Origin of the sequence: Ideonella sp. B508-1 (genome assembly GCF_000333615.1) — a bacterium.
Taxonomy (GTDB): domain Bacteria; phylum Pseudomonadota; class Gammaproteobacteria; order Burkholderiales; family Burkholderiaceae_C; genus Ideonella.
Genome location: NZ_BADL01000114.1, coordinates 1 through 45,240, shown reverse-complemented (window position 1 = coordinate 45,240; position 45,240 = coordinate 1). Strand labels below are relative to the sequence as shown.

44 protein-coding genes and 1 pseudogene are annotated in these 45,240 nt (G+C 69.3%); 31 read left to right on the top strand and 14 right to left on the bottom strand.

What is annotated here, in order from left to right:
- From I73_RS33730 to I73_RS05060, 3 genes and pseudogenes are all read left to right on the top strand, one after another.
- Positions 1-185: pseudogene (locus I73_RS33730) on the top strand (hypothetical protein); the annotation flags it as partial.
- A complete protein-coding gene (locus tag I73_RS26025; RefSeq protein WP_234409412.1) occupies positions 161-838 on the top strand; it encodes a sigma-70 family RNA polymerase sigma factor in 678 nt (225 codons plus the stop codon). The pseudogene I73_RS33730 and the gene I73_RS26025, both read left to right, overlap by 25 nt.
- 85 nt (positions 839-923) lie before the next feature.
- On the top strand, positions 924-1,694 hold the full coding sequence (locus tag I73_RS05060; protein ID WP_022979620.1) for a type III pantothenate kinase: 771 nt from the start codon (positions 924-926) through the stop codon (positions 1,692-1,694).
- Here the strand turns inward: I73_RS05060 and I73_RS33725 are convergent.
- The 6 genes from I73_RS33725 to I73_RS05030 form a co-directional block, all read right to left on the bottom strand.
- Positions 1,641-2,546 carry a potassium channel family protein gene (locus I73_RS33725; RefSeq protein ID WP_022979619.1) on the bottom strand — a complete coding sequence of 302 codons (906 nt, stop codon included), beginning with the start codon at positions 2,544-2,546 and terminating at the stop codon, positions 1,641-1,643. The genes I73_RS05060 and I73_RS33725 overlap by 54 nt on opposite strands.
- Positions 2,547-2,601: 55 nt before the next feature.
- Positions 2,602-3,975 (bottom strand): ATP-dependent protease ATPase subunit HslU, encoded by a 1,374-nt coding sequence (gene hslU / locus I73_RS05050; protein ID WP_040499590.1) that lies wholly within the window; start codon positions 3,973-3,975, stop codon positions 2,602-2,604.
- Positions 3,972-4,523, bottom strand: a complete 552-nt coding sequence (hslV, locus tag I73_RS05045) for an ATP-dependent protease subunit HslV (RefSeq protein ID WP_022979617.1) — start codon at positions 4,521-4,523, stop codon at positions 3,972-3,974. The genes hslU and hslV overlap by 4 nt, the downstream gene beginning before the upstream one ends.
- 61 nt (positions 4,524-4,584) lie before the next feature.
- Positions 4,585-6,387 (bottom strand): STAS domain-containing protein, encoded by a 1,803-nt coding sequence (locus tag I73_RS05040; protein WP_026096329.1) that lies wholly within the window; start codon positions 6,385-6,387, stop codon positions 4,585-4,587.
- 33 nt (positions 6,388-6,420) lie between these two features.
- Entirely contained in the window at positions 6,421-7,113 is a 693-nt protein-coding gene (gene dksA / locus I73_RS05035; protein ID WP_374701945.1) for an RNA polymerase-binding protein DksA, read from the bottom strand.
- Between the two features lie 128 nt (positions 7,114-7,241).
- Positions 7,242-8,285 (bottom strand): GTP-binding protein, encoded by a 1,044-nt coding sequence (locus I73_RS05030; protein ID WP_022979614.1) that lies wholly within the window; start codon positions 8,283-8,285, stop codon positions 7,242-7,244.
- Between the two features lie 253 nt (positions 8,286-8,538).
- Between I73_RS05030 and I73_RS05025 the strand changes: the two genes are divergently transcribed.
- The 15 genes from I73_RS05025 (at position 8,539) to I73_RS26010 (ending at position 24,086) form a co-directional block, all read left to right on the top strand.
- Positions 8,539-9,378 (top strand): HlyC/CorC family transporter, encoded by an 840-nt coding sequence (locus I73_RS05025; RefSeq protein ID WP_022979613.1) that lies wholly within the window; start codon positions 8,539-8,541, stop codon positions 9,376-9,378.
- Positions 9,375-10,925 carry an apolipoprotein N-acyltransferase gene (gene lnt, locus I73_RS26015; RefSeq protein WP_022979612.1) on the top strand — a complete coding sequence of 517 codons (1,551 nt, stop codon included), beginning with the start codon at positions 9,375-9,377 and terminating at the stop codon, positions 10,923-10,925. The genes I73_RS05025 and lnt overlap by 4 nt, the downstream gene beginning before the upstream one ends.
- Before the next feature lie 95 nt (positions 10,926-11,020).
- Positions 11,021-11,971 carry a glycine--tRNA ligase subunit alpha gene (glyQ, locus tag I73_RS05015; protein WP_022979611.1) on the top strand — a complete coding sequence of 317 codons (951 nt, stop codon included), beginning with the start codon at positions 11,021-11,023 and terminating at the stop codon, positions 11,969-11,971.
- Positions 11,972-11,976: 5 nt separating this feature from the next.
- The gene (glyS, locus tag I73_RS05010; RefSeq protein ID WP_022979610.1) at positions 11,977-14,118 is read left to right on the top strand and encodes a glycine--tRNA ligase subunit beta; all 2,142 of its coding nucleotides are present in this window, start codon (positions 11,977-11,979) and stop codon (positions 14,116-14,118) included.
- A 4-nt stretch (positions 14,119-14,122) separates the two neighbouring features.
- Positions 14,123-14,731: a D-glycero-beta-D-manno-heptose 1,7-bisphosphate 7-phosphatase gene (gene gmhB / locus I73_RS05005; RefSeq protein ID WP_022979609.1), complete on the top strand. Its 609-nt coding sequence runs from the start codon at positions 14,123-14,125 to the stop codon at positions 14,729-14,731.
- A gap of 7 nt (positions 14,732-14,738) precedes the next feature.
- Complete coding sequence (locus tag I73_RS05000) at positions 14,739-15,500, top strand: 1-acyl-sn-glycerol-3-phosphate acyltransferase (RefSeq protein WP_022979608.1); 762 nt, start codon at positions 14,739-14,741, stop codon at positions 15,498-15,500.
- 33 nt (positions 15,501-15,533) lie between these two features.
- Positions 15,534-16,421 (top strand): M48 family metallopeptidase, encoded by an 888-nt coding sequence (locus I73_RS04995; protein ID WP_022979607.1) that lies wholly within the window; start codon positions 15,534-15,536, stop codon positions 16,419-16,421.
- A gap of 317 nt (positions 16,422-16,738) precedes the next feature.
- Positions 16,739-17,203: a MerR family DNA-binding transcriptional regulator gene (locus I73_RS04990; protein ID WP_051049025.1), complete on the top strand. Its 465-nt coding sequence runs from the start codon at positions 16,739-16,741 to the stop codon at positions 17,201-17,203.
- A gap of 76 nt (positions 17,204-17,279) precedes the next feature.
- On the top strand, positions 17,280-17,963 hold the full coding sequence (gene can / locus I73_RS04985) for a carbonate dehydratase (RefSeq protein WP_022979605.1): 684 nt from the start codon (positions 17,280-17,282) through the stop codon (positions 17,961-17,963).
- A 26-nt stretch (positions 17,964-17,989) separates the two neighbouring features.
- Positions 17,990-19,792, top strand: a complete 1,803-nt coding sequence (gene aceK, locus I73_RS04980) for a bifunctional isocitrate dehydrogenase kinase/phosphatase (protein ID WP_022979604.1) — start codon at positions 17,990-17,992, stop codon at positions 19,790-19,792.
- A gap of 25 nt (positions 19,793-19,817) precedes the next feature.
- Positions 19,818-20,996 (top strand): acetyl-CoA C-acyltransferase, encoded by a 1,179-nt coding sequence (locus I73_RS04975; protein ID WP_022979603.1) that lies wholly within the window; start codon positions 19,818-19,820, stop codon positions 20,994-20,996.
- Between the two features lie 4 nt (positions 20,997-21,000).
- The gene (locus I73_RS04970; protein ID WP_022979602.1) at positions 21,001-21,663 is read left to right on the top strand and encodes a LysE family translocator; all 663 of its coding nucleotides are present in this window, start codon (positions 21,001-21,003) and stop codon (positions 21,661-21,663) included.
- The gene (locus I73_RS04965; RefSeq protein WP_022979601.1) at positions 21,660-22,331 is read left to right on the top strand and encodes an SDR family oxidoreductase; all 672 of its coding nucleotides are present in this window, start codon (positions 21,660-21,662) and stop codon (positions 22,329-22,331) included. Before I73_RS04970 ends, I73_RS04965 begins: the two co-directional genes overlap by 4 nt.
- A 37-nt stretch (positions 22,332-22,368) precedes the next feature.
- Positions 22,369-23,499, top strand: a complete 1,131-nt coding sequence (locus I73_RS04960) for an acyl-CoA dehydrogenase family protein (protein ID WP_022979600.1) — start codon at positions 22,369-22,371, stop codon at positions 23,497-23,499.
- Positions 23,500-23,528: 29 nt separating this feature from the next.
- Positions 23,529-24,086, top strand: coding sequence for a chorismate lyase (locus tag I73_RS26010; protein ID WP_159105843.1), 558 nt, complete (start codon positions 23,529-23,531; stop codon positions 24,084-24,086).
- On the opposite strand, the gene I73_RS04950 is transcribed toward I73_RS26010, so the two are convergent.
- The gene (locus I73_RS04950; protein WP_234409411.1) at positions 24,053-24,670 is read right to left on the bottom strand and encodes a hypothetical protein; all 618 of its coding nucleotides are present in this window, start codon (positions 24,668-24,670) and stop codon (positions 24,053-24,055) included. The two genes, I73_RS26010 and I73_RS04950, sit on opposite strands and share 34 nt — an antisense overlap.
- 113 nt (positions 24,671-24,783) lie before the next feature.
- Between I73_RS04950 and I73_RS04945 the strand changes: the two genes are divergently transcribed.
- The 6 genes from I73_RS04945 to I73_RS04920 all read left to right on the top strand — a co-directional run bounded on the left by I73_RS04945 (position 24,784) and on the right by I73_RS04920 (position 28,872).
- A complete protein-coding gene (locus I73_RS04945; RefSeq protein WP_022979597.1) occupies positions 24,784-25,401 on the top strand; it encodes a 2-hydroxychromene-2-carboxylate isomerase in 618 nt (205 codons plus the stop codon).
- Positions 25,402-25,502: 101 nt separating this feature from the next.
- Entirely contained in the window at positions 25,503-26,021 is a 519-nt protein-coding gene (locus tag I73_RS04940; protein ID WP_022979596.1) for a YbaK/EbsC family protein, read from the top strand.
- Positions 26,022-26,041: 20 nt separating this feature from the next.
- The gene (locus I73_RS26005) at positions 26,042-26,254 is read left to right on the top strand and encodes a DUF1289 domain-containing protein (RefSeq protein WP_306304221.1); all 213 of its coding nucleotides are present in this window, start codon (positions 26,042-26,044) and stop codon (positions 26,252-26,254) included.
- Positions 26,251-26,706 carry a hypothetical protein gene (locus I73_RS04930; protein WP_022979594.1) on the top strand — a complete coding sequence of 152 codons (456 nt, stop codon included), beginning with the start codon at positions 26,251-26,253 and terminating at the stop codon, positions 26,704-26,706. Before I73_RS26005 ends, I73_RS04930 begins: the two co-directional genes overlap by 4 nt.
- A 195-nt stretch (positions 26,707-26,901) precedes the next feature.
- Positions 26,902-28,557: an MFS transporter gene (locus tag I73_RS04925; protein WP_026096326.1), complete on the top strand. Its 1,656-nt coding sequence runs from the start codon at positions 26,902-26,904 to the stop codon at positions 28,555-28,557.
- Positions 28,558-28,668: 111 nt separating this feature from the next.
- Positions 28,669-28,872 carry a hypothetical protein gene (locus tag I73_RS04920; protein WP_022979592.1) on the top strand — a complete coding sequence of 68 codons (204 nt, stop codon included), beginning with the start codon at positions 28,669-28,671 and terminating at the stop codon, positions 28,870-28,872.
- A gap of 6 nt (positions 28,873-28,878) precedes the next feature.
- Here the strand turns inward: I73_RS04920 and I73_RS04915 are convergent, their stop codons facing one another.
- Together I73_RS04915 and I73_RS04910 are read right to left on the bottom strand one after the other, a co-directional pair.
- Positions 28,879-30,015 (bottom strand): ABC transporter substrate-binding protein, encoded by a 1,137-nt coding sequence (locus I73_RS04915; protein ID WP_022979591.1) that lies wholly within the window; start codon positions 30,013-30,015, stop codon positions 28,879-28,881.
- Between the two features lie 27 nt (positions 30,016-30,042).
- A complete protein-coding gene (locus tag I73_RS04910; protein ID WP_022979590.1) occupies positions 30,043-31,179 on the bottom strand; it encodes an NAD(P)/FAD-dependent oxidoreductase in 1,137 nt (378 codons plus the stop codon).
- Between the two features lie 162 nt (positions 31,180-31,341).
- Here I73_RS04910 and I73_RS04905 point away from each other — a divergent pair, with 162 nt between their 5' ends.
- From I73_RS04905 to I73_RS04890, 4 genes are all read left to right on the top strand, one after another.
- The gene (locus I73_RS04905) at positions 31,342-33,018 is read left to right on the top strand and encodes an OFA family MFS transporter (RefSeq protein ID WP_374701944.1); all 1,677 of its coding nucleotides are present in this window, start codon (positions 31,342-31,344) and stop codon (positions 33,016-33,018) included.
- Positions 33,019-33,120: 102 nt separating this feature from the next.
- Positions 33,121-33,987, top strand: coding sequence for an S-formylglutathione hydrolase (fghA, locus tag I73_RS04900; protein ID WP_022979588.1), 867 nt, complete (start codon positions 33,121-33,123; stop codon positions 33,985-33,987).
- A gap of 103 nt (positions 33,988-34,090) precedes the next feature.
- Entirely contained in the window at positions 34,091-35,365 is a 1,275-nt protein-coding gene (locus I73_RS26000) for a nitronate monooxygenase family protein (protein ID WP_022979587.1), read from the top strand.
- A 63-nt stretch (positions 35,366-35,428) separates the two neighbouring features.
- Positions 35,429-36,196: an SDR family oxidoreductase gene (locus tag I73_RS04890; RefSeq protein WP_022979586.1), complete on the top strand. Its 768-nt coding sequence runs from the start codon at positions 35,429-35,431 to the stop codon at positions 36,194-36,196.
- Here the strand turns inward: I73_RS04890 and I73_RS04885 are convergent, their stop codons facing one another.
- The 5 genes from I73_RS04885 to I73_RS25990 form a co-directional block, all read right to left on the bottom strand.
- Complete coding sequence (locus tag I73_RS04885; protein WP_022979585.1) at positions 36,197-36,484, bottom strand: YciI family protein; 288 nt, start codon at positions 36,482-36,484, stop codon at positions 36,197-36,199.
- A 16-nt stretch (positions 36,485-36,500) separates the two neighbouring features.
- Positions 36,501-38,234: an MFS transporter gene (locus I73_RS30705; RefSeq protein ID WP_022979584.1), complete on the bottom strand. Its 1,734-nt coding sequence runs from the start codon at positions 38,232-38,234 to the stop codon at positions 36,501-36,503.
- A 91-nt stretch (positions 38,235-38,325) separates the two neighbouring features.
- A complete protein-coding gene (locus tag I73_RS04875; protein WP_022979583.1) occupies positions 38,326-38,823 on the bottom strand; it encodes a DUF3016 domain-containing protein in 498 nt (165 codons plus the stop codon).
- Positions 38,820-39,962 carry an AI-2E family transporter YdiK gene (gene ydiK / locus I73_RS04870; protein WP_022979582.1) on the bottom strand — a complete coding sequence of 381 codons (1,143 nt, stop codon included), beginning with the start codon at positions 39,960-39,962 and terminating at the stop codon, positions 38,820-38,822. Before ydiK ends, I73_RS04875 begins: the two co-directional genes overlap by 4 nt.
- 58 nt (positions 39,963-40,020) lie before the next feature.
- Positions 40,021-40,407: a hypothetical protein gene (locus I73_RS25990; protein ID WP_148289686.1), complete on the bottom strand. Its 387-nt coding sequence runs from the start codon at positions 40,405-40,407 to the stop codon at positions 40,021-40,023.
- A gap of 257 nt (positions 40,408-40,664) precedes the next feature.
- Between I73_RS25990 and I73_RS04855 the strand changes: the two genes are divergently transcribed.
- The 3 genes from I73_RS04855 to I73_RS04845 all read left to right on the top strand — a co-directional run.
- Complete coding sequence (locus tag I73_RS04855; protein ID WP_022979579.1) at positions 40,665-43,583, top strand: adenosylcobalamin-dependent ribonucleoside-diphosphate reductase; 2,919 nt, start codon at positions 40,665-40,667, stop codon at positions 43,581-43,583.
- 45 nt (positions 43,584-43,628) lie between these two features.
- A complete protein-coding gene (locus I73_RS04850; protein ID WP_148289685.1) occupies positions 43,629-44,324 on the top strand; it encodes a beta-lactamase hydrolase domain-containing protein in 696 nt (231 codons plus the stop codon).
- Positions 44,321-45,240 (top strand): ABC transporter transmembrane domain-containing protein (locus I73_RS04845; RefSeq protein WP_022979577.1); only part of this gene is annotated, 920 nt, incomplete at its 3' end. The genes I73_RS04850 and I73_RS04845, both read left to right, overlap by 4 nt.

Below are 45,240 nucleotides of genomic sequence, written 5' to 3'. Positions count from 1 at the left end.
AATCCTGGGTGCGCAAGCAGGCGCAGGCGCTGGTGCGCCATCTGCCTGCCAACGTGGAGCGCGCGGATCTGATCCAGGTCGGTCTGATCGCCGTGGCGCAGGCGGCCGTCACTTCGAATGGGAGGGGGACCGCGAGACCGAAGAGGCCCAGCAGGCGTTTGTGCGCTACGCGCGCATGCGCGTGAAGGGCGCCATGCTCGACGAGCTGCGCCAGATGGATTTCCTCTCCCGCAGCGAGCGGCGCAAGATCAAGGTCATCCAGATCGCGCGCGAGCGCTTTCGCAGCCGCCACGGCAAGGAGCCCACGCTGGCCGAGCTGACCGAGCTGACCGAGCTGGACATGGACGAGGTGCAGGCGCTGCTGCAGGCCGACCAGATGGGACGCAACCAGAGCAGTCTGGATGACGAGCCCGACGACGCCAGCCACCGCCACCACCCGGCCACCCCCCAGGAAGAGGTCGAGGCGCGGGTGGACACCGGCATCGTGCTGCGCCGCCTGGAGCAGTTCTTCGCCGAGCTGCCCGAGCGCGAGCGCATGGTCATCGAGTCCTATCTGGGGGTGGGGCTGACCCCGGTGGAGGTGGCCAAGTCGCTCAAGGTCACGCCGTCCCGGGTCTCGCAGATCTACCACTCGGTGGTGCGCAAGGCTGCGGCCCACTTTGCCGAGCCGCCGCGCCAGCGCGCGCTGGATCGATACCCCGACAAGCAATCCCAGGCCTTCCAGGACCTCATCTCCCAGCGCGAACGCGAACTGGCGCACTCGCCGGCGGGCAGCTGGGGCGAGCTCATGCAGAAGGTGCTGTCGCGCACCTCCGTCGACCCCGTGGCCGGGGCCTGAACTGGCGACGCTGGCGGGCCCCGGGGCGGGCCAGGGCATCGTGGGTCGATAATCCCTTCGACCGACTGACAGCGATGGACCCGCGATGAGTTTTCTGGCGATCGATATCGGCAACACGCGGCTGAAGTGGGCGCTCTACGCCTCTCCCCAGCCTGGCGCGGCCGTGCTGGCCCAGGGGGCGGTGTTTCTCGAGAACATCGATGTGCTGGCCGAGCAGGACTGGCGCTCGCTGCCGGTGCCGGCGTCCATGCTGGGTTGCGTGGTGGCCGGCGAGGCGGTGCGCCGTCGCGTCGAGGAGCAGCTGGAGTTGTGGGACCTGACGCCGCGCTGGGTGGTGCCCTCGGCCCACGAGGCTGGGGTGACCAACGGCTACGACCACCCGATGCGCCTGGGCGCGGACCGCTGGGTGGCGCTGATCGGCGCCCGCGGCCACATGCTCGCGCGCGGGCCGGCGCGGCCGGTGGTGGTGGTGATGGTGGGCACGGCCGTGACGGTCGATGCCCTGGACCGCGACGGCCGCTTCCTGGGCGGCTTGATCCTGCCGGGCCACGGCATCATGCTGCGGGCCCTGGAAAGCGGCACGGCCGGCCTGCGGGTGCCCACCGGCGAGGTGGTGCCCTTCCCGGCCAACACCTCCGACGCGCTGACCAGCGGCGGCACCTACGCCATCACCGGGGCCATCGCCCGCATGCGCCGCCATCTGGCCGAGCACAGCGAGGGTGAGGAGCCGATGCTGCTGATGACCGGCGGCGCCGGCTGGAAGGTGGCGCCCTACCTGGACATGCCCCACGAACTCGTGGAGTCACTCATTTTTGACGGGCTGCTGCAGATCCAGTCCCACCGCCTGGCCCTGTGAGCCTGCGGGTCGGGCCGGAGAGTGGCTTTCGACGTAGTGGCTCACCTCCGCGCGCAGCGCCGCCAGTTCCCGCCGCAGCAGTGCCATCTCGTGGCGCATGTCGTGGATGATCTCCCGCTCGATCAGCCGCTCCTCGGTCTCCACCCACTTGGTGGCGATGGCGGCGGTGACCAGCGTGAGCACGCCGAAGCCCAGCAGCACCACGAAGACGGAGAAGATCTTCGAGGCGGCGGTGGTGGGCACCACGTCGCCATAGCCCACGGTGGCTGCGGTGGTGAAGGCCAGCCACATGCCATCGGCCAGCGTGGGCGTGGTGGGCTCGAGCCACCAGAAGCCCAGGCCGCAGGCCAGCAACACGCCCAGTGACACCGTGAGCAGGTAGGTCACCCCCCCGCGCGTGACCAGGTGCTGCTGGGCCCACACCATGCGAAGCAGGGTGAGGAAAGCCACCAGCAGCCGCAGGCCCAACGCCAGGGTGGAGCTGCGGCTGTCGGGAATGAAGGCTGCCGCCAGCAGGCCGAACACCAGCAGCACATCCGTCGGGTTGGCCAGCAGGTGGGCCAGCGGGCGCCGGGTGTACCAGCTGACATGGGCCAGCGCCGAGCCCACCACCATGGCGGCCACCAAATAGGCCATGTCCGCCAGTTGGGAGGGCCGGTCTTGCAGCAGTTCGGCGTAGAAGGCCGGGATGGTGCAGACCAGCACCGCCATGATGGGCCAGCGCCAGGCCTGCTCGATCCGATGGGCCCGAGGGTTGTCGGCGGCCACCGGGCTCAGGCCCCAGCTGGCGACACGGTCGACAAAGCCCTGGGAATCGGAGGGGGGCGCGGGCGGAGAAGGCGGGCGTGGCATGCGATGAGCCTAGGGCAGGCGGGCGGCCCGCCGGCTTGCGCCCGGTCAAGCCCCCTCAGAGGATGTAACGCGACAGATCCTCATTGTGGGCCAGCTCGCCCAGCTTGGCGCCCACCGCGGCGGCGTCCAGCGTGACCGTCTGGCCGGCATGGCGCGGCGCGTCGAAGCTGATCTCGTCGAGCAGCCGCTCCATCACCGTGGCCAGGCGGCGCGCGCCGATGTTCTCGGTGCGCTCGTTGACCTCGTAGGCGATCTCGGCCAGTCGGCGGATGCCGTCCGGCGCGATTTCCAGCGTGACGCCTTCGGTGGCCAGCAGGGCCTGGTACTGGCGCACCAGGTTGGCATGGGTGCTCGAGAGAATGGCCTGGAAATCGTCCACCGACAGGGCCTGCAGTTCCACCCGGATCGGGAAGCGGCCCTGCAGTTCGGGGATCAGGTCGCTGGGTTTGGCCAGGTGGAAGGCACCCGAGGCGATGAACAGGATGTGGTCGGTCTTGACCATGCCGTGCTTGGTCTGCACTGTCGTGCCTTCGACCAGCGGCAGCAGGTCGCGCTGCACGCCCTGGCGCGAGACATCGCTGCCCTGGGTGTTGCTGCGGGTGGCCACCTTGTCGATCTCGTCGATGAAGACGATGCCGTTCTGCTCGGCGTTGTGCAGGGCGCGGGCCTTGATGTCGTCCTCGTTGACCAGCTTGGCGGCTTCCTCGTCGGTCAGCTGGCGCAGGGCTTCGGCCACCTTGAGCTTGCGCTGGGTCTTCTTGGCCGTGCCCATCTGCGAGAACAGGCCCTTGAGCTGCTCGGCCATCTCCTCCATGCCTGGCGGCGTGACGATGTCCACATTGGCGCGGGTCTCGGCCAGCTCCAGCTCGATCTCCTTGTCGTCCAGCGCGCCCTCGCGCAGGCGCTTGCGCATGACCTGGCGGGCGGTGTTGTCCGGGGCCGGGGCGACGGAGGCGGCAAAACCAAATTCCGCGCCGCCATGGCGCGGCGGCGGCACCAGGATGTCCAGGATGCGTTCCTCGGCCGCTTCCTCGGCGCGCATGCGGTGGCGGCGGATGGCGGCATCGCGCTCCTGCTTGATGGCCACCTCCATCAGGTCGCGGACGATGGTGTCCACGTCCTTGCCCACATAGCCCACCTCGGTGAACTTGGTTGCCTCCACCTTGATGAAGGGGGCGTCGGCCAGCTGGGCCAGGCGGCGGGCGATCTCGGTCTTGCCCACGCCGGTCGGGCCGATCATCAGGATGTTCTTGGGCGTGATCTCGGCGCGCAGCTTGGGCTCCACCTGCTGGCGCCGCCAGCGGTTGCGCAGCGCGATGGCCACCGCGCGCTTGGCGGCGTTCTGGCCGACGATGTGGCGATCGAGCTCGGAGACGATCTCCTGCGGCGTCATCATCGAGGGGGTGTCGGTGCTCGTGTCCGTGCTCATTCCAGCACCTCGATCGTGTGGTTCTGGTTGGTGTAGATGCAGATGTCGCCGGCAATCTCCAGCGACTTCTTGACGATGGTCGGGGCGTCCAACTCGGAGTGCAGCAGCAGCGCCTTGGCCGCGGCCTGGGCATAGGCGCCGCCCGAGCCGATGGCCACCAGGCCCAGCTCCGGCTCCAGCACGTCGCCGTTGCCGGTGATGATCAGCGAGGCCTCGCGGTCGGCCACGGCGAGCATGGCCTCCAGGTTGCGCAGCACCTTGTCGGTGCGCCAGTCGCGGGTGAGCTCGATGGCCGCGCGCACCAGGTGGCCGGAGTGCTTCTCCAGCTTGGCTTCGAAGCGCTCGAACAGGGTGAAGGCGTCGGCCGTGGCGCCGGCAAAGCCGGCCAGCACCTGGTCATGGTGGAGCTTGCGGACCTTGCGCGCGCTGGACTTGACGACGGTGTGGCCCAGGGTGACCTGGCCGTCGCCGCCCAGGGCCACCTGCCAGCGCCCGTCGGGCAACTGGCGGCGCACGCTGAGGATGGTGGTGCCGTGGTAGGTGTTCATCGTCCGACGTAGTTGGGGCCGTCGGAGCGGATCTCAAGCCCCACCGAAGGGGCGGGTGCCTTCAGACCTGGCGCAATTGCACCGGGGCGTGCTCGATGATGCCCATGGCGCGGAACATCAGCGCCACCAGGCGGTGGACTTCGGTGAAGCGGATCTGCCGGCCTTCGGCCCGCTTGGCGATGACCCAGTTGAGCAGATCGCCTGCCGCGATGAAGTCGACCCGGATCAGCAGTGCGCAGGAGATGTGGATCAGTCGGGCCTCGCCTAGGCGGCTGTCCAGCACCTCCAGCAGGGCACCGATGTCACCCGACAGCTGGCCGGACAACTCCAGCGTGGTCAGGCTCAGGCTGCCTTCGCCTTCGCCCAGTTCCTGGAAGGTGGTGATGGCCTCGCCGATCACCGACAGCGGGGCCGCGTGGGTGCTTGCGCCGACGCCGTCCAGCCGCACCGTGCAGCGGGTGTGTTCCCAGCTGGGTGGCGACACCTCGTAGGTGACGCAGTAGTCGATGGCCACCTCGTCGAACTGGTCGGGCCGGTTCACCAGGCGCAGGGCTTCCATGCGCGTCATCCAGTAGGCCGGATCGGCATCGCGCATGCCCACCGGCGCCGCGTCCTGCAGCACCTGGAACAGGCGGTCCGTGCCCAGCCAGCGCATCTGCAGCGACTGCCGGGCCCAGCCCTGCATCAGGCGGTACAGCCGGGCGGCCGCATCGGCATCCAGGTGTTCGAGCCGGCTCCAGTCCAGCGCCCAGGGCTGGGGCAGCTGCAGGGTCTGGGAATCGAGTTGCCCCACTCCGTCCGCGTCCAGGTCGGGCGGGCAGACCCAGGCCACCTGCACGTCGCTGGCCTGACCGCGCATCGGCACGGCCGTGGCTTCGGCCACCAACTGGGGCAGGGAGTACCACTGCGGCGCGGAGCGCTGCAGCTGCATCACGTAGTCGTTGGTCAGGGTGTCGAAGCGGGCTTGTTGGCCGGTGGCGCGGTAGAAGTCGAACAGCACCAGCCAGGTGTCGTTGTGGCCGTGCCGGATGCCATCGGCGCCGGTCAGCTGCCGCAGCGCGCGCTCGCACAAGGTGAAGTCGGCGTTGGCGAAGGCGATCACCGCCTCGTCCAGTTCCTGGTCGTGGGAGATCTCGCTGACCTCGATGTCCGGCACGGCCCCCAGGCCGACCGGGGCCACCGTGGGGGCCGGTGTCGCTGCCGTCGGCGCGGGCATGGGAGCGGGCGACGCCGGGTGGCTGGGCGTCTGTTCCAGCGGCGGCGGCAGGGTGTCGTGCAGCACGGGCACCGTGATGCCCGGGGGCAGGCCGGGCGGCAACTGCTCGCCCGTCTTCGGCAACCCCGTTTCCTGCCAGTCGACCATGGGTCGGGTGGCGTCGTCGTTGTGGGTGGGGATGGGGGCCGGGGTGGCCAGCTGGCGCACCGGCACGCTGGGCGGCGGCACCGGGGTGTTCAGCATGGGGGGCGGGGTCGTCCCCTTGGGCAGACGGGCCCCGGCGCTGCCGGCCACGCCTACCATCTGGCGTTCGATGGCGTCGATCTTGGCCTTGACGCTGCGGTCCGGGCCGCCGGGCAGCAGCGTGGCCTTGACGTCGCTGTCGTCGATGCGGGAGGAGGCGCTCAGGGCCTGGGCCTGCTCGGCGTTGAGGCCTTCGCGGCGGATGCGCCGCAGCATGTCCAGCTCGCGCTTGCGCACGAAATCATTGCGCCGCTTGCGCTCGATCATGGCCTTGAGTTCGGCCTTCTCGACGTCGGCAAACTGGCTGGACGCCGCTTCCGGCGGGCGGCTGATCAGATCGCGCGCCGGCTGGGCGACCAGCTTGACCATGCGGCGAAACACACCGTCTCCGTTACCGCTGGCCATGGGTCCTGCCTTGCTGCTGGAGAAAAGGGGGCATCAGTCCCCGAACATCTTCTGCTTGAGCTCGCGGCGCTGCTGGGCTTCCAGCGACAGCGTGGCGGTCGGACGGGCCAGCAGGCGGCCCAGGCCGATGGGTTCGCCCGTCTCGTCGCAGTAACCATACTCGCCGGATTCGATGCGGGCCAGCGACTGGGAGATCTTCTTGAGCAGCTTGCGCTCGCGGTCTCGGGTGCGCAGCTCCAGGGCGTGCTCTTCCTCGATGGTGGCGCGGTCGGCCGGGTCGGGGACGATGGAGGTGTCTTCGCGCAGGTTCTCGGTGGTCTGGCCGGCGTTGGACAGCAGGTCGTCCTTCAGGGCCTGCAGCTTGGTGCGGAAGAACTCCAGCTGCTTGTCGTTCATGTACTCCGAATCCGGCATGGCCAGAAGTTCGGCTTCGGTGAGCTCTCCGCCTGCCTTGGTCTTCCAGGCGTTGGCGAGTTTCGGGTCGGCCTTCGTGGCGGTCTTCACTGCATTCATGGGTTCGGGTTCAGGTCGGGCCGGGGGAGGCGCTGGGGAAAAACGGTCGTTGAAGCTGGCCGTGGATGCCATGGGCGCGGCGGCGGGACGCGGGGCGGCCGATTTTGCGGCGGCCCCCCGGGCGGAGGGCTTCTTGGCGGTGTCGGCCTCGGAGTCGCTGCTCCGGATCGCCGTTTTGGCCGGGGTCTTGCTCACGGTCGGTCTCCTCACCATTGCGCGAGTGAAAGGGCTTTATACCCTTGCCGAGCAGGCGGGCTGTGGTTCTCCCACCACTGCCAGCGGGTTCGGGCGCGCGGATTGTAGCCAGCCTGACCGTGCGCGGCTTTCACACCGCGCCTTGGTCAGGCGATGCAGCCTTCCAGGCCCTGCAGCAGGATTTCCTTGGGCAGGTCGATGCCGATGAACACCATCTTGCTCTCCTTGGCCTCGCCCGGGGCCCACTTCGGGCCCAGGTCGCTGCCCATGAGCTGGTGCACGCCCTGGAAGATCACCTTGCGCTCGCTGCCTTTCAGGCACAGCACGCCCTTGTAGCGCAGCATCTTGGGGCCGTACACCTGCACGATGGCGCCCAGGAAATCCTCCAGCTTGGCCGGCGACAGCGGCTTGCTGGTGCGGAAGACGAAGGACTTCACATCGTCGTCGTGGTGGTGATGGTGCGGGTGGTCGCAGTGCTCGCCATGTTCATGGTCGTGGTCATGATCATGGTGGTGATGGTCGTGGCCCTCGTCTGCCTTCAGGAAGTCAGGGTCGATGTCCAGCTTGGCGTTGAGGTTGAAGCCCTTGAGGTCGAAGACCTCGGCGATGGGCACCTCGCCGAAATGCACCCGGCGCTGCGGCGCACGCGGGTTCATGTGCTTGAGCCGGTGCGACAGGGCCTCGACGGCCTCGTCCTTCACCAGGTCGGTCTTGCTGATGAAGATCTGGTCGGCAAAGCCCACCTGGCGACGCGCTTCCTGGCGGGTGTCGAGCTGTTCGTTGGCATGCACCGCGTCGACCAGGGTCAGGATGGAGTCGAGCTGGAAGCTCTCGGCCACCTCGTCGTCCATGAAGAAGGTCTGGGCCACCGGGCCCGGGTCGGCCAGACCGGTGGTTTCGATCACGACGCGGTCGAAGTCGAGCTCGCCCTTGCGGCGGCGCTGGGCCAGGTCCGACAGGGTGCTGCGCAGGTCTTCGCGGATGGTGCAGCAGACGCAGCCGTTGCTCAGCTGGATGATCTGTTCCTGGGTGTCGGACACCAGGATGTCGTTGTCGATGTTCTCCGCGCCGAACTCGTTTTCGATCACGGCGATCTTCTGGCCGTGGGCTTCGGACAGCACCCGCTTGAGCAGCGTGGTCTTGCCGGAGCCGAGAAAACCGGTGAGGATGGTGGCGGGAATGAGGGACATGGAAACAGGACTCCGTGAAGGGGCCGCAGGCAGGTGTCTGCCCGAGGCCCACCGTCGATTTTTCGACAATGTTCCGCGGTGATGTACGCCGTGGCGGCACCGCAGAAGGCCGGACACTCTCGGCCATGCCTCAAGACCTGTCAAGTGAATCGAGTATTCTTGGCCTTCCTCCACTGCCGGCACAAGCGACGTGTCCGAACCTCAGCCTAGTCGACCGCCGCGCGGCGGTTCCCACCGGGGTCATCGCCCCGGGATGTCCCATGGCGGCGATCGCCGCACCCTGCTGGATCGGGTGATCGAGTTCATCTCGCCCGGGCCCGATTCCAAGGACGAACTGATCGAGACGCTGGCCGAGGCCGAGCACCGCGAGCTGATCGAACCCCAGTCGCGGGCCATGCTCGAAGGCGTGCTGCACATGGCCGACATGGTCGCCGGCGACGTGATGGTGGCCGAGCCCCGCATGGACATGCTCGACATCGACGCCCCGTACGACGAGATCCTCGCCACGGTGATCGACACCGGCCATTCGCGCTTTCCCGTCACGGAAGGCGGCCGGGCCAACATCATCGGCATCCTGTTGGCCAAGGATCTGCTCAAGCTGCAGCGCGCGCCCGAGCTGAACCTGCGCACCCTGCTGCGGCCGGCCGTCTTCGTGCCCGAATCCAAGGGCCTGAACGAGTTGCTGCGCGACTTCCGCAGCAACCGCAACCACCTGGCCATCGTGATCGACGAGTTCGGCAACACCGCCGGACTGCTCACCATCGAGGACGTGCTCGAGGAGATCGTTGGCGAGATCGAGGACGAGTTCGACGAGGCCGATGCCGAGAGTGGCGTCTACACCCTGGCCGACGGCAGCTACCGGGTGGCCGGCGACGCCGCCATCCCCGAGGTCAACCAGGCCCTGGCCGTGCAACTGCCCGAGGCCGACTTCGAGACCGTGGGCGGGCTGGTGGCCCATGAACTGGGCCGCGTGCCCCGCCGCGGCGAGGCCGTGCAACTCCATGGCCTGGAGTTCAACGTGATGCTGGCCCGCGGCGGCGCCGTGCGCTGGTTCAAGGTCCGCCGCCTTGCACCGGGTGAGACCGCCGCGTGAAGTCCCTGTGGCGTGAAGCCTCCGGGCGCTGGCCGGCCTGGGGCTGGGCCCTGCTGCCGGCCGCCGGGGCCCTGCTGACCGCCTCCACCGCACCGCTGGGGGCCTGGTTCCTGCAGCTTCCCGCCCTGGCGGTCCTGGCCTGGGCCGTGGGCCGGCTGGCGCCGCGGCGTGCGGCCCTGGCCGGTTGGCTGTTCGGCCTGGGCTGGCTGGTGTCCTCGCTCTGGTGGCTGTACATCAGCATGCACGACTTCGGTGGCCTGGCGCCGCCGCTGGCCGGGGCTGCGGTGCTGCTGCTGGCGGCCTTTCTGTCGCTCTACCTGGCCGCAGCCATGGCGGCGGTGGCCCGCTGGCGCACCGGCCGCCCCGCCGTGGACGTGCTGCTCTACACCGGCGCCTGGCTGCTGGCCGAACTGGCCCGGGCCAGCTGGTTCACCGGCTTCCCTTGGGCGGCGCCGGGCTATGCCCACACCGACGGCCTGCTGGCGCCGCTGGCGCCTTGGGTGGGCGTCTATGGGCTGACCGCGGTGGCGGCACTGTGGGGGGGGCTGCTGGGGCAGGGGCGCGCGCTGTGGCGCAGCGCCGGGGGGCGTGGGCTGATGCTGCTGGCCGTGGCCCTGCCGTTGGCGGCCGCGCTGGTGCCGTCGGATTTCACCCGGCCGACCGGGCAGATCTCGGTCAGCCTGCTGCAGCCCGATGTTCCGCAGGACATCAAGTTCGATCCCAACCGCCTGGCGGGCAATATGCTGGCCCTGCGTGAACAGGTGCTGGCCGCGCCGGGCCAGCTGGTGCTCACGCCCGAGTCGGTGCTGGCCGTGCCGCAGGCCGACCTGGCCCCGGCCTATTGGCAGAGCCTGATCCAGCCCTTCACCCGGGGCGACCGGGCGGTGCTGGTGGGCACCTTCCTGGGCGACAACGAGCAGGGCTATGTCAATTCCATGCTGGGCGTGTCCGCCGCCACGCTGCGGGCCGGGCGCGACTACAGCTATGGCAAGCGCCATCTGCTGCCCTTTGGCGAATTCATCCCGCCGGGCTTCCACTGGTTCGTGGAGATGATGCACATCCCGCTGGCCGACCAGGCCCGGGGCCAGAGCGAGGCACCCTTCGAGGTGGCCGGGCAGCGGGTGCGGCCGCTGATCTGCTACGAGGATCTGTTCGGCGAGGACTTCGCCGACAGCCTGGTCGGCCCGCAGTCACCCACCGTGCTGGCCAATGCCAGCAACCTGGCCTGGTTCGGCCGCTGGATGATGCAGGACCAGCATCTGCAGTTTTCCCGCATGCGGGCGATGGAGTTCCAGCGTCCGCTGGTGCGCTCCACCAACACCGGGGCCACCGCGGCCATCGACCTCCACGGCAAGGTTACTGCCCGCCTGCCCGCGTGGACGCCCGGGCGGCTGGATGTGGTGGTCGAAGGGCGGGAGGGCCTCACGCCCTACGCCGCCTGGCTGGCCCGCTGGCACCTGCTGCCGCTGTGGCTGGCAGGAGTGCTCTGCGTCTTGCCCGCCCTGATGTCGCGGCAGCCGCGGTCCAAGCCGCCCACGCAACCCTAAAATGAACGGTTCGCTTCCCTGTCCCGGCTCCGGCCGGGGTGGCCGGAGGCGCCGTTCCAGCCCCTGAATGCCGGCGCAACGACCGGCCTGACGTGATGCTCACCTTCCAGCAACTGATTCTCCGCCTGCAGGACTACTGGGGCAGCCAGGGCTGCGCCCTGCTGCAGCCCTACGACATGGAGGTGGGCGCCGGCACCAGCCACACCGCCACCTTCCTGCGCGCCATCGGGCCGGAGCCCTGGAAGGCCGCCTATGTGCAGCCCAGCCGCCGCCCCAAGGACGGCCGCTACGGCCAGAACCCGAACCGCCTGCAGCACTACTACCAGTTCCAGGTGGTCCTGAAGCCGGCGCCGGCCAACATCCTGGAGCTCTACCTGGGCAGCCTGGAGGCCCTGGGCTTCGATCTGAAGAAGAACGACGTGCGCTTCGTCGAGGACGACTGGGAGAACCCCACGCTGGGCGCCTGGGGCCTGGGCTGGGAGGTCTGGCTCAACGGCATGGAAGTGACCCAGTTCACCTACTTCCAGCAGGTGGGCGGCATCGACTGCAAGCCCATCACCGGCGAGATCACCTACGGCCTGGAGCGCCTGGCCATGTACCTGCAGGGCGTCGAGAACGTCTACGACCTGGTCTACACGGATGGCCTGAAGTACGGCGATGTTTTCCTGCAGAACGAGATCGAGCAGTCGACCTACAACTTCGAGCACAGCAACGTCGAGTTCCTGCTGCAGGCCTTCGGCGCGCACGAGGGCAATGCCCAGCAGCTGATCGCCGCCCAGCTGGCGCTGCCGGCCTATGAGCAGGTGCTCAAGGCGGCCCACACCTTCAACCTGCTGGATGCGCGCGGTGCCATCAGCGTGACCGAGCGGGCCGCCTACATCGGCCGCATCCGCAACCTGGCGCGCGCGGTGGCCCAGAGCTACCTGGACAGCCGGGCCCGGCTGGGCTTCCCGATGGCCCCCAAGGCCTGGGCCGACGAAGTCACCGCCCAGATCGCAGACAAGGCCGAGAAGGCCGCCCAGGCGGCCGCCAAGAAGGGGGCCTGAACACCATGACCGCACAGACCCTCCTCGTTGAACTGTTCGTCGAAGAACTGCCGCCCAAGGCGCTGAAGAAGCTGGGCGAATCCTTTGCCGGCACCCTGGCCGCCAGCCTGCAGGCCCAGGGCCTGGCGCCGGCCGATGCGACCGTCACGCCTTTCGCCTCGCCGCGCCGCCTGGGCGTGGCCGTGAGCGGCGTGCTCTCCAAGGCGGCCGACCGCGCGGTGCAGCAGAAGCTGATGCCGGTGGCCGTGGCCCTGACGGCCGATGGCCAGCCCACGCCCGCGCTGCTCAAGAAGCTGGCGGCCGTGGGCGCGGATGCCTCCGTGCTGCCGCAGCTCAAGCGCCTGCCCGACGGCAAGGCCGAGGCCCTGTTCCTCGACAGCCTGGTGCCCGGTGCGCTGCTGCCCGAGGGCCTGCAGAAGGCCCTGGACGAGGCCATCGCCAAGCTGCCCATCCCCAAGGTCATGACCTACCAGTTGGCCGATGGCTGGAGCGATGTGAAGTTCGTGCGCCCGGCCCACCGCCTGGTCGCGCTGCATGGCGAGCATGTGGTCCATGTGCAGGCCCTGGGCCTGAACGCTGGCCGCGAGACGCAGGGCCACCGCTTCGAGGCCACCACGCCGGTGGTCACGGTGGACCATGCCGAAAGCTACGCCCGCCAGCTGCGCGAGCAGGGCGCGGTCATCGCCAGCTTCGACGAGCGCCGCGCCGAGATCGTGCGACAGCTGCAGGCCGCCGCGGCGAAGGAGGGTCTGCAGCCCATCGAGGACGAGGCCCTGCTCGACGAGGTCACCGCCCTGGTCGAGAAGCCCAATGTGCTGACCTGCCAGTTCGAGCCGGAATTCCTGGCCGTGCCGCAGGAGTGCCTCATCCTGACGATGAAGGCCAACCAGAAGTACTTCCCGCTGCTGGACGGCCACGGCAAGCTGACCCACAAGTTCCTGATCGTCAGCAACATCCACCCGGCCGACCCCAGCGCCGTGATCGGCGGCAACGAGAGGGTGGTGCGCCCCCGCCTGGCCGACGCCAAGTTCTTCTTCGACCAGGACCGCAAGAAGACCTTGGAGAGCCGTGTGCCGGGCCTGGCCAAGGTGGTCTACCACGGCAAGTTGGGCACCCAGGGTGAGCGCGCCCTGCGCGTGCAGGCCATCGCCCATGCCATCGTCAGCCAGCTGCGCCTGGCCACCGTGCCGTTCACGGCCGACGACAAGGACCACTTCGACGTTCTCGACAGCAAGGTGGCTCAGGCCGCACTGCTGGCCAAGACCGATCTGATGACCGACATGGTGGGCGAGTTCCCCGAGCTGCAGGGCATCATGGGCGGCTACTACGCTCGCTCCGAGGGCCTGCGCGACGGCGTGGCCATCGCCATCGAGGACCACTACAAGCCCCGCTTTGCCGGCGACGCGCTGCCGCGCAACCACACCGGCACCGTGCTGGCGCTGGCCGACAAGCTGGAGACCCTGGTGGGCCTGTTCGGCATCGGTCAGCTGCCCACCGGCGACAAGGATCCCTTCGCGCTGCGCCGCCATGCGCTGGGCGTGATCCGCCTGCTGGTCGAGAAGCACCTGCCGCTGGACCTGCCGGCGCTGGTCGCCGCGGCCGTGCCGGTGTTTGGCGAGCTGATCCAGAACCCGACCGAGGCCCTGCTGGGCTTCTTCACCGACCGTCTGGCGGTGTCCCTGCGCGAGCAGGGCTACAGCGCCCAGGAAGTGGATGCCGTGCTGGCCCTGGCCCCGGCCCGCCTGGGCGAGGTGCCCCGCCGCCTGGAGGCGGTGCGCGCCTTCGCCACGCTGCCCGAGGCCGCCTCGCTGGCTGCGGCCAACAAGCGCGTGTCCAACATCCTGAAGAAGGTCGAGGGCGCCCTGCCGACGGCCATCGACAGCGCCCTGCTGCAGGAGCCCGCCGAGCAGGCCCTGGCCGCCGCGCTGGCCGAGGTCGCGCCGCAGGCGGACGCCCGCTTCGAGGCCCACGACTACACCGGCTCGCTGCAAGCCCTGGCGGCCCTGAAGGCACCGGTGGACGCCTTCTTCGAGGACGTGATGGTCAATGCCGAGGACCCGGCCCTGCGCGCCAACCGGCTGGCCCTGCTCAACGGTCTGCACGGGGCGATGAACCGCGTGGCCGACCTGTCCCGTCTGGCGAGCTGAGCCCATGCCGGTCGCCGCGCCCAAGCTCATGATCATCGGCCGTGACGGCATCCTCAACCATTTCCGCGAGGACCACGTCAAGGAACCCGAGGAGCTCGAGCCCATTCCCGGCGCGCTGGAGGCCGTGGCCCAGCTCAACCATGCCGGCTGGCATGTGGTGCTGGCCACCAACCAGGGCGGCATCGGCCGCGGCCTGGTGGACATGGCCTCGGTCAATGCGGTGCATCTGCGGCTGATGAAGATGCTGGCGGCCAAGGGCGGGCGCATCGACGCCGTGTTCTTCTGCCCCCATGCCCCGGAGGAGGCCTGCGACTGCCGCAAGCCCCAGCCGGGCATGATGTTCGACATCGCCCGCCGCTACGGCGTGGACCTGAAGCAGGTGCCCATGGTGGCCGACACCCTGCGCGACCTGCAGGCCGCTCGGGCCGCCGGCTGTCCGCCGCACCTGATCAAGACCGGCCGTGCCGCCGAGGTCACCGAGGGCGAACGCCTGCAATGGGTGCAGTCCGTGCCTGGCACCGTGGTGCACGACGATCTGGGCGCTTTTGCCCGTTACCTGCTTCAGCGCGACGCGGCGGCCAAGCCCGCCCCGAACGACGCGCAAGGCCACTGAGGTTCTCATGCAACGTCTGGGATGGGTCCTGCGTTCGACCCTGTTCTTTCTCTGGATGGCCATCACCGTCATCCCCTGGGGCTCCTTCGTCGTGCTGGTGTCCATCGTGCTGCGTGGCAACACGCTGTACTGGATCTGCGCGGGTTGGCTGCGCGTGGCCCTGTGGGGGGCGCGCCTGATCTGCGGCGTGCGCTGGCGCATCATCGGCATGGAGAACGTGCCTTCCGCCGCCGATGGCCAGGCGGCGGTGCTGCTGGCCTCCAAGCACCAGTCCACCTGGGAGACCTTCGCCTACCCGGCACTGATGCCGCATCCGCTGTGCTACGTCTTCAAGCGCGAGCTGCTGTGGATTCCCTTCTTCGGCTGGTCCATGGCCCGGCTGGACATGATCCACATCGACCGCTCGCGCCGCACCGAGGCCTGGAACAAGGTGGCCGCGCAGGGGCGGCGCATCATGGGCCTGGGCAACTGGGTCATCATGTTCCCCGAAGGCACCCGCATCGCCCGTGGTGAGCGCGGCAGCTACAAGACGGGCGCCTCGCGGCTGGCCATCGCTGCGGGCGTGCCCATCGTGCCCATCGCCGTGAACTCGGCGCGCTGCTGGCCCCGCCGCAGCTTCCTGCTGCGCCCCGGGCTGGTGACGATATCCATCGGCCAGCCCATCGCTTCCGAAGGCCGCGCGCCGGAAGAGCTGATGCGCCAGGTCGAGGACTGGATCGAGACCGAGATGCACCGCCTCGACCCCGAGGCTTATCCGGCCGGCGCCTGACAGCCGGGGACGGGCGCCCTAGAATCGCCGCCCATGGCCGCCCGTCGTGATGCCGCCCAGCCGGAACAGATGTCCTTGTTCGACGTGATCGACGCGGCCTTCCCGTCCCTGGGCCAGGTGCTGCGGCCGGCGCCGGTGACGGGCGCTCCGGTGCCGGCGCGTCCCGCGCCGCCGGTGGCCACGGTGGTCCACGCCCATCCCCAGGCCGACCGCGAGATCCAGTTCGGCGACTGCCGGGTCGCCTACCGGCTGCGCCGCGCTCGCCGCAAGTCCATCGGCTTCGTCGTCAGTCCCGATGGCCTGTCCGTCAGCGCGCCGCGCTGGGTGGGGCAGGGCGACATCGACCAGGCCCTGCGGGCCAAGTCCGGCTGGATCCTGCGCAAGCTGGGCGAACAGCGGGACCGCCGACGCCATCTCGAGGCGTCCCGGATCGAATGGTGCGACGGTGCCAGCCTGCCCTTTCTGGGCGAGCCGCTGGTGCTGCGGCTCGACCCCCGGGTGGTCGGGGCTCAATTGGCCGGGGACGGTCTGCGCGAACTGCGCATCGGCCTGGCGCCCGGCGCCGCGGCCAGCCAGATCCGCGACACCGTGCAGTCCTGGTTGCAGCAGGAGGCCCTGCGCCACTTCGAAGGGCGTTGCGCCCACTTCGCGGCGCGGCTGGGCGTCACGCTGCGCCGCCTGCGCCTGAGCGCCGCCCAGACCCGCTGGGGCAGTGCCTCGGCCGATGGCTCGGTCCGCCTGAACTGGCGGCTCATCCACTTCGGGCCGGCCATCATCGACTATGTGGTGGCACACGAACTGGCCCACCTGCGCGAGATGAACCACAGCCCGGCCTTCTGGGATGTGGTGCGCTCGGTGATTCCTGACCTGGATGCCCGGCGCGCGGCCCTCAAATCGCCGGCCCTGCCCCTTTTTGATTGAGTTTTTCCTGACGGTCTTTCATCAGGATTGATGATTATGGTCACCCCGACAGGGGATAGGCCTGGGGGGGCTGTGAAGGCAAACTGAATGCATCGCTGTCAACACGTGACTGAAGGCATTTCAGGGAAGGTCACACAGCTCAGCCAGCCAGGGCAACTTGGCTGGCTTTTTTTTGCCTGGCCCGCCACCGCAGTCACCGTCCCTGCGTGCCGAGCGCTCCGGGCCCGGGGGCATGCCCCCTCTGTGCAAGGCAGGGAGTCTTCACGTAGACTCCAAATTGACGTTGACGTAAACGTCATTTCTGCCGGTCCTCCGCCATGCCCTCTTCGTCCCGTCCGATCCCCGCTGTGCAGGCCGCTTCCGAGGGTGAATCTCGCGCTGCGCCGGTGCGCTACACCATCACCGAGCTGGCGCAGGAGTTCGAGATCACGCCGAGGGCGATCCGCTTCTACGAGGATCTGGGGCTGCTGCAGCCGCAGCGGGAAGGGCGCCACCGCATCTACAGCCACCGGGACCGCACGCGTCTGAAGCTGACCTTGCGGGGCAAGCGCCTGGGCCTGCCCCTGCAGGACATCAAGCAGTTGGTGGACATGTACGAGACCGGCACCGACACCCGTCCTCAGCTGGAAGCCTTCATCCAAGTGCTGCGCGCCCACCGCCGGCAGTTGGAGCAGCAGCTGGACGATATTCGCGTGACTTTGGCGGAGATTGATGAGCATGAGAGCAAATGCCGTCAACTGCTCGAAAAATCGCCGAGCCATGACGGAGGTGCTGAGGGCTGATCCGCGAGAACCCTGTCAGCCTGGGCAAGGGTGGCTGATTACACTGGCGGGCAGTTGATGCGCTGCAGCAAACACCATGAATTTCCAACTGGACGAACTCTTCCAGAAGAACCGTGAATGGGCCGAGGCCACCGAGGCCCGCTCGCCCGGTTTCTTCACCCGCCTGCTCAAGCAGCAGACGCCGCAGTACCTGTGGATCGGCTGCGCGGACAGCCGCGTGCCGGCCAATGAGCTGGTGGGACTGCTGCCGGGCGAGTTGTTCGTGCACCGCAACGTGGCCAATGTGGTGGCCCAGTCCGACCTCAATGCACTGTCGGTGATCCAGTTCGCGGTGGACGCGCTCAAGGTCCAGCACATCATGGTGGTGGGTCACTCCAACTGCGGCGGGGTGCGCGCGGCCGTCTACAACCTGCGCGTGGGCCTGGTCGACAACTGGCTGAGCCATGTGCGCGATGTGCGCGACCGCCACCACGCCTTCCTGTCGCAGCTGCCGATGGAACGCCAGGTCGAGGCGCTGTGCGAACTCAATGTGCTGGAACAGGTGCGTCATGTCTGCGACACCACCTTCGTCCAGGATGCCTGGACCCGTGGCCAGCCGGTGGTCATCCATGGCTGGGTGTATGGTCTGCACAATGGGATCATCAACGACCTCAACATCACCGCCACCTGTGCCGCGGACGTGAGCCCCGCCTATGACAAGGCTCTGGCCGCGGTGGAGTCGCGCTATCTGGCCGAGCAGGGCGCTGGCGTGGCCGGCTGAGCCGTTTCCCCGGAAAGACCGAGACCGTGCCGACGTTCCCGACACAGCTGAACGACCAACAGGCCTTCGAGATGGCGCAGGCCCTGCTGGCGGGCTTCAACAGGCATTACCGCCTGTTCCGGGAAAGCAGCGCCCAGGCGCAGCAGCGCTTCGAGCAGGCCGACTGGCTGGGTCAGCAGCGGGCCCAGCGGGATCGCATCGTCTTCTACGACCTGCGGGTGGGTGAGGCGGTGGAGCGGCTGCAGACCGAGTTCGGCGCCGGCAGCCTGTCGATGGAGGTCTGGCACCAGGCCAAGCTGCACTACATCGGCCTGCTGATCGACCACCACCAGCCTGAACTGGCGGAGACCTTCTTCAACTCGGTCACCACCCAGATCCTGCACCGCAGCTACTTCCACAACGACTTCATCTTCGTGCGGCCGGCGGTCTCCACCGAATACATCGAGAACGACGAGCCCGCCGCCACGCCGACCTACCGCGTCTACTACCCCGCACCGGAATCGCTGCATGAGGCCTTTCTGCGCATCGTCCACAACTTCCAGCTGCAGCGCCCCTTCGAGGACCTGGAGCGGGACGTGGCCGACGTGGTGGCGGCGCTGCGCGCCGAGCTGGGCAGCTTCCGTCCGCGCGCCAATTTCCAGATCCAGGTGCTGAGCTCCCTGTTCTTCCGCAACAAGGGCGCCTATGTCATCGGCAAGGTGGTCAATGGCTACCACGAGCTGCCGTTCTCGCTGCCCATCCTCTACAACGAGGCCGGGGACGCGCTGGTCATCGACACCGCGCTGATCGGCGAGGACGACCTGCAGATGCTGTTCAGCTTCGCGCGGGCCTACTTCATGGTGGACATGGAGATCCCCAGCGCCTTCGTGCAGTTCCTGCGCTCGATGATGCCGCGCAAGCCGCGCTGGGAGCTCTACAACGCCCTGGGTCTGCACAAGCAGGGCAAGAACATCTTCTACCGCGACTTCCTCTACCACCTGCGCCACTCCAGCGACCACTTCCGCATCGCCCCCGGCATCAAGGGCATGGTGATGCTGGTGTTCGACCTGCCCAGCTTTCCCTTCGTCTTCAAGCTGATCAAGGACTACTACCCGCCGCAGAAGGACACCACGCGCGAGCAGATCAAGGGCAAGTACCTGCTGGTCAAGCAGCACGACCGGGTGGGCCGCATGGCCGACACGCTGGAGTTCTCCGAGGTGGCTTTCCCCTTGGAGCGCTTCGAGGACGAGCTGGTCGAGGAGATCCGCCGCTTCGCACCCAGCCAGCTGGAGATCTCCGACCGCGACGGCGACGGCCACGTGGAGCTGATCCTCAAGCACGTCTACATCGAGCGCCGCATGATCCCGCTGAACCTCTACCTGCAGGAGGCCACGCCCACGCAGCTGGAAGAGGCGGTGGTCGAGTACGGCAATGCGATCAAGGACCTGGTGGCCGCCAACATCTTCCCCGGCGACATGCTGTGGAAGAACTTCGGCGTGACCCGCCAGGGCAAGGTCGTGTTCTACGACTACGACGAGATCGAGTACATCACCGACTGCAACTTCCGCCGCGTGCCACCGCCGCGCACCGAGGAAGACGAGATGTCCGGCGAGATCTGGTACTCGGTGGGACCCAAGGATGTCTTCCCGGAGACCTTCGGTCCCTTCCTGCTGGGCAACCAGGCGGTGCGCGAGGTTTTCCTGGCGCATCATGCGGATCTGCTCGATGCGGCTTTCTGGCAGAGCCACCAGGCCCGCATCAAGGCGGGTGATGTGCAGGACGTATTCCCTTATGACCCAGGCCGGCGCTTTGCCGTGAGGCGCCGCCTGGCCGCCATTGGCGGACACTGATTCACGGCAACCCAAGGAGACTCAAATGGCCGAATCCATCGTCATCGCAAGCGCCGTCCGCACCCCCATCGGCGCCTTGCTCGGAGACTTTTCTTCCCTTGCCGCCTGGGAGCTGGGCGCGGTGGCGATCAAGGCTGCCGTCGAGCGCGCCGGCGTGCCGGGCGACGCCGTGGACGAAGTGCTGATGGGCAACTGCCTGATGGCCGGCCAGGGCCAGGCCCCGGCCCGCCAGGCCATGCGCAAGGCCGGCCTGCCCGACGCCACCGGCGCCGTCACCCTGAGCAAGATGTGCGGCTCGGGCATGCGCGCCATGATGTTCGCCCACGACATGCTGGCCGCCGGTTCGGCCAACGTGATGGTGGCCGGGGGCATGGAAAGCATGACCAACGCCCCGCATCTGATGTTCGCGCGCAAGGGCGTGAAGTACGGCGCCACCACCATGTACGACCACATGGCCATGGACGGCCTGGAAGACGCCTACCAGCGTGGCAAGGCCATGGGCGTGTTCGCCGAACAGTGCGTGGGCAAGTACGACTTCAGCCGCGAGGCCATGGACCAGTTCGCGATCACCTCGCTGGCCCGTGCCAAGGAAGCCAACGAGAACGGCAGCTTCGAGTGGGAAATCGCCCCGGTGAGCCTGCCGGGCAAGGCCGGCGACACGGTGTTCACCAAGGACGAGTCTCCCTACAAGGCCAAGCCCGAGAAGATCCCTGGCCTGAAGCCCGCCTTCCTGAAGGAAGGCCGCATCACCGCCGCCACCTCGTCGAGCATCTCCGACGGCGCCGCCGCGCTGGTGATGGTGCGTGAATCCACCGCTGCCCAGATGGGCCTGACCCCGCTGGCCCGCATCACCGCCCACGCGGTGCATGCCCAGGCGCCGGAATGGTTCACCATCGCCCCGGTGGGCGCCATCCAGAAGGTGCTGACCAAGTCCGGCTGGAAGGCCGACCAGGTCGACCTGTGGGAAGTGAACGAGGCCTTTGCCGCCGTGACCATGGCCGCGATGACCGAGTACAAGCTGCCGCACGAGATCGTCAACGTGAATGGCGGCGCTTGCGCCCTGGGCCACCCGATCGGTGCTTCTGGCGCCCGCATCGTCGTGACCCTGCTGGGCGCCCTGCGCAAGCAGGGCAAGAAGCGCGGCGTCGCGGCGCTGTGCATCGGCGGCGGCGAAGCCACCGCCCTGGGCCTGGAACTGCTCTGAGCCCATGCCAACCCTGGGTGAACTGGGTGTGCACCAGCCGGCCTTGTTCGCGCTGGCCGTGCTGGTGCTCAATGCCACGCCCGGGGTCGACCTGCTCTACACCGTGAGCCGCACCCTGGCGGGCGGCTGGCGCCAGGGGCTGGCGGCGGCGCTGGGCGTCGGCGCCGGCTGCGTGGTGCATGCGCTGCTGGCGGCCTTCGGCCTGGCCACCCTGCTGGCCGTGTCCGCTTGGGCCTTCACCGGGCTCAAGTGGGCCGGCGCGACCTACCTGGTCTGGCTGGGGCTGGGCATGCTGCGCCAGGCTGCGCGGCCGGCGCCCTCGCTCGCGGCCACCGAGGCTCCGGTGGCGGCGCGCACCGGGATGCAGGTCTTCCGCCAGGGCCTGCTCACCAATGTGCTCAACCCCAAGGTGGCCCTGTTCTTCCTGGCCTTCCTGCCGCAGTTCATCACCCCGCAGGCCCCGCACAAGACGCTCAGCTTCCTGCTGCTGGGCGCCTGGTTCGTGCTGCAGGGCACGCTGTTCCTGGCCGCGGTGGTGTGGCTGACGCAGCGTCTGCACCGCGCGGTGGGTGGCTCGGCCCGGCTGGGCCGTTGGCTGAACGCCGCGGGCGGCCTGCTGTTCCTGGGCCTGGCCCTGCGCCTGTCGCGGGCGGAGGTGCCCGCGTGAGCCCGTCGGTGCTGGTCATCGGGGCCTCGCGCGGCATCGGCCTGGAGTTGGTGCGCCAGCACCGGGCCGAGGGCCGCGCGGTGGTGGCCACCGCCCGGGACGACGCCGGCCTGGCGCGCCTGCAGGCCATGGGCGCGCGGGCGCTCAAGCTCGACGTGGCCAGCCCGGTCAGCGTGTCCGGCCTGGCCTGGCAGATCGATGGCGAGTCCTTCGACGCCGTCTGGTTCTGCGCCGGGGTCTACGGCCCGTCCACCACCGGCCTGCAGCCGCCCACGCTGGCGGATTTCGACCGGGTGATGCACACCAATGTGCTGGGCGCCATGCAGGTGCTGCCCCAGTTGCTGGACGCGCTGGCACCCCAGGCCCGGCTGGGCCTGCTGTCCTCGCGCATGGGGTCCATCGGCCGGCGCAGCAGCCCCTCGGGCTGGCTGTACCGGGCCTCCAAGGCGGCGCTCAACTCGGTGCTCAAGGACCTGTCGCTGGCCCTGGCTGGCAAAGCCCTGTGCGTGGCCCTGCACCAGGGCTGGGTGCGCACCGACATGGGCGGCGCCGACGCCGACCTAGACGTGGCGCGCAGCGCCGCCGACCTGCGGGCCACGCTGGCGGCCCTGACCCCGGCCGAGCACGGCCGCTTCCTGAACCACGACGGCCGGCCCCTGGACTGGTGATCCGTCGTTCCCAGAACGATTTCCGGAGACAAACGACATGTTGCTCGACGACGACCACCGCGCCGTGCAGGACGCGGTGCGGGCCTATGTGCAGGACCGCATCGCCCCTCAGGCCGCGCGCTGGGACAAGGAACACCACTTCCCCGCGGCGGAGCTCAAGGGCCTGGCCGAACTGGGCTGCTACGGCGTGGCCGTGCCGCCGGAATACGACGGCTCCGGGCTGGATTACCTGGCCCTGTCGCTGATCCTGGAGGAGATCGCCGCTGGCGACGGCGGCACCTCCACCGTGGTCAGCGTCAACAACTGCCCGGTCTGCTCCATCCTGATGGCCTTCGGCAACGAGGACCAGAAGCAGCGCTTTCTCAAGCCCCTGGCGCGCGGCGACATGCTGGGCGCCTTCTGCCTGACCGAGCCGCATGTGGGCTCGGAGGCCGGCGGGCTGAAGACCACCGCGGTGCGGGACGGCGACCACTACGTGCTCAACGGCGTCAAGCAGTTCATCACCAGCGGCCAGAACGGTCAGGTCGCCATCGTGATGGCCGTGACCGACAAGGCCGCGGGCAAGAAGGGCATCAGCGCTTTCCTGGTGCCCACCGACACGCCGGGCTACATCGTCGCGCGGCTGGAGGACAAGATGGGCCAGCACAGCTCGGACACCGCGCAGATCCTGTTCGAACAGTGCCGCGTGCCGGTGGCCAACCGGCTGGGCGAGGAAGGGCAGGGCCTGAAGATCGCCCTGTCGGGCCTGGAGGGCGGGCGCATCGGCATCGCCAGCCAGTGCATCGGCATGGCCCGCGCGGCCTTCGAGGCGGCGCTCAAGTACAGCAAGGAACGGGTGGCCTTCGGCGTGCCCATCTTCGAACACCAGGCCCTGCAGCACAAGCTGGCCGACATGGCCACCCAGATCGAGGCTGCGCGCCAGCTGATCTGGCATGCCGCCAGCCTGAAGGACGCCGGTAGGCCCTGCCTGAAGGAGGCGGCCATGGCCAAGCTCTTCGCCAGCGAGATGGCCGAGCGCGTCTGCTCCGCGGCCATCCAGGTGCATGGCGGCTATGGCTATGTCACCGACTTCCCGGTGGAGCGGCTCTACCGCGACGTGCGGGTCTGCCAGATCTACGAGGGCACGTCCGAGGTGCAGAAGATCCTGATCGGAAGGGCGCTGGTCTGAACCGTGATCGTGTGGGGCGCCTGCGCCCCGTGACCGGCCAGGCCCTGCGCTGGCTGCGTGCCGAAGGCTCGCTGACCATGCATCTGCGCCGGGCCCGCGCGCCGCTGACGGTGCAGGTGCTGGGCCAGGCGCGCGAGCCGGCCCGGGCGGAGGACGCCCGGCCGCTGGGCCTGCGCCCAGGCGCGGCGGTGCTGGGCCGCACTGTGCTGCTGGTGGGTGATGGCCGGCCGATGGTGCTGGCCCATTCGGTGGTGCGGGCTGCGGTGGCCCGCGGGCCCTGGCGGGCGCTGGGCGGCCTGGGCAGCCGCCCGCTGGCCGAACTGCTGTTCACGCGGGCCGATGTGGACCGCTCCCCGCTGTGGCAGGCCTGGCTGCCGCCGGCCCACCCGCTGGCACGCTGGGTGGCGCGTGCCTGGCAGCAGGCCACCGGTCAGCCCTTCCCCGGCCGGGGCGTGTGGCGGCGCTGGTCCTGCTTTGAGCGCCAGGGGCAGTCGCTGCTGGTCAACGAGTTCTTCGTGCCCGGCGAGGTGGTCGCCTGGCCGGCGCGGGCCCGTCAGCGCGCGGGCAGGTACAGGCGGTCGGAGTAGGTGGCCAGCCACTGCGGGCGGAAGGCCACGAAGATGGCCACCAGCATGCCGGTCAGGAAGGCGTCGCCCCAGGCCGCCAGCCAGCGACCGATCAGGATGTCGCCCGCCTCGCTGCCTGTCGGGGTGCCGTGCAGCCACAGGGCGAGGGCGCCCGAGAGCCACATCGCCAGCACGGAGGCGAAGAAGCCCCGGCCCAGGATGTAGACGAAGAGGTGGTGGGGGAGCCAGCGCCGCACCGCCAGGCCCAGGCCGAAGGCCAGGCTGGCCGGCACAACGCCCAGCCAGACCAGACGCGACAGGCCCACGGCCCAGTCCAGGTCGCCCAGCACGGTGGTCAGCAGCGCCACCGGCAGCAGCGACAGCATGGCCAGCGGCCAACCCGCCATCAGGGCCAGCAGGCAGGCACCGGATAGCGGCTGCAGCAGCGGCACATGGGACACCTGGTCCGCCCCCCACAGCAGGGGCATGACCGCGCACCAGCCCAGCCAGGGCCAGGGCGGGCCGGCCAGCGGCAGCGCGCGCCAGGGCCGCAGCAGCAAGGCCAACGCCATCACGCCCACGACCAGGACCACTTCGAGTGCCATGCTCGGCATCCTAGTCCCCGTGCAGGACCGCCGCGTGACCGCGGTCAATCCGGGCGGACCCCTCCCGCAGCCCGGGGAGGGCAGGACGCGTCGCTTTGGCGTATCTTTCACGGATGAACACCGAGAGCCGTACCCCGATCGACTTCTACTTCGACTTCTCGTCGCCGTACTCGTACATCGCCAACGAATGGATCGATGCGCTGGCGGCGCGCCATGGCCGCGTCGTGCGGCGCCGGGCCATCCTGCTGGGCGTGGCCTTCCAGGCGGCCGAGTTGAAGAGCCCGGTGTCCCACCCGATCAAGCGAGACTATGCGCTGCGCGACTTCGCCCGCTCGGCCCGTTTCGAGGGGCTGCCCTACCTCATGCCCTCGACCTTTCCCATTCCCACCCAGAACGCCGCCCGGGTGTTCTGGTGGCTGCAGGAAACCCAGGGGGCCGAGGCGGCCGCGGCCTGGACCCGCAGCGCCTTCCGGGCCTTCTTCACCCGCGACATCGTGTTGAGCGACCCCGCTGCGCTCAAGGCCCTGCTGGCCGAATCGGGCGTGGACGCCGACGCCGCCGAGGCGGCCTGGAACGACCCGGTCTGGAAGGACCGGCTGAAGCAGGCCAACGAGCAGGCGATCGCTGCCGGGGTGTTTGGTGCACCGTTCTTCGTGATTGACGGCGAGCCTTTCTGGGGCAACGACCGCAAGCTGCAGATGGAGCGCTGGCTCGGCCAGGGGCCATATTGAGGCAGGCGCGGAGCCCCGCCGGCCGCCAGGGGCTGGGGCGCTGCGAGACAATCCGAAGGTATTGATCTGCTGCCGCCGCGCCGGGCGCGGCCGACCGAGCCATGTCCACCACCGCTGCCCTGGCCGACGAGGCCCCCGATGATGTCCCGCACGAGGGCTATGCCCTGGTGCGCCGGGTGCTCGCCGAACAGGGGCACGGCGCCGCGCCCCGCTGGCTGACCGTGCCGGCCCGCACCTGCCAGGAGGCCGCCGAGGCCCTGGGCGTGTCCACCGGCCAGATCGCCAAGAGCGTGATCTTCCGCCGCAAGGCCGACGACGTGGCGGTGTTGGTGGTGGCCTCCGGCGACCTGCGGGTGGACGAGCGCAAGGTGGCGGCCCTCGTCGGCCCCATCGGCCGGGCCGATGCCGCCTTCGTCAAGGCCCGCACCGGCTTCTCCATCGGCGGCGTCTCGCCGGTGGGCCATGCCACGCCGCCGGTCACGCTGCTGGACCGCGAACTCTTCCGCTTCGACACCGTGTGGGCCGCCGCCGGCCACCCGCATGGCGTCTTCCCAGCCCGCCCGGACGAACTGCAGCGCCTGACCCAGGCGCCGGTGGTCGATGTGATGCAGTCCACATGAGCACTTGCCCGCCACCGCCCATGTCCGCGGCCGTCCCTTCGCCCTGCATCGGCATCTGCCAGATCGACCCGCGCACCGGCTGGTGCGCCGGCTGCTGGCGCACCCTCGACGAGATCGCCGGCTGGTCGACGGCCGACGACGCCCGCAAGCGGGCCGTCTGGGCCGAGCTGCCCGGCCGCTGCGTCCAGGCCGGCGGGGACCCCTCGCTGTTCCTGCCGGACAGCGCCGCATGAAGCACCTGGTGCTGCACCTGGACCTGGCCTCGCCCGAGGCCTGGCCCTGCTTCCAGCGCCTGCCCGACCTGCTGATGGGCCAGCACGTGTGGATCGAGATCTGCCCGGCCGGCGCGCCGGACCAGGCCCTGGCGCCCCTGTGGCGGCACGCCCTGGCCTGTGGCGAGCCCGGTGCCCTGCCCAACCGCTGGCTGGCCGAGCAGGTGCTGCGCGCCGTCTGGCACGACGCGCCGGCCACCGGCCGTGACGTCCAGCCAGCGCTGGCCCAACTGGCTCAGGTGCTGAGCCCGGACCGCGACCCTGACAGCCCGGCGGTGCGGCAGGCGTGGGCGGCGCTGTGCGAGCGCTCGCGTCGGCTGGGCGCGGGCCGCGCGCCGCTGCTGCATCGGCCCGCCGACGGCGCCTGCTGGGTGGGCGAGGCCGCGATTTCGCAGGCAGCTCAGGGTTTGTGAGGACCCGGCCGTGCCCCTGGGACTTACCCAGGGATAAGCGGCGATTTACCGCATCGCGCAATGGGTCCTCAGGGTTGCAACGGAGTTTGTCAGGATCCGTTCAGTTCGCCGTCAGAGACGGGTCAGAGCCCCCTCGAATAGTCCGCTCCACGCGCCGCCGTTGGGGTGGTGCACGGTGGATTCGAGGAGATAAACATGGCAACTGTCGCGGTGTCCAACGCACCGATGACCGCGGAAGAGAAGAAGGTCATCTTCGCCTCTTCCCTGGGCACGGTGTTCGAGTGGTACGACTTCTATCTGTACGGTTCGCTGGCGGCCATCATCGCCAAGCAATTCTTCTCCGGCCTGGATGCGGGCTCGGCCTTCATCTTCGCGCTGCTGGCCTTTGCCGCGGGCTTCCTGGTGCGTCCCTTCGGCGCGCTGGTGTTCGGCCGCCTGGGCGACATGATCGGCCGGAAGTACACCTTCCTGGTCACCATCCTGATCATGGGCCTGTCGACCTTCATCGTCGGCATCCTGCCCAACTACGCCTCCATCGGTGTGGCCGCCCCGGTCATCCTGATCGCGCTGCGCCTGCTGCAAGGCCTGGCGCTGGGCGGTGAGTACGGCGGTGCCGCCACCTATGTGGCCGAGCACGCTCCGCACGGCAAGCGCGGCGCCTACACCTCCTGGATCCAGACCACCGCGACTCTGGGCCTGTTCCTGTCGCTGCTGGTGATTCTGGGCACCCGCCTGAGCCTGGGTGAAGAGGCCTTCGGCGCCTGGGGCTGGCGCATCCCGTTCATCGTCTCGGTCTTCCTGCTGGGCATCAGCGTGTGGATCCGTCTGTCGATGAACGAATCGCCCGCCTTCAAGAAGATGAAGTCCGAGGGCAAGACCTCCAAGGCCCCGCTGACCGAGTCCTTCGGCCAGTGGAAGAACCTGAAGATCGTGATCCTGGCCCTGCTGGGTCTGGTCGCCGGTCAGGCCGTGTGCTGGTACACCGGTCAGTTCTACGCCCTGTTCTTCCTGACCCAGGCCCTGAAGGTGGATGGCGCGACCGCCAACATCCTGCTGGCGGTGGCCCTGTTGATCGGCACGCCGTTCTACGTGATCTGGGGCACCCTGTCCGACAAGATCGGCCGCAAGCCGGTGATCATGGCCGGCCTGCTGCTGGGCGCCCTGTGCTTCATGCCCGGCTTCAAGGCGCTGACCGTGGCGGCCAACCCCGACCTGGCCGCGGCGCAAGCCAACGCCAAGGTGGTGGTGACGGCCGACCCGAACGAGTGCTCGTTCCAGTTCAACCCCACCGGCACCAAGAAGTTCACCTCCTCCTGCGACATCGCCAAGCAAATGCTGGCCAGCAGCTCGGTGAGCTATGACTCGGTCAACGGCAGCGGCCCGGCCAAGATCGCCATCGGTGACACCGTGATCGAGAGCTTTTCCGCCGTGGGCCTGCCGGCCGACGAGGCCAAGAAGAAGGAAGGCGACTTCAAGAAGGCGGTGGGCGAGGCCCTGAAGGCCCACGGCTACCCGACCAAGGCCGACCCGGCCAAGATGGACAAGGTCAAGATCGTCCTGATCCTGGCGTTCATGATGATCATCGTGGCCATGTCCTACGGCCCGCTGGCGGCCATGCTGGTCGAGATGTTCCCGACCCGCATTCGCTACACCTCGATGAGCCTGCCGTACCACATCGGCAACGGCTGGTTCGGCGGCCTGCTGCCCACCACCTCCTTTGCCATCGTGGCCCAGACCGGCAACATGTACAACGGCCTGTGGTACCCGATCATCATCGCCGGCGCCACCTTCGTGATCGGCATGCTGTTCGTGCGCGAGACCAAGGACGTGGACATCTACGCCGGCGACTGACGCCAGCGTAGGGATCCCCTCTCACACCCAAGGCGGCCTGCGGGCCGCCTTTTTTATGAGAGGCCCTTGCCCGGGCCCGCTGACCCTTCCAACCCTCAAGGAGTCCCTGTCATGTGGAAGCTGATCCTCGCCTTCGTCCTGTTCGCTGCATTGGCCCTGTGGGTCGTGTCCAAGGGGGGCAACCAGCTGGACATGGGGGGCGAAAAGCACGGCGCCGAGGTGCATGAAAGCGCACCGGCGGCGTCGGAAGGCGCGAGTGCGGCCATGCCTGTGCCCGCTGCGGCTTCGGAAGCCGCCAGCGCCGCATCGAACTGAACCGGGTCAGCCGATCAGCCGGCCGCTGGCGTCCAGCAGGGTCGGGTTGACGAACTGGCTGCCGCGGCGCCCGTCGCGGAAGTCCACCGTCCAGCCGCCCAGCGTGAGCGGCCGGCGCCGGGCCACGCCTTCCAGCAGGCGCTCGCGCGTGAGCGGCGCGCCGGCCTCGCGCACCAGCGCCGCCGTGTACTGGCCGGCCAGGTAACCCGCCAGGCTGATGGTGGAGGGAGGCTCGTCGTAGAGCTCGCCCAGGCGGTTGCGGTAGGTCTCCACCACCGACAGGCGGCTGCGCAGCGGGCTGGGCACCACCTGGGTCAGGATCACCGGCACGCCGCGTCCCGGGGTGAACTGCATCAGCGAAGGGGCGTCCACATCGCCCAGGGCCAGCACGAAGCGGTGGTCGCCGCGCTGAGCCATGGCCTGGGTGAACTGGGCCACCTCCGCGCTGGTGGCCAGGAACAGAATCATCGACCCGCCGGCCGGCAGGCGCGCGGCCAGCGCGGCCGGCTGGGTCACGCTGCTGCCGGTCAGCCGGCGCAGCTTCAGGCCCAGGGACTGGGCCATGGCGCTGACCTCAGGGTCGTAGAGCCGCTGGTCGTCCGGCGTGCTGTAGACCACGATCAGCTCGTTCACGCCCATGCCGTAGGCGCTGCCCAGGGCCTTGCGCAGCTGCATGCTGCGCGAGGCGAAGAGCAAGGCCAGGGTGTCGTCGCCGTCGTGGCGGCTGTCAGCCATCCACGGGCCCAGGTGGGGCAGCTTCAGGCCACGCTGGGCCAGCCCGTCCTGCACCCGCACGGCCAGGGCGTCCCCCACCGTGCCCACCAGCGCGAGGATGCCGGCGAGCGCCGCATTCACGGCTGCCGCGCTGCCATCGGTGTTGACCGTTTCCAGGCTGATGCGCGACAGCGGACGGCCTTTCTGCCCTTCCACGGCCCAGGCCAGGCGCACGCCGGTGGAGTAGTCGCGCGAGAGTTCCTGCTGCGCCACCGACAGATCCAGCAGCTGGACCATGCGCGCTTCGGTTCGCCCTCCGCTGCCCTCGCCCTTGCCCTGGGCGAAGACGGGAGCGGACAGGGCCAAGCCAGCGGGCAGGGCCCACCGACGCAGCCAGCGTCGGCGGCCCGGGTCGGTCGGGTACTGCATGGCGCCGGATTCTCGGCACCGTGCATGTCAGGTCGACGACAGGCCCGGTGCGGATCCGGCGCGTCCGGCCAGGTCGGCCACCACCTCGCCGATGGCCAGGGCCGCCGTCAGCCCCGGGGACTCGATGCCCAGCAGGTTGACCAACCCGGCCACGCCATGCTGCGCCGGGCCGTCGATGCGGAAATCGGCAGCGGGTGCATCGGGCCCGCTGATGCGGGGCCGCACCCCGGCATAGGCCGGCTGCAGGCTGTGCGCGGGCAGGCCGGGCCAGTAGTGGCGGATGGCCTCCTCGAAGCCGGCGGCTTCCTCCGGCGAGACGCTGTAGTCGATCGCGTCCACCCAGCGGAAGCTCGGGCCGAAGCGGGCTTGCCCGCCCAGGTCCAGCGTGAGGTGCACACCCAGGTGGCCGCTGTCGGACGGGGCCGGGTAGACCAGGTGGGAGAAGGGCGCCCGGCCCGGCAGGCTGAAGTAGGCGCCCTTGGCGTAGTGCGGGCGCGGCACCCAGGGCGAGTCGGTGCCGAGCACCATCGCGGCCACCTGGCAGGCCTGCAGTCCGGCGGCGTTGACCAGCGTGCGGCAGCGCAGGGACATGGGGTCGGCACCACCGGTGCGCAGGACCAGGCCGTCACCATCGCGGCGGGCCTGGGCCACGGGGGTGCGCAGCACCAGGGTGGCGCCCGCGGCCTCGGCATCGGCCCACAGGGCCTGCATCAGACCGTGGCTGTCGACGATGCCGGTGCTCGGCGACCGCAGCGCGGCATGGGCCGCCAGCGCCGGCTCCAGGGCCTGCACCGCCGCGGCGTCCAGCCACTGCAGGTCGGCCACGCCATTGGCCCGGGCCCGGGCCTGCAGTGCCTGCAGGGCCGGTACCTCGTCCGGCGTGCAGGCCACCACCAGCTTGCCGCAGCGCCGGTGCGCCACATGGCGGGCGGCGCAGTACGCATAGAGCAGCTCACGCCCACGCACGCACAGCCGCGCCTTGAGCGAGCCCGGCGGGTAGTACAGGCCGGCGTGGATGACTTCGCTGTTGCGGGCGCTGGTGGCGGTGCCGATGGCGGATTCCGCCTCCAGCACCCACACCTCCCGCCCGGCCTCGGCCAGGGCCCGGGCACAGGCCAGCCCCACGACGCCCGCACCGACCACCACGCAATCGACGACTTCCATGCCGTCGATTGTGCGTCTTGCGTCTTGTTACCACGCGGCGATGGAACTGCTTGCGGATCTCACGCTTTGCCACATAGAGTCGCCCCGGGCGTGTCATGTGCGGACCGTTGGGAGGACGTGCATGCAAGGCAAGACGCCCCACAAACCACAAGAGGAGCTTTCATGTCTCATGTCATGAGCAATACAGCGCCCGGGATGGGCGCAGCGTCCCCGTCCCTGCTCTCGAAGGAGCGCACCGTTGCGCCGCCGGGCTTCAACCGCTGGTTGGTGCCTCCGGCCGCGCTGGCCATCCACCTGTGCATCGGCATGGCCTATGGCTTCTCGGTCTTCTGGCTGCCGCTGTCCAAGGCCATCGGCATCAAGGAGGCCCTGAAGTGCAGTCCCGAGGTGGGCTTCTTCCAGCAGCTGTTCACCACCAGCTGCGACTGGCCCATCGCCACGCTGGGCTGGATGTACATGCTGTTCTTCGTCTTCCTGGGCTTGTCGGCCGCCATCTGGGGCGGCTGGCTGGAACACGCCGGTCCCCGCAAGGCCGGCGTGGTGGCCGCGGTCTGCTGGGGCGGCGGCATGCTGTTCTCGGCCCTGGGCATCCATCAGCACCAGTTCTGGATGATGGTGCTGGGCTCGGGGATCATCGGCGGCATCGGGCTGGGGCTGGGCTACATCTCGCCGGTCAGCACCCTGATCAAGTGGTTCCCGGACAAGCGCGGCATGGCCACCGGCATGGCCATCATGGGCTTCGGTGGTGGCGCGATGATCGGCTCGCCCTTGGCCGCCGAGCTCATGAAGCACTTTGCGACCCCCACCAGCGTTGGCGTGTGGGAGACCTTTGTCGTGATGGGCCTGCTCTACCTGGTGGCCATGCTGCTGGGCGCCTTCGGCTACCGGGTGCCGGCCCATGGCTGGAAGCCCGAGGGCTGGACGCCGCCCGCCCAGGGCCAGGCCAAGGCCCTGATCACCCACGGCCATGTGCACGTGAAGAAGATCTGGGGCATTCCGCAGTTCTGGCTGGTCTGGATGGTGCTGTGCATGAACGTCTCGGCCGGCATCGGCGTGATCGGCATGGCCAGCCCGATGCTGCAGGAGGTCTTCGGTGGCAGCCTGATCGGCGTGCAGGCCAAGTTCGGTGAACTCGACAAGACCCAGCTCACGGCCATTGCCGGCGTGGCCGCCGGCTTCACCGCGCTGCTGAGCCTGTTCAACATCGCCGGCCGCTTCTTCTGGGCCAGCCTGTCGGACGCCCTGGGCCGCAAGCTGACCTACACCGTCTTCTTCGTGCTCGGCGGCGTGCTCTACGCCAGCGTGCCGGCCAGCGCCGGCATGGGCAGCAAGCTGCTGTTCGTGGGCGCCTTCTGCGTCATCCTGAGCATGTACGGCGGCGGCTTCGCCACCGTGCCGGCCTACCTGGCCGACCTGTTCGGCACGCAGATGGTCGGCGCCATCCACGGCCGTCTGCTCACTGCCTGGGCCACCGCCGGCATCATCGGGCCGGTGGTCGTCAACTACATGCGCGAGTACCAGCTGGGCCTGGGCCTGCCGCCGGACCAGGTCTACAACCAGACCATGTACATCCTGGTGGGCATGCTGGGTGTGGGCCTGCTCTGCAACCTGCTGGTGAGGCCGGTGAACCCCAAGCACTTCATGAGCGATGAGGAGCTGGCCCAGGAGAAGCGCCTGGCCAGCGAACGTGCCCAGGAAGAGGCTCAGCACGAGATGGGCACCCACACCTATCACCGCAGCAGCACGGTGCTGGTGGCGCTGGCCTGGCTGGCCGTGGGCCTGCCGCTGGCCTGGGGGGTGTACCGCACCGTCCTGAGCGTGGCCAAGTTCTTCCACTGATCCAGGGTGCGGGGTCGCCTCGAACCCTGCGCTCTCAGGGGGGGCGATGGAACCACCGTCGCGCTAGAGTTCATGCTTTTGCGCCGTTTGCAAGGTGGCCCAATGGCTTTCGAACGTCTGGAACTGATCAGTGCGCACGCTGCCTTCGGCGGCGAGCAGCGCTTCTACCACCACACCTCCAGCGAGATCGGCCTGCCGATGCGCTTTGGCCTGTACCTGCCGCCCCAGGCCCTGGCCGGGCAGACCGTGCCGCTGCTGACCTGGCTGGCCGGCCTGACCTGCACCGAGGAGACCTTCGCGATCAAGGCCGGTGCCCAGCGGGTGGCGGCCGAGCTGGGCCTGGCCCTGCTCACTCCGGACACCAGCCCGCGTGGCGCCGGCGTGAACGGCGAGGCCGACCACTGGGACTTCGGCGTGGGTGCCGGCTTCTACCTGGATGCCACCCAGGCGCCCTGGTCCGGGCACTGGTGCATGGAGAGCTACCTGCTCAAGGAGTTGCTGCCCGAGGTTCGGGCGGCCTTCGGCCTGGCCACCGACCGCCAGGGTCTGTTCGGCCACAGCATGGGCGGGCACGGGGCGCTGACCCTGGCGCTGCGCCACCCGGGCGTGTTCACCAGCGTCTCGGCCTTCGCGCCCATCTGCGCGCCCAGCCGCTGCCCTTGGGGGCACAAGGCCTTCACCGGCTACTTCGGGCAGGACGAAAGCACCTGGGCGGCCCACGATGCCAGCGCCCTGATGGCCGCGCTGGCCCAGGCGCCCTATCCGGCGGGCATCCTGGTCGACCAGGGCCTGGCCGACAAATTCCTGGCCGATGGACAGCTGCTGCCCGAGGCCTTCGAAGCGGCCTGCGCCGCCGTGGGCCAGCCCCTGACCCTGCGCCGACAGCCCGGGTATGACCACGGCTACTACTTCGTGGCCAGCTTCATCGAGGACCACCTGCGCCACCACGCCGCCCGGCTGCGCGGCTGAGCCGGCCCGACAGGGCTTTCGAAGACTTGACGCCGCTCAAGACGCGGCGGGACGGGGCGCGCTACGCTCCGACACCTTTTCTTGCAAGTCTATGGGCCCTTCGATGAACGCTGCTGTCACCCCGGTGGATACCTCCCATGTCGACGCTGGGCTGGCCGGTCTGCTTTCGCGCAGCGGGCTCAAGCCGCTGCGGGTGGCCGGCCGCTGGCTGCTGCCCATCGTGCAGGGCGGCATGGGCGTGGGCGTCAGTGCCCACCGCCTGGCCGGCAGCGTGGCTGCCGAGGGCGGTGTGGGCACCATCAGCTCGGTGGATTTGCGCCGTCACCATCCGGACCTGATGGCGGCCACCGAGGGCCTGCATGCCCGTCCCGGCATGGACGAGGACTCCAAGGTCCGCATCAATGCCGCCAACGTCGAGGCCCTGCAGCGCGAGATCCGCTCTGCGCGGGAACTGGCGGCCGGCAAGGGCCTGATCGCGGTGAACGTGATGCGCGCCATCAGCGACTACGCCGCCCATGTGAAGACCTCGCTGGAAAGCGGTGCCGACATGGTGGTGGTGGGCGCCGGCCTGCCGCTGGACCTGCCCGATCTGGCCGCCGAGCACCCCAACGCGCTGATCGTGCCCATCCTGTCCGATTCGCGCGGCGTGGCCCTGATCGTCAAGAAGTGGGAGCGCAAGAAGCGCCTGCCCGACGCCATCGTCATCGAACACCCGCGTCTGGCTGCCGGTCACCTGGGAGCGGCCAAGATCGCCGACCTGGACGACACCCGTTTCGACTTCGAGCGCGTGCTGCCCGAGGTGCGGGACTTCCTGCGCAAGGCCGGCATCGAGAAGGAGATCCCCCTGATCGCTGCCGGCGGCATCCGAACCCATGCCGACATCGCCCGCGTGCAGGCCCTGGGGGCCGATGCCGCCCAGTTGGGCACGGCCTTCGCGGTGACCGAGGAATGCGATGCCTCGCCCGAATTCAAGCGGGTGCTGGCCGAGGCCCGTGACGAGGACATGGTGACCTTCACCAGCGTGGCCGGCCTGCCGGCCCGCGCCGTCAAGACGCTGTGGATGAAGAGCTACCTGGCCGCCGAGCAGAAGCTGCAGGCCGTGGCCCATGCCAAGGCCCGCTGCACCAAGGCCTTCGACTGCCTGGCCCAGTGCGGCCTGCGCGACGGCTTCAAGGACTGGGGCCAGTTCTGCATCGACAACCAGTTGGCCGCGGCCCTGCGCGGTGATCTGAAGAAGGGTCTGTTTTTTCGCGGCGTGGGCGCGCTGCCGTTTGGGCAGCAGATCCGCAGCGTGCGTGAGCTGATGGAGCGCCTGCTGACCCGCGACGTCGCCCAGGCCCAGGCCGAGGCGCCGGCCCTGGCCGCTCAGCTCGCTTGAGGCCGTCCACGCTCCTTCCGGGCCATGGCAGACTGCGGGGCCCATCCGACGCAGGAGTGCGCCATGTCCGCCACCGTGTTCCATCCTCCCCGCATCGCCCTGGTGACGGGCGCCGGTCGTGGCATCGGCCGGGCCTGTGCGCTGGCGCTGATCGAGGCCGGCTGGACCGTGGTGCTGGCTGGCCGCCAGGCCGAGGCGCTGGAGTCGGTGGCCGAGGCCAGCGCCGCGCCCGAGCGGGCCTGCCCGGTGGTGGCGGACGTGCGCGATGAAGCCTCGGTCAAGGCCCTGTTTGCCATCCTCCAGGGCCGCTTCGGCCGGTTGGACTTCCTCTTCAACAACGCCGGTATCTTCACCGCGGGCATGCCGCTGGAGGACCTGCCCCTGGCCGACTGGCAGGCGGCGCTGGACGTCAATCTGACCGGCGCCTTCCTCTGCACCCGCGAGGCCTTCCGGCTGATGAAGGCCCAGACGCCGCGCGGCGGGCGCATCCTGAACAACGGCTCGATCTCGGCCCATGCGCCGCGGCCGAACTCGGTGGCCTACACGGCCACCAAGCATGCGATGACCGGGCTGACCCGTTCGGCGGCGCTCGACGGCCGGGCCTTCGACATCGCGGTGGGCCAGATCGACATCGGCAATGCCGCCACCGACATGACCACGACGATGGCCAGCGGCATGCTGCAGGCCGACGGCCAGGTGCGTGCCGAGGCCCGCATGGATGTGCAGCAGGTGGCCGACATGGTGGTGCACATTGCCGGCCTGCCGCTGTCGGCCAATGTGCTGTTCACCACCGTGATGGCCACGGCCATGCCCTTTGTGGGCCGGGGCTGATCAGGCCTTCAGGGCGTCCAGCCCCGCGGCCACCTGGGCCACGTCATAGGCGGTGATCTCGAAGGCCGCCACGCCGGCCGTGGCGTAGGGGTCGCGGGCCACGAAGGCCTCGACCGCGGCCAGGCTGTCCGCGCGCATCATCACCAGGCCGCCGCTGCGGTCCTGGCGCCGGGCGGTCATCAGGATGCCGGCGGCCTCGGGGGCCTCGCGCAGGTAGGCGCGGTGGGCCTCCAACTGCTGTTCCACCTCGGCCAGCGGACGGGTGTAGCGGATCTGGATCAGGTACATGGTTCGGGCTCCTGCCTCAGGCCCCGGCCGCCAGGGCGGCATCGGGCTCGGGCGCCAGATCGCGCCAGGGCTGACGGGCCAGCTGCCACAGCAGCCCGGCGGTCAGCGCGGGCACGAGGTAGAGCAGGACGTGGCCCAGGGCCTGCACCGGGGCGGGGGTGTCGTCCAGGAACTTGCGCAGCAGCAGCAGGGCGGTCAGGGCCGAGAACCCCATGGCCGTCCTGGCCAGCGTGGGATGCGCCTTCAGCAGCACCGCCCCACCGGCCAGCAGCACCACCGCGCTGCCGACGAAAACCAGCGAGAACAGCACGCCGGCAATCGGTTGGGCCGGGCCCAGCAGCGATTCCTCAAAGTGCACGGGCAGCCAGACCAGGCACATCAGCGCCAGGCCCAGGGCCAGCTTGCGGGCACGCTGAGGGGCCAGACTGTCGGTGAAGCCCTCGGGATCCCCGGGGCGGCGGCGGGTGAAGGGCAGCAGCAGCAGGTAGGTCAGGCCGAAGAAGCCGTCGATCAACATGGTCTTCGGATAGCCCCAGGACTCGATGCCGATGCCCTGCCAGATTGAGCTGTAGGAAATGGCCAGGTTGGCCATGGCCATGTAGGCGGTGAACTGGGTGGCCGCCACGGCTGGGTTGGTCACGTCCATGAAGATGGCGTTGGCCGTGCTGTACATCATGCCGTTGAACAGGGAGTAGCTGAGGGTGGCGACCCAGAAGGCCACCACCAGAAAGCCCAGTGCCGCGTTGTGCAGACCGGTCTTGTTGGCGTCGGCGGTGATCCAGCCTTCGCGCTGCAGGATGAAGGACAGCACCAGCACCGGCACGCTCATCAGCAGGATGTAGACGTTGAGCGCCTTGCGGCGGTCCACCCGGTCCGAGATGAGGCCGCCTACCACGCAGCCCGCCGCACCGATGACGGTGGACCACAGGTTCAGCCAGGCCACCTGGTCGTCCGACAGGCCGAGTTCCACGGCCAGATTGCTCTGCAGTGCCAGGCCCAGGCACATGGCCCCGGGTGGCAGCAGGGCCATGCCCAGGCCGGCGAAGGCGCCGCGCGTGCCCACGAAGGAGCGGAAGGCGTTGACCACGAAGCTCAGCATCTCGCGCAGCGCCGCGTGCACGCCCCCGCCGCGCTTGGTCTCCCAGGCCGGGTCCGGCGCTTCCTTCAAGGGCAGCACCACGAACAGCGTCACCAGCAGGATGGCGCCGCAGACGAAGTAGAAGGAGCTCTGGAAGCCGAACTGGGCCGCGACGAAGAGGGCGCCACTGCCGCCCACCGCCTGGCCCAGGCTGGCGCCGGCGAACATCATGCCGTTGGCGGTGGCGCGCTCATGCTCCTGCAGGGTGTTGACGGCCAGCGCATCGATGGCCACGTCCTGGGTCGCCGAGAAGACGTTGTGCACCAGCAGGATGACCGTGAACAGGCCCAGCTGACGCGGCAGGTCCAGCATCACGGTGGACAGCAGGGTCACGACCATCATGATCTGCATGCCCAGGATCCAGCCGCGGCGCCGCCCCAGCCGGGCCGAGGCGAACACGTCCACCACAGGGCCGTAGGCCCATTTGAAGGCCCAGGGCAGGTAGAAGGCGCCCACGAAGGCACCGATCTCGGCGGGCCCCACCCCCTGTCGGCGCAGCTGGGTGGCCACCGCTGTGGCGGCAAAACCCAGTGGGATGCCCTCGGTCAGGTACAGCAGGAAGAACGCGGTCAGGCGGCCGCGTGCGGTGGCCAGCAGATTGGGAAGACGCATCGGATGACTGCAGGATGACGCCAAAAATGGTGCGCCACTCTACCCGGTTTACCGATGCTTGCAGGCGGGCCGAGCGCCTGCGGCCTAGGGATCAGGGTCTGGGATCGGGGAACGTCCGGTTGAACCAGTCGCGCAACATCTTCTGCTCGTAGCGCAGGGGCGTGCTGTCGATCAGGGTGGTGATGTTGTCCTGGTAGCCCATGTCCTTGATCTCGGCATCGCCGGCCTGGAGATCCCGGCCCGAGGCGTCCTTGAGCTGGTAGTGCAGGTCGATGCGGGGCCAGCTCGCGGGGGTCATCACGCGCACCTCCAGACCCAGCCGGGGCGGTGGCCGCCAGTCGCCGGCCAGGTCGATGTTGCTGACCTGGATGGCCAGGGTCTGATCGGCCGGCAGGCGCTGGCCCAGACGCTTGAGTCCCTGGGCCAGGGGCTGCAGCACCTGCACGTTCACATCGCCTTCGACATGGACGTCCGTGTAGTTTTCCGGGTGAAGGAATTCCACCGTCACGGTGCCGGCATGGGCCGAGCCCAGGGCACAGAGCAGGGGCGCCGCCAGAGTGGCCCGGCGCCAGGGCAGTGAAGGCATCATGGGGAGTCTCCTGAAGCGGGGGAACGCAGCGCGTCCTCCTGGTTCAACGCCTCAGTCGCCGCGCGGCTGACAGCTTCGGCATCGGCGCCGGGCTCCTCGTCCATCCAGGAGCCCATCAGGGTGTAGGTCACGGCCAGCACCACCGGGCCGATGAAGATGCCCAGCAGGCCGAAGGCCACCAGGCCGCCGATCACGCCGGCAAAGATCAGCAGCAGCGGCAGGTCCGCACCCTTGCGGATCAACCAGGGGCGCAGCAGGTTGTCGATGGTGCCCACCACGCCGGACCACAGCAGCAGGCCGATGGCCGCGCCGGTGTGGCCGGACCACAGCAGCCAGCCGCAGCAGCTCAGCAGCACCGGCAGCGGGCCGATCTGGGCGATGGTCAGGAGGAACATGATGGTGGTCAGCACCATGGCGCCTGGCACGCCGGCCACGGCCACGCCGATGCCTCCCAGCACCGCCTGTGCGACGGCGGTGACCACCACGCCCAGCGCCACACCGCGTGCCGCGTGGGCGGCCAGGTGCACCATGCGCACGCCGCGCTCGCCGGCCAGACGGTGGGCGAAGCGGGTCACCCCGCGCGCGCCGATCTCGCCTTGCAGGTAGAGCACGCCGCAGATGGCCACCGTCAGCAGGAACTGCAGGCCCACCGCCCCCAGGGCGCCGACCTGGCGCAGGGCCGCCTTGGCCAGCGTGCCGGCATAGGGCGCCAGCTTGGCGGCCAGGGCCGCGCCGCCACCCTGGACGGTGTCACGCCAGGCCTGGGCCACCCGCTCGCCCACCATGGGCAGGGTGGCCACCCAGGCGGGTGGGTCGACCATCTGGGACGGGTCCAGCCCCTTGAGCCACTCCAGGGCCTCGTCGGCGTGGCTCACCATGGTGACGATGGCCAGGGTCAGGGGCACGAACAGGCCGAGCAGCAGCAGCAGCAGCATGGCCAGGGTGGCCAGGCCGCGGCGGTTCCCCAGGCGGCGCTGCAGCCACAGCAGGGTGGGCCAGGTGGCCACGGTGATCATGGCGGCCCAGATCAGCGGCGCCACGAAGGGTTGCATCACCCACAGGCTGCCCCCGATCAGGACCAGCAGGGTGAGCACCGACAGCAGTTGCCGGATCAGGTCCGGCGGGCGGTGGGAGGTCATGCGCGACAGAGGAGCCCAGGAGCCCGCAGTATCGGGCAGTCGGCCCGCATCGTCGGCCTCAGCCGGCGTGGCGAACGTAGATGTCGGTGTCCGGCAGCAGCCGGCGCAGGGTGTCGAAGGCCGCGTCAGCCAGCAGGGCGCCGCCGCAGCGAGGGGCCACGGCCAGGGTCAGCTCGGCCTCGCCGTCGGCCAGATGCAGGGCACGCACCAGGGACAGCGGCGGGGCGTCGGTCTCACCCAGCTGGTGCAGCGGGCCCAGGGCATGTTCCAGGGCTGCCAGCACATGCTGCACCCGGTCGCTGGGGCCGCTCAGGACCGGGGCCGCTTCCCGCGGATGCTCGCAGGCGCTGTGGCACACGGGGCCCATGCTGCTGTGGAAGCAGGCGCCGCAGCCTGCGGACGCCTCGCCGGAAAGGTCTGACTTGATGGGGATCACGGATGCCATGTCCGAGAGTGTGCGGCCGGATGGCCCGATTGGCCAGCCCGCGCGGATGTAACTTGATCACAGTCAAGCGATTGGCCCCTGACCGAGCGGGGTCTTGCAAGCTTCGTGACCAGCCCGGGCGCGATCCCGCAACTCTTTGCGCTGGGCCAACTTCTGGTGTTCCCGACGGCCGGATCGGAATGTCAAGACTGTCCGGCGCGGCCCGATTGGCGCATCATCCTCGGCTGGTTTTTTGAACAGTCCGAGACGCCACGCCCATGAGCAAAACCCGCCACGCCGCCCCCCGCCAGGTTTCCCTGTTGGACAGCCTGCCTGCGCAACCCATCAGCGAAGAGGTGCTGATCGAGAAGTACGCCAAAGGCGATGAGCGGTCTCTGGAGGAAGTGCGTGCTCGCATCGCCCGCGCGCTGGCGGCCCATGAGCCGGCCGAGCAGCGGGCCCACTGGGAGGCCCGGTTCCTGGAGGCGCAGCGCCGTGGCTTCGTGCCGGCCGGCCGCATCAACTCCGCCGCCGGCACCGACCTGACGGCCACCCTGATCAACTGTTTCGTCCAGCCGGTGGGCGACTCCATCGCCTCGGATGAAGAGGGCTTTCCGGGCATCTATACCGCGCTGACCGAGGCGGCCGAGACCATGCGCCGGGGCGGTGGCGTGGGCTACGACTTCTCCCGCATCCGGCCCAAGGGCGCCTGGGTGGGCTCTACCCAGTCCAGCGCCTCCGGCCCGGTGAGCTACATGCGGGTCTTCGACCGCTCCTGCGAGACGGTGGAATCCGCCGGCGCCCGCCGCGGCGCCCAGATGGGCGTGTTGCGCTGCGACCACCCGGACATCGAGGAATTCATCCACGCCAAGGACCAGGGCGATCTGCGCAACTTCAACATCTCGGTGGGCGTGACCGACGAGTTCATGAAGGCGGTGCAGGCGGGGGCCGACGTGGAGCTGACCCACCGTGCCGAGCCGGGCGACAAGCAGAAGAAGGCCGGGGCCTTTCAGCGTGGCGACGGCCTGTGGGTCTACCGCAAGCTGCCGGCCACGGCGCTGTGGGACCAGATCATGCGCTCCACCTATGACCACGCCGAGCCGGGCGTGCTCTTCCTGGACCGCATCAACCAGGACAACAACCTCAGCTACTGCGAATCCATCTCGGCCACCAACCCCTGCGCCGAACAGCCGCTGCCGCCCTATGGCTGCTGCTGCCTGGGCTCGATCGACCTGACGCATTTCGTGCGCCAACCCTTCGAGGCCGATGCCAGCTTCGACGAGGCTGCCTTCGTCGAGGTGGTCAAGGTGGCCACCCGCATGCTGGACAACGTGCTGGACGTGACCGTCTGGCCGCTGGAGCGCCAGCGCCAGGAGGCGGCCAACAAGCGCCGCGTCGGCCTGGGCTTCACCGGCCTGGGGGACGCCCTGGTGATGCTGGGCCTGCGCTACGACACGCCCGAGGCGCGCGACATGGCCCGCCGCATCTCCGAGGTGATGCGCGACGGCGCCTACAACGCCAGCGTGGACCTGGCGGCCGAACGCGGCGCCTTCCCGCTGTTCAACGCCGACATGTACCTGTCGCGCGGCACCTTCGCCTCGCGCCTGCCGCAGGCGGTCAAGGACCGCATCCGCACCCACGGCCTGCGCAACTCGCACCTGCTGTCCATCGCCCCGACCGGCACCATCAGCCTGGCCTTTGCCGACAACGCCTCCAACGGCATCGAGCCGGCCTTCAGCTGGACCTACACCCGCAAGAAGCGCATGCCCGATGGCAGCTTCAAGGAATACGCGGTGGAGGACCACGCCTGGCGCCTGTACCGCCACCTCAAGGGCGTCGAGGCGCCGCTGACCGAGGCCTTCGTCACCGCGCTGGAGATGAGCGCCGAGGCCCACGCCCTGATGGTGGCCGCGGTGGCCCCCTGCATCGACACCTCGATCTCCAAGACGGTCAACGTGCCGGCCGACTACCCCTATGCCGACTTCCAGGATCTGTACCTGACGGCCTGGCAGAGCGGCCTCAAGGGCCTGGCCACCTACCGGCCCAATGCGGTGCTGGGCTCGGTGCTGAGCGTGGAGCCCAGCGCCACCGCGGCCGCCCAGCCCGCACCGCTGACCACCGACGGTGCCAACCAGCGCCTGAAGCTGGAGAAGCTGCCCAAGCCGGTGCTCACTTCCATGCGCTGGCCCGGCCGGCCGGAGATGCGCGCCGGCAACCCGGCCTGGAGCTACATGATCCAGCACCCGCACGGCGACTTTGCGCTGTTTGTCGGCGAAACCCCGGCCGAGGGGCCGGATGGCGGCCTGTTTGGCAAGAACCTGCCCTTCGAGGTCTGGGTCAACGGCGCCGAGCAGCCGCGCGGCCTGGGCGCCCTGGCCAAGACGCTGTCGATGGACATGCGGGTCAACGACCCGCAGTGGCTCAAGCTCAAGCTCGATGCCCTGGCCACCGTGGCCGAGGAGCGCGCCTTCGAGATGGCCTTCCCGCCCTCGGGCGAGAAGCGCCTGTTCCCGGGCGTGGTGGCAGCCACCGCCGCCGTCATCCGCTGGCGCTGCGAAGAGCTGGGCGCACTGGAGGAGGGTGGCCCGACCCCGGTGCTGGACGCCATGTTCAGCCGCGAGGAACCCCGCACCACCACCGCCGGCACCCTGGCCTGGGCGGTGGACGTGGACAACCCCGCCACCGGCGAGGCCTTCACGCTGACGCTCAAGGAAGTGGCCCTGGCCAGCACCGAGTCGGCCTCGGGCTATGTGACCCGGCCCTGCGCGGTCGGCTTCTCGGGCAACTATCCCAAGGCGCTGGACGGCCTGGCCCGCCTGCTGTCGCTGGACATGCGGGTGATCGACCCGGCCTGGATCGGCATGAAGCTGCGCAAGCTGCTCAATGTCGGCGAGCCGCTGGGCCACTTCATGGCGCCGGTGCCGGGCGAGAAGCGCCAGCAGGTCTGGCCCAGCACCGTGGCCTATGTGGCCCGGCTGATCATCCACCGCTACGCCATGCTGGGCGTGCTGGACGACCAGGGCTTCCCGCTGCGCGAGATGGGCATCCTGCAGGCCCCGGCCGCCAAGGCCCACGCGGCCGAGACGGTGACGCCGATGGCCGGAAAGCCCTGCCCGGAATGTGGCAACAGCACCCTGATCCACAAGGACGGCTGCGACTTCTGCACCGCCTGCGGCTACGTTGGCCAGTGCGGCTGAGCGGGCGGGCCGGATAAAATCCGGCCCTTTCGTCCTGGGGAGCGCATGTCGTGCTCCGCTCCCTCTTTCATGCGCCACAACCTCAAGACACGCCTGGGCCGGTGGATCGCCCGCCTTGACATGTACCTGGTGGACCATGGTGCATTCCGGGCCCTGTACAACAACCTGCATCACCTGGGCGGGGGCATGTACCGGCTGAGCCAGCCCAGCCCGGCTCAGCTGCGACGCTATCGCAAGACCCTGGGCATCCGCACCGTGCTGAACCTGCGCGGCGAAAACCTGGGGCAGGGGTCCTACGCCCTGGAGGCCGATGCCTGCCGCCGCCTGGGCCTGAAGCTGATCAGCTTCTCCCTGGGCTCGCGGCGCATGCCGCGGGTGGATGAGGTGTTGGCCCTGCGCGACGCCTTCCAGACCATCGAGTACCCGGCCATGCTGCATTGCAAGTCGGGGGCGGACCGCGCGGGCCTGGCCTCGGCGCTGTACCGTCACTTCCATCTTGGCGACCCCATCGAGAAGCTCACCGAACTGAGCTGGCGCTATGGCCATTTCCAGTTCGGCAACACCGGCCGGCTGGACTATTTCTTCGAGGCCTACCTGGCGGCCCACCGCGCCCGGCCGATCGCCTTCCTGGACTGGGTGCAGAACGTCTACGACCCGGAAGCCTTGCAGGCCGAGTACGACCAGCGCCGCAAGTCCAAGCTGGGCACCTGGTTCGTCGACAAGGTGCTGCGCCGAGAATGAACGATTCCGTCCAGGTCTATCGTCGCCTGCTGGGCTACACCCGGCCCTACTGGCGCACCGCGGCCCTGGCCCTGCTGGCCATGGCGGCGGCCGCGGCACTGGAGCCCCTGGTGCCCACGCTGCTGCAGCACCTGGTGGACAAGGGCCTGATCGGCAAGGACCCGCAGGCCGGCTGGCGCCTGCCGCTGCTGCTGGCCCTGACCTTCGCCGCCAAGGGCCTGGTGGACTATGTGGCCAACGTGGCCAGCCAGGCGGTGGCCCAGCACGCCATGTCGGACCTGCGCCAGGAGGTCTTCCGCCATCAGACGGGGCTGCCGCTGGCCGAGCACCAGTCGCGCTCCCACGGGCGCATGCTGAGCAGCATCCTCAACGACATCCCGCTGCTCAGCCAGGCCCTGTCCTCGGCCTGGATCATCGTCATCCGCGACACCCTGATCATCATCGGCCTGACGGTCAAGCTCTTCCTGCTGGCCTGGCACCTGACCCTGCTGATCCTGCTGGTGGCGCCGGTGGTGGCCATCCTGATCCGCGTGGCCAGCCGCAAGCTGCGGGTGTCCAACGAGGCCATGCGCACCCTGGCCGGGCAACTGGCCGGCCAGCTGGAGGCGGGCCTCAGCGGCGTGAAGGAACTCAAGATCTTCGGCGCCCGCGACTACGAGTCCGGTCGCTTCAACCAGCTCAGCGAGGACCTGCGGCGCGCCAGCATGCGCGCGGTGCGGGTGCAGTCGGCCAATGTGCCGCTGGTGCAGGTGCTGGCGGCGTTGGCGGTGTCCGGGGTCATCTTCGTCGTCATGACGCTGTCCGCGCGCAACCTGCTCACCCCGGGCGAGTTCTTCGGCTTCGTCACGGCCATGTCGCTGCTGTTCGAGCCCATCCGCCGCCTCACCAACATCAACGGCACCTCCAGAGCGCCTGC

Coding starts and splice junctions, on each gene's coding strand:
- I73_RS05060 (WP_022979620.1), top strand. CDS start 924: ATGAGTTTTCTGGCGATCGATATCGGCAACACGCGGCTGAAGTGGGCG.
- I73_RS33725 (WP_022979619.1), bottom strand. CDS start 2,546: ATGCCACGCCCGCCTTCTCCGCCCGCGCCCCCCTCCGATTCCCAGGGC.
- hslU (WP_040499590.1), bottom strand. CDS start 3,975: ATGAGCACGGACACGAGCACCGACACCCCCTCGATGATGACGCCGCAG.
- hslV (WP_022979617.1), bottom strand. CDS start 4,523: ATGAACACCTACCACGGCACCACCATCCTCAGCGTGCGCCGCCAGTTG.
- I73_RS05040 (WP_026096329.1), bottom strand. CDS start 6,387: ATGGCCAGCGGTAACGGAGACGGTGTGTTTCGCCGCATGGTCAAGCTG.
- dksA (WP_374701945.1), bottom strand. CDS start 7,113: ATGGTGAGGAGACCGACCGTGAGCAAGACCCCGGCCAAAACGGCGATC.
- I73_RS05030 (WP_022979614.1), bottom strand. CDS start 8,285: ATGTCCCTCATTCCCGCCACCATCCTCACCGGTTTTCTCGGCTCCGGC.
- I73_RS05025 (WP_022979613.1), top strand. CDS start 8,539: ATGTCCCATGGCGGCGATCGCCGCACCCTGCTGGATCGGGTGATCGAG.
- glyQ (WP_022979611.1), top strand. CDS start 11,021: ATGCTCACCTTCCAGCAACTGATTCTCCGCCTGCAGGACTACTGGGGC.
- glyS (WP_022979610.1), top strand. CDS start 11,977: ATGACCGCACAGACCCTCCTCGTTGAACTGTTCGTCGAAGAACTGCCG.
- gmhB (WP_022979609.1), top strand. CDS start 14,123: ATGCCGGTCGCCGCGCCCAAGCTCATGATCATCGGCCGTGACGGCATC.
- I73_RS05000 (WP_022979608.1), top strand. CDS start 14,739: ATGCAACGTCTGGGATGGGTCCTGCGTTCGACCCTGTTCTTTCTCTGG.
- I73_RS04995 (WP_022979607.1), top strand. CDS start 15,534: ATGGCCGCCCGTCGTGATGCCGCCCAGCCGGAACAGATGTCCTTGTTC.
- I73_RS04990 (WP_051049025.1), top strand. CDS start 16,739: ATGCCCTCTTCGTCCCGTCCGATCCCCGCTGTGCAGGCCGCTTCCGAG.
- can (WP_022979605.1), top strand. CDS start 17,280: ATGAATTTCCAACTGGACGAACTCTTCCAGAAGAACCGTGAATGGGCC.
- I73_RS04975 (WP_022979603.1), top strand. CDS start 19,818: ATGGCCGAATCCATCGTCATCGCAAGCGCCGTCCGCACCCCCATCGGC.
- I73_RS04970 (WP_022979602.1), top strand. CDS start 21,001: ATGCCAACCCTGGGTGAACTGGGTGTGCACCAGCCGGCCTTGTTCGCG.
- I73_RS04960 (WP_022979600.1), top strand. CDS start 22,369: ATGTTGCTCGACGACGACCACCGCGCCGTGCAGGACGCGGTGCGGGCC.
- I73_RS04950 (WP_234409411.1), bottom strand. CDS start 24,670: ATGGCACTCGAAGTGGTCCTGGTCGTGGGCGTGATGGCGTTGGCCTTG.
- I73_RS04945 (WP_022979597.1), top strand. CDS start 24,784: ATGAACACCGAGAGCCGTACCCCGATCGACTTCTACTTCGACTTCTCG.
- I73_RS04940 (WP_022979596.1), top strand. CDS start 25,503: ATGTCCACCACCGCTGCCCTGGCCGACGAGGCCCCCGATGATGTCCCG.
- I73_RS26005 (WP_306304221.1), top strand. CDS start 26,042: ATGTCCGCGGCCGTCCCTTCGCCCTGCATCGGCATCTGCCAGATCGAC.
- I73_RS04930 (WP_022979594.1), top strand. CDS start 26,251: ATGAAGCACCTGGTGCTGCACCTGGACCTGGCCTCGCCCGAGGCCTGG.
- I73_RS04925 (WP_026096326.1), top strand. CDS start 26,902: ATGGCAACTGTCGCGGTGTCCAACGCACCGATGACCGCGGAAGAGAAG.
- I73_RS04920 (WP_022979592.1), top strand. CDS start 28,669: ATGTGGAAGCTGATCCTCGCCTTCGTCCTGTTCGCTGCATTGGCCCTG.
- I73_RS04915 (WP_022979591.1), bottom strand. CDS start 30,015: ATGCAGTACCCGACCGACCCGGGCCGCCGACGCTGGCTGCGTCGGTGG.
- I73_RS04910 (WP_022979590.1), bottom strand. CDS start 31,179: ATGGAAGTCGTCGATTGCGTGGTGGTCGGTGCGGGCGTCGTGGGGCTG.
- I73_RS04905 (WP_374701944.1), top strand. CDS start 31,342: ATGTCTCATGTCATGAGCAATACAGCGCCCGGGATGGGCGCAGCGTCC.
- fghA (WP_022979588.1), top strand. CDS start 33,121: ATGGCTTTCGAACGTCTGGAACTGATCAGTGCGCACGCTGCCTTCGGC.
- I73_RS26000 (WP_022979587.1), top strand. CDS start 34,091: ATGAACGCTGCTGTCACCCCGGTGGATACCTCCCATGTCGACGCTGGG.
- I73_RS04890 (WP_022979586.1), top strand. CDS start 35,429: ATGTCCGCCACCGTGTTCCATCCTCCCCGCATCGCCCTGGTGACGGGC.
- I73_RS04885 (WP_022979585.1), bottom strand. CDS start 36,484: ATGTACCTGATCCAGATCCGCTACACCCGTCCGCTGGCCGAGGTGGAA.
- I73_RS30705 (WP_022979584.1), bottom strand. CDS start 38,234: ATGCGTCTTCCCAATCTGCTGGCCACCGCACGCGGCCGCCTGACCGCG.
- I73_RS04875 (WP_022979583.1), bottom strand. CDS start 38,823: ATGATGCCTTCACTGCCCTGGCGCCGGGCCACTCTGGCGGCGCCCCTG.
- ydiK (WP_022979582.1), bottom strand. CDS start 39,962: ATGACCTCCCACCGCCCGCCGGACCTGATCCGGCAACTGCTGTCGGTG.
- I73_RS25990 (WP_148289686.1), bottom strand. CDS start 40,407: ATGGCATCCGTGATCCCCATCAAGTCAGACCTTTCCGGCGAGGCGTCC.
- I73_RS04855 (WP_022979579.1), top strand. CDS start 40,665: ATGAGCAAAACCCGCCACGCCGCCCCCCGCCAGGTTTCCCTGTTGGAC.
- I73_RS04850 (WP_148289685.1), top strand. CDS start 43,629: ATGTCGTGCTCCGCTCCCTCTTTCATGCGCCACAACCTCAAGACACGC.